The 41,894-nt window shown below is 73.1% G+C and carries 41 protein-coding genes and 2 pseudogenes; 28 read left to right on the top strand and 15 right to left on the bottom strand.

Features of this window, described 5'->3' with window-relative positions:
* Nucleotides 1-626: 626 nt before the first annotated feature.
* Genes HGB44_RS29800 through HGB44_RS29790 form a run of 3 tightly spaced genes read right to left on the bottom strand, consistent with a single transcriptional unit; the run spans nucleotide 627 to nucleotide 3,970 of the window.
* Entirely contained in the window at nucleotides 627-2,210 is a 1,584-nt protein-coding gene (locus HGB44_RS29800) for a tripartite tricarboxylate transporter permease (RefSeq protein WP_394327822.1), read from the bottom strand.
* A 6-nt stretch (nucleotides 2,211-2,216) separates the two neighbouring features.
* Nucleotides 2,217-2,921, bottom strand: coding sequence for a tripartite tricarboxylate transporter TctB family protein (locus tag HGB44_RS29795; RefSeq protein WP_231972567.1), 705 nt, complete (start codon nucleotides 2,919-2,921; stop codon nucleotides 2,217-2,219).
* 32 nt (nucleotides 2,922-2,953) lie between these two features.
* Nucleotides 2,954-3,970: a Bug family tripartite tricarboxylate transporter substrate binding protein gene (locus HGB44_RS29790; RefSeq protein WP_061082404.1), complete on the bottom strand. Its 1,017-nt coding sequence runs from the start codon at nucleotides 3,968-3,970 to the stop codon at nucleotides 2,954-2,956.
* A gap of 149 nt (nucleotides 3,971-4,119) precedes the next feature.
* Here HGB44_RS29790 and HGB44_RS29785 point away from each other — a divergent pair, with 149 nt between their 5' ends.
* The 5 genes from HGB44_RS29785 (at nucleotide 4,120) to HGB44_RS29765 (ending at nucleotide 10,254) form a co-directional block, all read left to right on the top strand.
* Complete coding sequence (locus HGB44_RS29785) at nucleotides 4,120-5,013, top strand: LysR family transcriptional regulator (RefSeq protein ID WP_061082405.1); 894 nt, start codon at nucleotides 4,120-4,122, stop codon at nucleotides 5,011-5,013.
* Between the two features lie 136 nt (nucleotides 5,014-5,149).
* Nucleotides 5,150-6,055, top strand: coding sequence for a 5-dehydro-4-deoxyglucarate dehydratase (gene kdgD / locus HGB44_RS29780; protein WP_061082442.1), 906 nt, complete (start codon nucleotides 5,150-5,152; stop codon nucleotides 6,053-6,055).
* The gene (locus HGB44_RS29775) at nucleotides 6,056-7,699 is read left to right on the top strand and encodes an aldehyde dehydrogenase (NADP(+)) (protein WP_082768526.1); all 1,644 of its coding nucleotides are present in this window, start codon (nucleotides 6,056-6,058) and stop codon (nucleotides 7,697-7,699) included. It begins immediately after the preceding gene.
* On the top strand, nucleotides 7,696-9,021 hold the full coding sequence (locus HGB44_RS29770) for an enolase C-terminal domain-like protein (RefSeq protein WP_061082406.1): 1,326 nt from the start codon (nucleotides 7,696-7,698) through the stop codon (nucleotides 9,019-9,021). Before HGB44_RS29775 ends, HGB44_RS29770 begins: the two co-directional genes overlap by 4 nt.
* A gap of 33 nt (nucleotides 9,022-9,054) precedes the next feature.
* Nucleotides 9,055-10,254 carry an L-talarate/galactarate dehydratase gene (locus HGB44_RS29765; protein ID WP_061082407.1) on the top strand — a complete coding sequence of 400 codons (1,200 nt, stop codon included), beginning with the start codon at nucleotides 9,055-9,057 and terminating at the stop codon, nucleotides 10,252-10,254.
* Nucleotides 10,255-10,294: 40 nt separating this feature from the next.
* Here the strand turns inward: HGB44_RS29765 and HGB44_RS29760 are convergent, their stop codons facing one another.
* The 3 genes from HGB44_RS29760 to HGB44_RS29750 all read right to left on the bottom strand — a co-directional run bounded on the left by HGB44_RS29760 (nucleotide 10,295) and on the right by HGB44_RS29750 (nucleotide 12,180).
* Nucleotides 10,295-10,792 carry a hypothetical protein gene (locus tag HGB44_RS29760; protein WP_061082408.1) on the bottom strand — a complete coding sequence of 166 codons (498 nt, stop codon included), beginning with the start codon at nucleotides 10,790-10,792 and terminating at the stop codon, nucleotides 10,295-10,297.
* Nucleotides 10,793-11,116: 324 nt separating this feature from the next.
* Nucleotides 11,117-11,845, bottom strand: coding sequence for a cation diffusion facilitator family transporter (locus tag HGB44_RS29755; RefSeq protein ID WP_061082409.1), 729 nt, complete (start codon nucleotides 11,843-11,845; stop codon nucleotides 11,117-11,119).
* Nucleotides 11,845-12,180 (bottom strand): ArsR/SmtB family transcription factor, encoded by a 336-nt coding sequence (locus tag HGB44_RS29750; protein ID WP_061082410.1) that lies wholly within the window; start codon nucleotides 12,178-12,180, stop codon nucleotides 11,845-11,847. The genes HGB44_RS29755 and HGB44_RS29750 overlap by 1 nt, the downstream gene beginning before the upstream one ends.
* A 221-nt stretch (nucleotides 12,181-12,401) precedes the next feature.
* On the opposite strand from HGB44_RS29750, the pseudogene HGB44_RS29745 reads away from it, so the two are divergent.
* Nucleotides 12,402-12,935: pseudogene (locus tag HGB44_RS29745) on the top strand (class IV adenylate cyclase); the annotation flags it as partial.
* Between the two features lie 79 nt (nucleotides 12,936-13,014).
* Here the strand turns inward: HGB44_RS29745 and HGB44_RS29740 are convergent.
* Genes HGB44_RS29740 through HGB44_RS29730 form a run of 3 tightly spaced genes read right to left on the bottom strand, consistent with a single transcriptional unit; the run spans nucleotide 13,015 to nucleotide 14,581 of the window.
* Nucleotides 13,015-13,746, bottom strand: coding sequence for an ABC transporter permease (locus tag HGB44_RS29740; RefSeq protein ID WP_061082411.1), 732 nt, complete (start codon nucleotides 13,744-13,746; stop codon nucleotides 13,015-13,017).
* Nucleotides 13,743-14,414 carry an ABC transporter ATP-binding protein gene (locus HGB44_RS29735; protein ID WP_061082412.1) on the bottom strand — a complete coding sequence of 224 codons (672 nt, stop codon included), beginning with the start codon at nucleotides 14,412-14,414 and terminating at the stop codon, nucleotides 13,743-13,745. Before HGB44_RS29735 ends, HGB44_RS29740 begins: the two co-directional genes overlap by 4 nt.
* Complete coding sequence (locus HGB44_RS29730; RefSeq protein WP_061082413.1) at nucleotides 14,411-14,581, bottom strand: hypothetical protein; 171 nt, start codon at nucleotides 14,579-14,581, stop codon at nucleotides 14,411-14,413. The genes HGB44_RS29735 and HGB44_RS29730 overlap by 4 nt, the downstream gene beginning before the upstream one ends.
* Nucleotides 14,582-14,891: 310 nt before the next feature.
* Between HGB44_RS29730 and HGB44_RS32770 the strand changes: the two genes are divergently transcribed.
* The 9 genes from HGB44_RS32770 to HGB44_RS29685 all read left to right on the top strand — a co-directional run bounded on the left by HGB44_RS32770 (nucleotide 14,892) and on the right by HGB44_RS29685 (nucleotide 22,636).
* Nucleotides 14,892-16,037: a sensor histidine kinase gene (locus HGB44_RS32770; RefSeq protein ID WP_061082414.1), complete on the top strand. Its 1,146-nt coding sequence runs from the start codon at nucleotides 14,892-14,894 to the stop codon at nucleotides 16,035-16,037.
* Nucleotides 16,025-16,705, top strand: coding sequence for a response regulator (locus tag HGB44_RS29720; RefSeq protein ID WP_061082415.1), 681 nt, complete (start codon nucleotides 16,025-16,027; stop codon nucleotides 16,703-16,705). The genes HGB44_RS32770 and HGB44_RS29720 overlap by 13 nt, the downstream gene beginning before the upstream one ends.
* 78 nt (nucleotides 16,706-16,783) lie before the next feature.
* Nucleotides 16,784-17,155, top strand: a complete 372-nt coding sequence (locus HGB44_RS29715; RefSeq protein ID WP_061082416.1) for a VOC family protein — start codon at nucleotides 16,784-16,786, stop codon at nucleotides 17,153-17,155.
* A gap of 422 nt (nucleotides 17,156-17,577) precedes the next feature.
* Nucleotides 17,578-18,156 carry a hypothetical protein gene (locus tag HGB44_RS29710; protein WP_061082417.1) on the top strand — a complete coding sequence of 193 codons (579 nt, stop codon included), beginning with the start codon at nucleotides 17,578-17,580 and terminating at the stop codon, nucleotides 18,154-18,156.
* A gap of 670 nt (nucleotides 18,157-18,826) precedes the next feature.
* Nucleotides 18,827-19,033 carry a hypothetical protein gene (locus HGB44_RS29705; protein ID WP_210752347.1) on the top strand — a complete coding sequence of 69 codons (207 nt, stop codon included), beginning with the start codon at nucleotides 18,827-18,829 and terminating at the stop codon, nucleotides 19,031-19,033.
* A 257-nt stretch (nucleotides 19,034-19,290) separates the two neighbouring features.
* A complete protein-coding gene (locus HGB44_RS29700; RefSeq protein WP_061082419.1) occupies nucleotides 19,291-20,049 on the top strand; it encodes an AfsA-related hotdog domain-containing protein in 759 nt (252 codons plus the stop codon).
* 74 nt (nucleotides 20,050-20,123) lie between these two features.
* Entirely contained in the window at nucleotides 20,124-20,966 is an 843-nt protein-coding gene (locus HGB44_RS29695; protein ID WP_231972568.1) for an HAD family hydrolase, read from the top strand.
* Nucleotides 20,963-21,523 (top strand): DUF2165 family protein, encoded by a 561-nt coding sequence (locus tag HGB44_RS29690; RefSeq protein ID WP_082768529.1) that lies wholly within the window; start codon nucleotides 20,963-20,965, stop codon nucleotides 21,521-21,523. Before HGB44_RS29695 ends, HGB44_RS29690 begins: the two co-directional genes overlap by 4 nt.
* 105 nt (nucleotides 21,524-21,628) lie before the next feature.
* Nucleotides 21,629-22,636 (top strand): 3-oxoacyl-ACP synthase III family protein, encoded by a 1,008-nt coding sequence (locus tag HGB44_RS29685; protein WP_061082422.1) that lies wholly within the window; start codon nucleotides 21,629-21,631, stop codon nucleotides 22,634-22,636.
* Between the two features lie 106 nt (nucleotides 22,637-22,742).
* On the opposite strand, the gene paaK is transcribed toward HGB44_RS29685, so the two are convergent.
* On the bottom strand, nucleotides 22,743-24,095 hold the full coding sequence (paaK, locus tag HGB44_RS29680) for a phenylacetate--CoA ligase PaaK (RefSeq protein WP_061082423.1): 1,353 nt from the start codon (nucleotides 24,093-24,095) through the stop codon (nucleotides 22,743-22,745).
* A 244-nt stretch (nucleotides 24,096-24,339) separates the two neighbouring features.
* On the opposite strand from paaK, the gene HGB44_RS29675 reads away from it, so the two are divergent.
* The 10 genes from HGB44_RS29675 to paaI all read left to right on the top strand — a co-directional run bounded on the left by HGB44_RS29675 (nucleotide 24,340) and on the right by paaI (nucleotide 32,368).
* The gene (locus tag HGB44_RS29675; protein WP_061082424.1) at nucleotides 24,340-25,575 is read left to right on the top strand and encodes a thiolase family protein; all 1,236 of its coding nucleotides are present in this window, start codon (nucleotides 24,340-24,342) and stop codon (nucleotides 25,573-25,575) included.
* Entirely contained in the window at nucleotides 25,572-26,330 is a 759-nt protein-coding gene (locus HGB44_RS29670) for an enoyl-CoA hydratase/isomerase family protein (RefSeq protein WP_061082425.1), read from the top strand. The genes HGB44_RS29675 and HGB44_RS29670 overlap by 4 nt, the downstream gene beginning before the upstream one ends.
* On the top strand, nucleotides 26,327-27,220 hold the full coding sequence (locus HGB44_RS29665; protein ID WP_061082426.1) for a 3-hydroxyacyl-CoA dehydrogenase family protein: 894 nt from the start codon (nucleotides 26,327-26,329) through the stop codon (nucleotides 27,218-27,220). The genes HGB44_RS29670 and HGB44_RS29665 overlap by 4 nt, the downstream gene beginning before the upstream one ends.
* A gap of 4 nt (nucleotides 27,221-27,224) precedes the next feature.
* Complete coding sequence (locus tag HGB44_RS29660; protein ID WP_061082427.1) at nucleotides 27,225-28,034, top strand: enoyl-CoA hydratase/isomerase family protein; 810 nt, start codon at nucleotides 27,225-27,227, stop codon at nucleotides 28,032-28,034.
* Between the two features lie 98 nt (nucleotides 28,035-28,132).
* The gene (gene paaA / locus HGB44_RS29655) at nucleotides 28,133-29,107 is read left to right on the top strand and encodes a 1,2-phenylacetyl-CoA epoxidase subunit PaaA (protein WP_061082428.1); all 975 of its coding nucleotides are present in this window, start codon (nucleotides 28,133-28,135) and stop codon (nucleotides 29,105-29,107) included.
* A complete protein-coding gene (gene paaB, locus HGB44_RS29650; RefSeq protein ID WP_061082429.1) occupies nucleotides 29,104-29,421 on the top strand; it encodes a 1,2-phenylacetyl-CoA epoxidase subunit PaaB in 318 nt (105 codons plus the stop codon). Before paaA ends, paaB begins: the two co-directional genes overlap by 4 nt.
* A 43-nt stretch (nucleotides 29,422-29,464) precedes the next feature.
* Entirely contained in the window at nucleotides 29,465-30,343 is an 879-nt protein-coding gene (gene paaC / locus HGB44_RS29645) for a 1,2-phenylacetyl-CoA epoxidase subunit PaaC (RefSeq protein ID WP_061082430.1), read from the top strand.
* Nucleotides 30,337-30,858 (top strand): 1,2-phenylacetyl-CoA epoxidase subunit PaaD, encoded by a 522-nt coding sequence (gene paaD, locus HGB44_RS29640; protein WP_061082431.1) that lies wholly within the window; start codon nucleotides 30,337-30,339, stop codon nucleotides 30,856-30,858. Before paaC ends, paaD begins: the two co-directional genes overlap by 7 nt.
* 2 nt (nucleotides 30,859-30,860) lie before the next feature.
* Nucleotides 30,861-31,964: a 1,2-phenylacetyl-CoA epoxidase subunit PaaE gene (gene paaE / locus HGB44_RS29635; protein ID WP_061082432.1), complete on the top strand. Its 1,104-nt coding sequence runs from the start codon at nucleotides 30,861-30,863 to the stop codon at nucleotides 31,962-31,964.
* Nucleotides 31,961-32,368 (top strand): hydroxyphenylacetyl-CoA thioesterase PaaI, encoded by a 408-nt coding sequence (gene paaI, locus HGB44_RS29630; protein WP_061082433.1) that lies wholly within the window; start codon nucleotides 31,961-31,963, stop codon nucleotides 32,366-32,368. Before paaE ends, paaI begins: the two co-directional genes overlap by 4 nt.
* 86 nt (nucleotides 32,369-32,454) lie before the next feature.
* On the opposite strand, the gene HGB44_RS32765 is transcribed toward paaI, so the two are convergent.
* Nucleotides 32,455-33,444 (bottom strand): tetratricopeptide repeat protein, encoded by a 990-nt coding sequence (locus tag HGB44_RS32765; protein WP_061082434.1) that lies wholly within the window; start codon nucleotides 33,442-33,444, stop codon nucleotides 32,455-32,457.
* A 174-nt stretch (nucleotides 33,445-33,618) separates the two neighbouring features.
* Between HGB44_RS32765 and HGB44_RS29620 the strand changes: the two genes are divergently transcribed.
* Nucleotides 33,619-35,844 (top strand): serine/threonine-protein kinase, encoded by a 2,226-nt coding sequence (locus HGB44_RS29620; RefSeq protein WP_061082435.1) that lies wholly within the window; start codon nucleotides 33,619-33,621, stop codon nucleotides 35,842-35,844.
* Between the two features lie 144 nt (nucleotides 35,845-35,988).
* Here HGB44_RS29620 and HGB44_RS29615 read toward each other — a convergent pair whose 3' ends face one another.
* The 3 genes from HGB44_RS29615 to HGB44_RS29605 all read right to left on the bottom strand — a co-directional run bounded on the left by HGB44_RS29615 (nucleotide 35,989) and on the right by HGB44_RS29605 (nucleotide 40,150).
* A complete protein-coding gene (locus HGB44_RS29615; RefSeq protein WP_061082436.1) occupies nucleotides 35,989-37,191 on the bottom strand; it encodes an MFS transporter in 1,203 nt (400 codons plus the stop codon).
* A gap of 361 nt (nucleotides 37,192-37,552) precedes the next feature.
* Entirely contained in the window at nucleotides 37,553-38,572 is a 1,020-nt protein-coding gene (locus tag HGB44_RS29610) for a LacI family DNA-binding transcriptional regulator (RefSeq protein ID WP_061082437.1), read from the bottom strand.
* Between the two features lie 135 nt (nucleotides 38,573-38,707).
* Nucleotides 38,708-40,150: an amidohydrolase family protein gene (locus HGB44_RS29605; RefSeq protein ID WP_061082438.1), complete on the bottom strand. Its 1,443-nt coding sequence runs from the start codon at nucleotides 40,148-40,150 to the stop codon at nucleotides 38,708-38,710.
* A 653-nt stretch (nucleotides 40,151-40,803) separates the two neighbouring features.
* Here HGB44_RS29605 and HGB44_RS29600 point away from each other — a divergent pair.
* Nucleotides 40,804-41,178 carry a hypothetical protein gene (locus HGB44_RS29600; RefSeq protein WP_061082439.1) on the top strand — a complete coding sequence of 125 codons (375 nt, stop codon included), beginning with the start codon at nucleotides 40,804-40,806 and terminating at the stop codon, nucleotides 41,176-41,178.
* A gap of 134 nt (nucleotides 41,179-41,312) precedes the next feature.
* Here the strand turns inward: HGB44_RS29600 and HGB44_RS29595 are convergent, their stop codons facing one another.
* Nucleotides 41,313-41,516, bottom strand: a complete 204-nt coding sequence (locus HGB44_RS29595) for a hypothetical protein (RefSeq protein WP_061082440.1) — start codon at nucleotides 41,514-41,516, stop codon at nucleotides 41,313-41,315.
* A 226-nt stretch (nucleotides 41,517-41,742) separates the two neighbouring features.
* Between HGB44_RS29595 and HGB44_RS32240 the strand changes: the two are divergent.
* Nucleotides 41,743-41,894, top strand: a pseudogene (locus HGB44_RS32240) (LLM class flavin-dependent oxidoreductase); the annotation flags it as partial.

Below are 41,894 nucleotides of genomic sequence, written 5' to 3'. Positions count from 1 at the left end.
CGACCAGCTCGCCGTTTTGATGCGCGCTCGACTCAGACCCATGCAGTACCGTCCCGAGCTGCTCAAGGGGTGTCTGGCCGGAACTGGACTGTCCTTGGAGATATAACCCCACAAATTAAAAGTCAGTAGTTATGCCGTCGCCCGCCCCAACTGCAGGGGCCGGGGTCGTTGCCCGAGGCCGGAGGGCCTGCTTGCCGTTGGTGCCGACGCAGCAGGGCCCGACCATCCCTACACCCTGGGCGTTGGTCGCCCTCCGGTGGTCGCTCCTGCCTTTGGTGCCGCTTTTCGTCGGGGACCCTCGCACCCGCCGGACGACTACCGTTTCTCGAAATCCTCGCCCTTTCGCGGCAGCGGGTGCGCTTTCGTCGCTGCCAACAACCCCCGTCAAGAGTAGCGTAGGGGAGAGACCTGATGGCGGCCCCTCCCTGCCCCTCAATCCATTACTCCCTTTGGGGCGGGTGTTTGAGGGCACGCCGAAACGCACAGGGGTGGGATCCCCCCTATTTCCAGGAAACCATCACCACGCCTCCCACGGCCATCCCCAACTCCCGCCTGTGGAAAACACGGGAACGGCCCCGGGCGATCGCCCGGGGCCGGAGCGCTGTGCGGAGGAAACCGGGGACCGGTCAGGCGTCCACCCTTCCGGAGGGCTTCTCGGCCCTGCCACTACCGCCGTCCCTGTCCCTACCGCCGTCCCCGCCACTGCCATTGCCATTGCCATTGCCCCTGAGCCTCCGCCACAGGGTGCGCGCGAGCGGCACCATGATCACCACCGCCAGCAACAGCAACAGCGTTCCCGAGATCGGCCGGGTCAGGAACCCCGTGGGGTCCCCGTCGAAGAGCAGCAGCGACCGCCGCAGCGAACTCTCCAGCAGCGAACCCAGAACGAAGGCCAGCACCAGCGGCCCCGGGTCGAAGCCGAACTTCTTCATCAGGTAGCCCAACAGCCCGAAGACGACTACCAGCACGATGTCGAAGACGCTGTTGCGCACGGTGTACACGCCCACCAGCGTGATCAGCACCGTGATGGGCGCCAGGATCGTCGGGCGCACCCGCAGGATCCGCACGAACAGTCCCACCAGCGGAATGCTCATGATCAGCAGCAGGATGTTGCCGACGTACATCGAGTTGATGACGCCCCAGAACAGCTCCGGCTCCTGGGTCACGAGCTCCGGCCCCGGCGGCACTCCCTGGATGAGCAGCGCGCCGAAGATGATCGCCATCGTCGCGTTCGCCGGGATCCCCAGCGTCAGCAGCGGAATGAACGAGGAGGTGGCGGCGGCGTTGTTGGCCGTCTCCGGCGCGGCCACGCCCTCCACGGCCCCCTTGCCGAAGCGCTCGGGGTTGCGGGAGCGCCGCTTCTCCATCGCGTAGGCCGCCAGGGAGGACAGGGTGGCGCCTCCACCGGGCAGGATGCCCAGCGCGAAGCCGATGAGCGAACCCCGCCCGATCGCCCCCGACGACTGGCGCAGGTCCTTGCGCGAGGGCCAGGTGTTGGCGACCTTGAGGGGCTTGGCCGGTGCCTTGTGCCGTTCCTCCAGGCTGTGCAGGATCTCCCCGATGCCGAACAGGCCCATCGCGATCGGCACGAAGTCGATCCCGTCGGACAGCGCCAGGGAGTCGAAGGTGAAGCGTTCTGCGCCGGTGAAGGTGTCCAGGCCCACCGTGGCCAGCAGCAGGCCCACGCAGGCGGCGATGATCGCCTTGATCCGGCTCCCGTTGCCGACCGTGGACACCAGCAGGATGCCCAGCAGCGCCAGCGCGGTGTACTCGGGCGGCCCGAAGTCCAGGGCGAAGCTCGCCACCAGGGGTGCGAGCAGGGACAGGGCCACGATCGACACCGTCCCGCCCACGAACGAGCCCACGGCGGCGATGCCCAGCGCCGTTCCGGCCCGGCCCTGGCGGGCCAGCATGTGGCCGTCGAAGACCGTCACCACCGAGGACGCCTCGCCGGGCAGGCGCAGCAGGACCGAGGTGATCGTCCCCCCGTACTGGGCGCCGTAGAAGATGCCCGCGAGCATGATGATCGCGGTCACCGGTTCGAGGCCGAAGGTCAGGGGGAGCAGGATCGCGATCGTGGCCGCGGGGCCCAGCCCGGGCAGGACCCCGACCAGCATGCCGACCACGACGCCGATCAGGCAGTAGAGCAGGTTGACCGGTTCGAGGACGACACCGAACCCGCTGATCATGGGTGTCAGGGAATCCAACATGATGTCCTAGAAGAGGTGGGGGATCGGCACGGCCAGCAGGCCGACGAAGACCGTGTAGAAGGCGACCACGATGAGGACCGAGGCGATGGCGGACAGGCGCCACGACTCGCCTCCGAGGAAGCGCAGCCACACGAAGGCCAGGAGCGCGGAGGGGATCTCGAAGCCGATCACGCCGACCACGGCGACGAAGCCGACCATGGTGGCGATCCCGGCCAGGACCTTCCAGGAGGAGGCGGAGAAGACCTCGGTGTCGGCGGTCCGGCGGGCCAGTCCCAGCAGGACCGTGCCCAGCGCGGCGATCGCCACGCTGACGAGCAGGGGCCAGGTGCCCGAGCCGGGGTCGGCGGGGGTTCCCGGACCGAGTGCCCAGGACCCGGCCGCCCCGGCCACGCCCAGGGCGATGACGGTCAGGGCCACAGCGGTGTTGGCCCAGGGAGCCAGGGGCTTCGGGGGCTCGTCGTCCTCCGGTGCGGCCTCCTGCGGTGCGGCCTCCTCCGGTGCGGCCTCCTGCGGTGCGCCTTCCTGAGGCTCGCCCTTCTCCAGGACGCCCTGCTCCAAAACGCCCTGCTTCGGCCCGGCCTGCTGCGCTCCGGGATCGGTGTCCGCCGGCGTGGCGGCCTTCTGCGCCGCGGTCTCCTGGGAGTCGGTTCCCTCCGTCCCGCTCTCCCGCGCGGTGGGCTCTCTCGCCGCGGGCTCCCCGGCGGCGGACACAGGCGCTCCCGCGCCCCGGGTGCGCGGCTCGCTCACTGGCCCTCGCCCATGTCGATGCCGTACTCCTCCACCATGTCCGCGTACTCCTGCGCGAAGGAGGACCACTCCTCGGACAGCTCGGCGGGCTCCAGCTCGTGCGGGGTGAGCAGGTTGTTCTCGTTGAACTCCTGGTAGGCGTCACTGGCGAAGACCTCGGTGAACGCCGTGCGCAGCCGCTCCACGACATCCTCGGGCGTGCCGGGAGGGGCCACCACGGCCCGGTACTGCGAGACCCGCACGTCGTACCCGGCCTCGACCGCGCTGGGGACGTCGGACAGGTACTGGTTGCGCTCCTCGGCGAACGTGGCCAGGGGGGTGATCTCACCGGCCTCGATCTGCGCGATGGCCTCGCCGAGCTGGACCGAGGCCACGTCCACCTGCTCGCCCAGGACGGCGGTCAGGGTGGGGGAGCCGCCGTCGAAGGGGACAGGGGTGCCCGAGATCCCGGCCTGCTCGAACAGCAGCGCCTGGGACAGCTGGCTGCCGGTCCCCACCCCGGTGGTGCCGTAGTCGACCTCGTCACCGGAGTCGACGAGGTCCTGGAGGGTGTCGTAGTCGGAGGAGGCCGCGGTGACGAGCACGTAGTCGTCGCGTGAGACGCCGGTGACGACCTCGTAGTCGGCGATGTCGACCACCTCCTCCTCGGAGACGGCCAGGGGGGTGATCGCGGTCAGGGAGGCGTTGATGACGAGCAGGTTCTGGCCGTCGGGCTCCTGGGAGGCGAGTTCGCTGGCGGCCAGGGCGCCGTTGGCGCCGGGGGTGTTGACCACGGGGAGCGCGACGCCGAGTCCTTCCTGGGCGCCGTCGGCCAGCGCGCGGGCGATGAGGTCGGTGCTGCCGCCCGGGTCCTGCCCGACCATCACGGTGATCGGCCCCCGGGGGAACTCGCCCTCGGCGGAGCCCCCGCCGGACAGGTTCCCGCCGCAGGCCGCCAACGACACGGTGAGCCCCGCTGCGAGGACCGAGGCCGCGCCCCGGCGGGCGCGACTCCTGTGCGGCGTGTGAGTCATGGTTCCTCGCCTTTCTTGTGGCCGTCGTCCGCACACGTCGGAGGGTTCTGTGTGAACGCGGTCACGCACTTCGGTGAGTGGCAGCATAGGAACACGCGATCATGCATGTCCAAGTCGAATGCGGCATAAGCTGATACCTTCCGGGCATCATGTTCTCCTTCGACCAGTTGCGCGGTTTCGTCGCCGTCGCCGAGGAACTCCACTTCGGACGGGCCGCGGAGCGGCTGTCCATGACCCAGCCCCCGCTCAGCCGCCAGATCCAGAAGCTCGAACGCGCCGTCGGCGTCCGCCTGCTGGAGCGCGACCGGCGCCACGTGGTCCTGACCGCGGCGGGGGAGGCCTTCCTCATCGAGGCCCGGCGCCTGCTCTCCCTGGCCGAGAGCGCCCCCGACCTGGCGCGCCGCATCTCCGAGGGCTCGCGGGGCACGCTGCGGATCGGCTTCACCGCGGTCTCCTCCTACGGCCTGCTGGGGGAGATGGCCAACTCCCTGGAGAGGCAGCTGCCGGAGATCACCATCGACCTGTTCGAGATGGTCACCAAGGAGCAGGCCGCGGCCCTGCTGTCGGGCGAGATCGACATGGGCCTGGCCCGGCCGCCCCTGGACACCGACCTGTTCGGAACACGGGTCCAGCTGCGCGAGCGGCTGCTGGTCGCGGTGCCCGAACAGCACCCGCTGGCGCGCCGCGAGGGCCCCCTGTCCGCCGACGACCTGGTCGACGTGCCGCTGATCATGCACTCCCCGATCAAGGCCCGCTACTTCTACGACCTCGTGGTCGGGCTGCTGCCCATCGCCCACCAGAACGTGGTGCACACGGTCAGCCAGGTCATGACCATGGTCTGGCTCGTCGCCGCCGGGCGCGGGATCGCCTTCGTGCCCGCGTCGGCGACCGGCCTGGGCGTGGCGGGAGTGGCCTACCGCGAGCTGGAGGGGCTGCCCGAGAACCCCGTCGAACTCCACCTCATCTGGCTCCACGACTCGCCCAACCCCGTCGTGCCGCGGGTGCTCCAGGCGTGGCCCGCCGCCGACGGCGGAAGCTCCTGATACCCGATGGGTATCAGTTGATGCCCAAGGAATCTTGGACAGCATCGAACGACGCTCCGTACGGTAGCGGCAACACCGTGCGGGCCCACCACCCCCGGGGCCCGAGCCGCAGAACCGAGGACGACACGTGAACGCGATGCACCCAGACGACCTGGCCGGAAGGCTCAGGTCCGGGCTCCTGTCCTTCCCCGTGACCCACTTCGACGGCGATCTGGCCTTCGACGAGGGACGCTATCGGGAGCACCTGGCCTGGCAGGCCAGCCACGACGTGGCCGGGCTGTTCGCCGCCGGGGGCACCGGTGAGGGCTTCTCCCTCACCCCGGCCGAGATCGACCGCGTGGTGCGCACGGCGGTCGACGAGGTCGGGGGCCGGGTCCCGGTGCTCGCCCCGGCCACCGGCGGCACCGCGGCGGCCGCCCTCCAGGCCCGCGCCGCCCAGGAGGCGGGCGCGAACGGCGTCCTGCTCATGCCGCCCTACCTCACCGAGGCCGGGCAGTCCGGCCTGGTCGAGCACGTCAGCGCGGTCTGCCGGGCCACCGACCTGGGGGTGGTCGTCTACAGCCGGGCCAACGCCGTGCTCGACGACCGCTCCGTGGCCGAGCTGGCCGAGCGCAACCCCAACCTCATCGGCTTCAAGGACGGCGTCGGCGACATCGAGGCGATGACCCGCGTCTACGCCAGGGTCGGTGAGCGGCTGGTCTACATCGGCGGCCTGCCCACGGCCGAGACCTTCGCCCTGCCCCTGCTGGAGCTGGGGGTGAGCACCTACTCCTCGGCGATGTACAACTTCGCGCCCGAGTTCGCCCTGGGCTTCTTCGCGGACGTGCAGGCCCGCGACCGCGCGTCGGTGTACCGCAAGCTCAACGACTTCGTCATCCCCTACCTGGACATCCGCGACCGCATGCGCGGCTACGCGGTCTCCATCGTCAAGGCCGGGCTCGACGCCGCGGGGCGCCACGGCGGACCCGTCCGGCCGCCCCTGACCGCACTCACCCAGACCGAGCGCGACGAGCTGTCCGCCCTGGTCGGAAAGGTCGCCTGAATGGCCGAGCACACTCCAGAACCGATGGACGCGGACACGGGCACGGACGTCCTCGGGCCGCTGGTGGCCTGCGTGCCCGTCGAGGGCGCGGCCGGGACCCTGCGCGCGACCGACCCCGCCACGGGGGAGGAGTTCGGCGCACCTGTGGGCCTGGTGGACTCCGGCCAGATCCAGGACGCCACCCGCGCCGCCGAGGAGGCCCTGGACGCCTTCCGCGCCCAGTCGCCCGCCGAGCGCGCCGCCTTCCTGCGCCGCGTCGCCGACAACATCGAGGCCCTGGGCGACGCGCTCGTGGATCGGGCGGTGCGCGAGAGCGGCCTGCCGCGCCAGCGCCTGGCGGGGGAGCGGGCCCGCACCACCGGCCAGCTGCGCATGTTCGCCGACGTGGTGGCCCAGGGCGACGCCCTCGGTGCCCGAGTCGACCCGGCGCTGCCCGACCGCACCCCCCAGCCCCGTCCCGACCTGCGCCTGGCGCACATCCCGGTCGGGCCCGTGGTGGTCTTCGGCGCGAGCAACTTCCCCCTGGCCTTCTCCACCGCAGGAGGCGACACGGCCTCGGCCCTGGCGGCCGGATGCCCGGTGATCGTCAAGGGCCACAACGCCCACCCCGGGACCGCCGCGCTCGTGGGGCGCGCCGTGGCCGACGCGGTGCGCGAGAGCGGCCTGCCCGGAGGCGTGTTCTCCCTGCTGTTCGGGGAGGGCAACGGCATCGGACAGGAGCTGGTCGCCGACCCGCGCGTGAAGGCCGTGGCCTTCACCGGGTCGCGGAGCGGCGGACTGGCCCTGATGCGGACCGCGGCCGAGCGCCCCGAACCCGTCCCGGTCTTCGCCGAGATGTCCTCGGTCAACCCCGTGTTCGTGCTGCCCGGCGCGCTCGCCGGGCAGGGCGCGCAGGACCTGGCCGGGGCCTACGTCGCCTCGCTCACCCTGGGGGCGGGGCAGTTCTGCACCAACCCCGGGCTGGTGTTCGTCCCCTCCACCCCGGACGGGGACCGGTTCGTGGAGGCCGCCGCGCGGCTGGTGGCCGACGCCACGGGGCAGACGATGCTCACCGCGCCCATCGCCCGGGCCTTCCGCGACGGGGTGGACGCCCTGGAGGCGCGCCCCGAGGTCGCGCTGCGGGCCAGGGGAGGCGAGGGGAACGGGCCCAACGCCCCCGCCCCCGCCCTGGCCGAGGTGTCCCTGACCGACCTCACGGCCGATCCGCGTCTGAGCGAGGAGGTCTTTGGCGCCGCGGGCACGGTGGTGCGCTATCCCGACGCCGCCGCCCTGCCCGCCGCGCTGGAGGAGCTGGAGGGGCAGCTCACCGCCACCCTGCACGCCGACACCGGCGACCCCGCCGACCTGGCGGCGGCGCGCGCCCTGCTGCCGGTGCTGGAGCGCCGCGCGGGCCGCGTCCTGTTCGGGGGCTGGCCCACGGGCGTGGAGGTGACCCACGCGATGGTCCACGGCGGCCCCTTCCCGGCCACCTCCGACGCCCGGGGCACCTCGGTGGGCAGCCTGGCCCTGCACCGGTTCCTGCGGCCGGTCAGCTACCAGGACATGCCCGACGCCCTTCTGCCGCCCCCGCTGCGCCAGGACAACCCCTGGCGGCTGAACCGACGAGTCGAGGGCACCGTCGTGCCCGGAGGAGACCACGCATGAGCACGCCCACCATCGCCTCCGTCGACGTGGTGCCGGTGGCCGGACGCGACAGCATGCTGCTCAACCTCAGCGGCGCCCACGGCCCCTTCTTCACCCGCAACATCGCCGTCCTCACCGACAGTGAGGGACGCACCGGCGTTGGAGAGGTCCCCGGCGGCGAGCCCATCCGCGCCACCATCGCCGACGCCGCCGAACTGCTCGTCGGACGCCCCGTCGCCCAGATCAACCCCCTCCTGCGCCGTGTCCAGGACGCCTTCGCCGACCGCGACCGGGGCGGGCGGGGCGAGCAGACCTTCGACCTGCGCACCACCGTGCACGCGGTCACCGCCCTGGAATCGGCCCTGCTCGACCTGCTGGGCCAGCACCTGGGAGTGCCCGTCTGCGACCTGCTCGGCGAGGGCCGCCGACGCGAGCGGGTGCCCATGCTGGGCTACCTGTTCTACGTCGGCGACCGCGACCGCACACCGCTGCCCTACCCGGTGGCCAAGGACCCCGCCGACGACTGGGAGCGCCTGCGCAGTGAGCCCGCGCTCACCCCCGAGGCCGTCGTCGCCCTGGCCGAGGCGGCCCAGAGCCGCTACGGCTTCCGCGACTTCAAGCTCAAGGGCGGGGTGCTGGCGGGCGAGGAGGAGGCCGCCGCCGTCCGCGCCCTGGCCGCGCGCTTCCCCGACGCCCGCGTCACCATCGACCCCAACGGCGCCTGGTCGCTGGCCGAGGCGACCGCGCTCTGCTCCGACCTGCACGGCGTCATGGCCTACGCCGAGGACCCCTGCGGCGCGGAGGGCGGCTACTCCGCACGCGAGGTCATGGCGGAGTTCCGGCGCGCCACCGGTCTGCGCACCGCCACCAACATGATCGCCACCGACTGGCGCCAGATGGCGCACAGCGTCCGCGTCAACGCGGTGGACATCCCGCTGGCCGACCCGCACTTTTGGACCATGCGCGGCTCGGTGCGCGTGGCCCAGCTGTGCGACGACTTCGGCCTGACCTGGGGCTCGCACTCCAACAACCACTTCGACATCTCCCTGGCGATGTTCACCCACGTGGGAGCCGCAGCCCCCGGTGACATCACCGCCCTGGACACCCACTGGATCTGGCAGGACGGCCAGGCCCTGACCCGCAGGCCCTTCCGGATCGAGGACGGTGCCGTCACCGTGCCCACGGCCCCCGGCCTGGGTGTGGAGCTGGACCGCGACGCCCTGGCCGCCGCGCACGAGCTGTACCTGGAGCACGGCCTGGGCGCCCGCGACGACGCGGCGGCCATGCGCCACCTGGTCCCCGACTGGTCCTTCGACCCCAAGCGCCCCGCGATGGTGCGCTGAACTCCCTCCGTCACACCCACCCCCGGAGACCCCATGAACACACCCGCCGAGCCGCGGGGCGGCGCCCGCCCCGACGCCGCACGGAGTACCGCCACCGACGCCGTCGCCTCGGTGACGCTGTCCCGCGTCGACCTGCCCCTGGCCACCCCCATCAGCGACGCCAAGGTGCTCACCGGGCGCCAGAAGCCGCTGACCTCGGTGTCGATGCTCTTCGCCGAGATCACCACCGAGCAGGGCCTCGAAGGCGTCGGCTTCACCTACTCCAAGCGCGCCGGGGGACCCGGCCAGTACGCCCACGCGCGCGAGGTGGCCCCGGAACTGATCGGCGAGGACCCCAGCGACATCCAGCGCCTGTGGACCCGCCTGGTGTGGGCGGGGGCCTCGGTGGGGCGCAGCGGGCTGGCCACCCAGGCCATCGCCGCGATGGACATCGCCCTGTGGGACCTCAAGGCCAAGCGGGCCGGGCTGCCGCTGGCCAAGCTCCTGGGCGCGCACCGCGACGCGGTCGACTGCTACAACACCTCCGGCGGGTTCCTGTCCGCGCCGCTGGAGGAGGTGCTGGACAACACCCGTGCCGCCCGCGCCGCGGGCATCGGCGGCATCAAGATCAAGGTCGGCCACCCCGACCACCGGGTCGACCTGGCCCGCGTGGAGGCCGTGCGCGAGGAACTGGGCGACTTCCCGCTCATGGTCGACGCCAACCAGCAGTGGAACCGGGGCTCGGCCGCGCGCATGGGGCGCCTCCTGGACCGGTTCGACCTGGTCTGGATCGAGGAGCCGCTTGACGCCTACGACGTCCGGGGCCACGCGGACCTGGCCCGTGAGCTGGCCACGCCCGTCGCCACCGGCGAGATGCTGACCAGCCCCGCGGAGCACGAGGCGCTGATCCAGGCCGGTGCCGTGGGCTTCATGCAGCCGGACGCGCCCCGGGTCGGGGGCATCACCCCGTTCCTGGACGTCATGGCGCAGGGGCGCAGGGCCGGGGTGCGGATGGCGCCGCACTTCGCCATGGAGATCCACCTGCACCTGGCCGCGGCCTACGAGCTCGACCCCTGGGTGGAGCACTTCGACTGGCTCCAGCCTCTGTTCGAGGAGCGGTTGGAGACCGCCGGCGGGCGCATGCTCGTTCCGGACCGGCCCGGACTGGGCTGCACGATCAGCGAGCAGGCCCGCGCCTGGACCGCCCAGAAGACCCGGGTGGACGCCGACGGGCACACGGACCTGAAGGGCTGACCGGCCGCGCCGCCGGGCCCGGCGACCCGGCGGCGCGGGGTCAGGAGAGCGCGCGGAACCCCTGGGCGTCCGCTCCGCCCAGCAGCGCCACGCTCAGCCACATCCCCGGCAGCTCCTCGGCGGGCACGTCCGTGTCCGTCACGATCCGCTCCAGCGGAACGTCCAGCGGCGCGGTCGCCGGGTGCAGCGGCGTCACCAGTTCGGCCCTGTTGCCCATGGTGAACAGCACCCGCACGGCGGTCCGCCCCCGGTGCCCCTCGGGCAGGGAGTAGGGCACGGTCACCCTCCAGCGCATGTCCGTCGGCAGGCTGTCCGGGGCGCGAAACCCCCAGTACCACGCCTCCTGGTCGGACATCTCCACCACCAGCGACGACACGGGGACCTCGGTCACCTCGTCCGCCGGGGCGATCGTCCACTCCCGGCCCATCACGGCGTCCTGGGGCCTTTGCGCCTCGCGCTGCCACCACTTGTGGCGGCGCAGGGCCAGATAGTCCTCGATCAGTCCTCCCGAGCCCGCCCTGCTGGCTGTCTCGTCCACTCGGTGTACTCCTTCAGGGGGCGTGGAGCGCCGCACCGCGCACCACACGGCGTCGTCCCCCGGTCCGCAGGCGGCGCCACCAGCCCGTACATGGGGTGGAGCACACCGTTCAAGGGGACTGTCTTTACCCTCTGCCCGGTAGGGGGTCGCGCATGCCGGACGCGACCGGGGATTTCCCGCGCCCCGGTGACCTCGCCGTTCTCGGCGGCTCTTCTCCCCCGGCCCGCCCCCGGGCGGCCGGGGAAGACACCTTGGCGCACCCGCCGGTCCGGACGGGTGCGGCCCCGACCGGGGAGGGCCGGGGCCGCGAGGCCGGAGATGGTCTCAGGAGCAGCAGGAGCACCCGGGGGCGCATCCGCACGCGTCGGTCCCGGCCGCGGCACCGGTGGCGGCGGACGCGGTCAGGGCGATCCCGGCCGGAGCGCAGCAGGAGTCCCCGCGCCAGGCCTCCCGCCCCTCCTTGACGGCCACCACGGCGATGAGCAGCGCCACCACCGGATCCGCCCAGGCCCACCCGAACAGGGCGTTGACCCCCAGCCCCACGAGCAGGGCGGCCGACAGGTAGCTGCACAGCAGCGTCTGCTTGGAGTCGGCCACGGCCGTGGCCGAACCCAGTTCCCGGCCCGCGCGGCGCTGGGCCAGCGACAGGAACGGCATGATCGCCACCGACAGGGCGGCCAGTACGATCCCCACGCCTGAGGGGGCGGCCTCGGCGCCGCTGAACAGGGAGCGCAGGGCCTCGACGCTGACGTAGGCGGCCAGGGCGAAGAAGGACACCGCGATGACGCGCAGGGCCCGCCTCTCCCGGGACTGGCGCACGTCGGGGTCGCGCGCGGAGAACTGCCAGGCCACCGCGAGGGCGGAGGAGACCTCGATGAGCGAGTCCAGCCCGAAGCCGATCAGGGCGGTGGAGGAGGCCAGGCTGCCCGCGGTCAGGGCCACGACGGCCTCGACGAGGTTGTAGGCGATGGTCGCGGCCACCAGCAGGCGCACCCGCCGGGTCAGCGCGGCGCGGCGCCCCTCGGTCAGCACGGCCGTGAGGGGAGTGGCCATCAGCAGCAGCCCTTCTCCTCGGCCTCGACGCAGGCGGCGTCGGTCTGCACGGCCAGCACGGACTCGCGCAGATCGTCCAGGGCGTGCCCGAGGCGGGCGTCGGCCAGTTCGTAGCGCACCCGCCGTCCCACGGGCACGGCCACGACCAGGCCGCAGTCGCGCAGGCAGGCGAGGTGGTTGGAGAGGCGGGTGCGGCTGATGTCGAGCTTCTCGGCCAGGTCGGCGGGGTGGGCGGGGTTCTCACGCAGGGCCAGCAGGACCCGGCAGCGGATGGGGTCGGCCAGGGCCCGGCCGAAGCGGGCCAGGGCGTCGATGTCGGTGGCGAGGGTGAACATGCGCCCAGAGTACACAGAAACCTGAATTCAGGGAAGCATGGATCAAAAGCGGCCCCGCCCGGTCCGCGGCTGCCTTCGGCGGGAGCGGACCGGCGCGGAGGCCTTCCCGCGCGGTGCCACCCGACCGGAGCGGTGGAGAACGCGGACGGCGGCTCGGGGGATCGCTCACTCTCGGTAGGCTCTTCGGTGACCCCTGTGCAAACCTCCCCAGGAGCACACACATGCGTGAGATCGAGGCCAAGTACCGTGTCGCGGACCCCGCCGCGCTCCTGGCCGCCCTCGACTCCGCCGGGGTCGCCCTCTCCGAACCCGCGGAGCAGGACGACCAGGCCTACGCCCCGCCCGGCTGGGAGTTCGGCATGTCCAAGGCGGGACGCACCTTCGCCCGGCTGCGCACCCAGGACGGCGAGCACGTCCTCACCGCCAAGACCCCGGCCGCCAACCCCCTGGAGTACGTGGAGCACGAGACCGCCGTCGCCGACCGGGAGCAGATGCACCGGGTCCTCCTCCAGTTCGGCTACGTTCCGGCCCTGCGCATCGTCAAGACGCGCCGCGCCGGCCGTGCGGGCGAGGTCACCGTGTGCGTGGACGAGCTGCGCGGCGTGGGCGTGTTCCTGGAGGTCGAGCTGACCGTGGACGACGACCGCGACGGCCCGGCTGTCCAGGAGCGGCTCGACGCGTGGGTGCGCTCGCTCGGCGCGGACCTGGAGCGCACCACCGACGGCTACGACGTCCTCGTGCACGCCGCCGCGGCGCACTGGTCCGGGGGACCCCGGCCGGACGGCGGTGTCCGGCCGGGGACGGGCACCGCCGCGGACGTGCGGGAGGCCCCGCTCAGTGCAGGTAGCGGCGCCGGGTGATGACCAGCAGGTTGGCCGCGAGCGGCAGCAGCAGGGACAGCGCCGTCACCGTCCAGCCGACCGCGAGCGCCTGCCCGGGGTCGGGATAGGCCGCCTCGGGCACGATCATGCCCAGGCTGAGCCGGTAGGCGAAGCAGGTGGGGACCACGTACGAGAAGTCGGCGGCCATGAACACCAGCGTGGCCACGGTCAGGCCGATCCCGAACACGTTCACGATGACGACGTTGCGGGTCACCAGGGTCAGCAGGGCGCACAGCAGCGCCACGGAGACGAGTGACACGCCGACCAGCAGCCAGTAGGCGGCGCTCATCCGCAGGATTCCGGCGCCGGGGTTCTCGACCAGGAAGAACACCACCAGTCCCACGTGGTTCACCGCCGCCATCACCGCCACCAGCGCGCACGCGACGGCCAGCTTCGCGGCCCACAGCGCGGGCTTGGAGCGGCCGCAGGTGAGCCACTCGAAGTAGGTGCCGTTGCGGAACTCGGTGTGGAAGCAGGCCGCGACGGTCGCGCACACCACCAGGGGCAGGACCATCGTGTACTGGTTGTGGAAGGTGAAGTAGAACCGCTCCAGGGTGGGGTCCCCGCCGTTCACGGCGTAGTTGACGACCACCATCGCGAGCGGGACGACGTCGAGCACGAGGACGGCCCAGACGAAGCGCTCCCGGCGGACCTTGCGGAGTTCGTTGGCCAGCAGCGTCCTCATGCGCCCTCCCCCAGGACCGTCGCGTACAGATCCTCCAGGTCGCCCTCGACCTCGCGGGCGTCCATGCGCCGGACGATCCGGCCCGACCTCATGAACAGCAGGTGGTCGGCGAGGGAGGCGGTCTCGGTCAGGTTGTGGCTGGAGACGATCATGCTCGTGCCCCGTTCGCGCTGGACGGCCCGGACCAGCTCCCTGATGTCGCGGATGCCGATGGGGTCGAGGCCGTTGGTGGGCTCGTCCAGCAGCACCAGCCCGGGTTCGCCCAGGAGCGCCCGGGCGATGCCGAGCCGCTGCCTCATGCCCAGGGAGGTGCGGGAGAAGCGCAGGTCCGCCCGCTCGCCCAGGCCGACCTCCGCCAGCAGGCCGGGGACCTCCTCCAGGGAGGTGCGCAGATAGCGTGCGTGCAGTTCCAGGTTCTCCCGCAGGGTCAGGCCGCCGTAGAACGCCGGGTACTCGATCAGGCGGCCCACGCGCAGACCCGGTGCGCGCTCGATGGTCCCGGTGTGGTCGTTGGCGCCGAGGACCGACTTGAGCAGGGTGGTCTTGCCCGAGCCGTTGGGGCCGAGCAGCCCGTAGACCCGCCCGGGTTCGACCCGCAGGTCGATCTCGTGCAGGACCCGGTGGCGGCCGTGGGCCATGGAGACGCCGCGGATGTCGATCAGGCTCACGGGACCACGATCCACAGGCCGAAGAGGACGGCGTAGACGAGGAACAGGACGCCGGGGAGGACGTACGCCCCCTTCCTCGCCTCGCCGGGTGAGAGGAAACGGGTCGCCGCGATGGTGACCGCGCCCGCGAACGCGATCATCGACGCGACCAAGAGCACCGCTGACATGCGACTCCTTGTCGTCGTGGACGTGCCCGGGACGTGTTCCCGGGCAGCACGGACCACGCTAGGCAGGGGTTCGCGGCGGGCGGCAGCGTCCCCGGTGCCGGGCCGCCGGCCCCGGGCCCGGACGGACTCGACCGGGGCCGGGGGAGCGCGGACCGGGGTGCCGATCGGGGTGGCCGCGGGTACCGGCGGGGGTGGCCGGAGGTCTCGCCGAGGGACCCGAGGTACCGTTCCGGACGGACCCCGGTACCCGTTCCGGGCCGGGGGCGCCGCCCCGGGAGGCCCCGGTGAGCAGCGGCTATACCGTGGACCCGTGCGGATTCTCGGCAGCCTCCTCCCCTGGTCGACCGTAGCGTTCGTCGTCCTCGCGGCCGTCGACTCCTACCTCGGCAACATGATCACCGTCCCCTGGCCCCTGCTGGCGGCCGACGCGGTGCTGGGGACCGTGCTCGTCACGGGAAGCCGCTGGTGGACGGCCCGCGGCCGGGGCCGGTGGCTGGTCGCCGCGGTACCGGCCGTGTCCACCGCCTCCGCCGGCCTGGCCGCGCTCGTGGTCGCCCGCGAGGCGGCGGGGAGGAGGTGGCGGACGGCCGCGCCCCTGTGCGGGGTCCTCGCCGCGTCCCTGGTCGTCGGCCTGCACAACCCCTGGACCCCCGTGGAGCCGATCCGTCCCCTGTGGGTCGAACTGCTGCTCGTGGCCGTGGCCGTCGCCGCCCTGGCCGCGGCGTCGGCCTACCGGGGCGCCCGCGCCGACCTGGTCCGCGTGCTGCGGGAACGGGCACTGGACGCCGAGCGGGAACAGCGCTTCCGCGTGGAGAACGCCAGGATGGAGGAGCGCGACCGCATCGCCCGGGAGATGCACGACGTCCTCGCGCACCGGCTCACGCTCATCTCGCTGAACGCCTCCGCGCTCACCCACCGCCCCGACCTCGGGGCCGCCGACCGGGACGCCCTCGCCGAGGAGATCCTCACCAACACCCGCCAGTCGCTCGCGGAGGTCCGCGGCATCCTGTCCGACCTGCGTTCGGGACAGGACGAGGACGCGGACCGGCCCCAGCCCACCTTCGACGGGCTCGGACGGCTCCTGGAGGAGAACCGCAGGGCCGGAATGCGGCTGGAGGTGCACGACGAGGTGAGCGGGCGCCTCCCGGCACCCGCGAACACCGGCCGCCACGCCTACCGCATCGTCCAGGAGGCCCTCACCAACGCCCGCAGGCACGGCGCCCCCGGGCCGGTGCGCGTGCGCATCGTCGCCGACGGGGCCGACGCGGTCCTCATCGAGGTCCGCAACCCCGTGCGCGGGCGCCCGTCCGCCGCGGAGGCGGGGGAGCCGGGTCCGGGCGCCGGCGTCGGACTCGTGGGGCTGGCCGAACGCGCCGCCATCTGCGGCGGCTCCCTGCTCTGGGGACGGACGGGGGACCACTTCGAGCTGAGGGTGCGCCTACCATGGTCGCCGTGAGCGAACCCGTACGAGTGGTGGTCGTCGACGACGACCCGATGGTCCGGCGCGGCCTGCGCCTGCTCCTGGGAGGCGGGGCGGTCGAGGTGGTCGCGGAGGCCGGTGACGGCGACGAGGCGGTACGGGTCGTCGCCGAGCACGCCCCCGACGTGGTCCTCATGGACCTGCGCATGCCCGGAACCGACGGGGTCGCCGCGACCGAGCGCATCCGCGGCGCCCCCGGCGCGCCGCCCGTGCTCGTGCTCACCACGCTGGACTCCGACCGGGCGCTGGTGCGCGCCCTGCGCGCGGGCGCGAGCGGCTTCCTGCTCAAGGACGCGCCCCCGGACGAACTCGTCGAGGGCGTCCTCGCCGTCCACCGGCGGCGCCCGCACCTGGCGGACTCGGCCACCCGCCGACTCATCGGCCTTGCCGTCGGCGGCGGGGACGACGAGGTGCGCGACCGGGCCCGTGAACGCGTGGCCGCGCTCTCCGACCGCGAGCGCGAGGTGGCCTCGGCCGTCAGCCGGGGCCTGTCCAACACCGAGATCGCCGAGGACCTGTTCATGAGCGTCAGCAACGTCAAGGCGGTCGTCGGCCGGGTGATGGCCAAGCTGGACGCGCCGAACCGGGTGCTGGTCGCCAACACGGTGCGCGACGCGCGTCTGGAGGACGGCCGCGCTGGGTAGGGCCCACCCCTCGGCGCGTCGCCTCTGGCCGGGCCCGCGTCCGGGCGGGATGTCGGTGCTCGCCCGTAGGCTGCGGCCATGGGAAGCCGTATCTGTGTGATCGCCATCGACGCGGTCGACGCCGAGGCCGTGGCCGCGTTCTGGAGCCGTGTGCTGGACTGGCCGATCGTGGAGGAGGCCGAGGACGGGTTCAGCCTCGCCCCGCGCGAGGGGGCGGAGCTGGGGGTCGACGTGTTCGCCGTGCCCGAGCGCAAGAGCGTCAAGAACCGCCTGCACCTGGACCTGCGCGTCACGGACGGACTGACGGTGGCCCAGGAGCTGGAGAGGCTGCTGGGGCTGGGCGCGGTGCAGGTGGACGTGGGACAGCCCGAGGACGCGGGGTGGACGGTGCTGGCCGACCCCGAGGGCAACGAGTTCTGCCTGCTGCACGGACAGGGCGCGTCCTCCTGACCGAGCTTTCCGAGAGCGGGGGCATGTCGCCGCGCTGACGCCCGCTCCCCGAGGGAAGGTGCTTGCGGAGCCCGCCCCGCGTACCGCGCGGCGGGCTCTCCTCTTGCGCCGACGCGCAACGTTGTCAACCAACTGCTTGGTTGGTTCTATGGTGGTGCCCTCGCGTCGAGACCGGGACATCCAGGTCGGTGGGGTGTGCTCCGGTTCGCCTCGGCGCGGTGCGAGAGGAGTGACGACCATGGCGACACGACGACATACGGCTGGGTCCCCTCGGACGCGGCCCCTGCTGCTCGGTGCTTCCACCATGGCACTCTCGGCCGTGCTCGGCTCGTCGATCTGGGCTTACGCCGATGACAGGAGTGGTGCGGCGCCGGACCCGGCTGACCACGCACCGCGAACCGCCGAGGAGAGAGGAGAATGGTATGGACATGACGGTGGACGCGAACAGCGGCGGGGACGTGCTGTCCTCCCTGGGGGAGGAGCTCGGCCTCACGCCTCCCTCCGGCTGGTACGAGGTCGACGTCCGCAGCGGGAACCACGACGGCGAACGGGTGACGGTCACCCGCTACCAGCCCACGGAGGAGGTCCGCCTCGGAGGGCCGCACGTCTCCGTCGTCAGGGGTGGGGACGGCCGCGTCGTCGGCTACACCGCACTGGACCCGGGCGTGGACAACGACCCGGGGGACCTGCCGGACGCTGAGCAGGCGCGCCAGGCCGCCTACAGCTGGTTGGGGCGGCTCGACGACGACTATCTCCAAGGCCTGAGCGAGCAGTGGGTGGACCGCCATGACGAGACGGTCGTGGACGAGGACGGGCGCGAGCACGTCATCCCCGGCGTCAAGGTCAAGACCCGCCATGAGGACGGGCGTCACGCATGGGTCATCGTCGGAGCCGACTCGCGGGTGGTGACTTTCGAGCGCGACGTCACCTGGGACACGGCGGCTCAGCGGCGAGCCACGCAGATGTGGCCGCACGATGCCTGGATCGCCGCGCTGGAGTGAAGCGGTGACCAGCCGCCTCCGCCTGCCGCGCTGGCCGACGGCGCCGCGTGAACGGGCCGGGTGGGCGGCGGACCTGAGTCCCTTCCCCGACCAGGGCCGCCGACAACGGTCAGAAGGTTCCGCCCGCACCGGACACCAGTGTGGACGGAACCGTTCGCGTGGCGCTTCGGACGAACTCGACGATGTGCTCCCGCAGGCGCTCCTGGGCCTCGTCCTCGTGGGCGGTCCGGTCCTACGATCAGCCGGGCGAGACAGAGTTACGCGAGATACGGGCCAGGCGGGTTTCCAGCTCAGCGCGGAGGTGGGTGATCGTGGCGGCCTGCTCAGCGACCAGCGCGGCGAGTTCCTCGTAGGCGGGCGCGGGCTAATCGAAGGATGTCACGGGTTCATCCTCGCAGGCCAGAAGACTCTCACGCAGGCGAACCGATCAACTGGCCAAAGATCCCTGAACAGTTACCCAACCAGTTGGTTGCATGGAGTGGCGAAACGATTCCCCGCCGCTGCGTGTGAGGCGGAATACATGGCCGGATCCGGACTGGGGCGATGCCTTTTTCGCCTTGACAACCAACTGGTTGGTTTACATAGTGGAAGCATGGCATCGATAAAAACTAAGGGCGCCGTGGTCGGCCCTCAGACTTCTGCGCGTATGTCGTTTTTAATAACCGTCACCGTGCTTTCCCTCGCGGGAATGCTGGTGGTCGGCCAGCTCTACACCTTCTTCCTCTTCGTCGGAGCGGGGCTCGGCCCGCAACTGGCCACCGCTCTCGCCGGGTTCGGCTTCCCCGCGGTGTCGCTGGCCGCCGCCGCGATCCTGGGCGCCGGGGCGCTGCTGGCCCTGGGGTCGACGGTCCGCTCCAGGAGCGCGCGCCAGCTCTGAAGAACGGGACCGGTCGCGGTCCGTACGCCCGCACGCGACCGGTCCCGGCCGTCCCCACCCGCGTCCCCTTCCGCGTCCCCTCCCGGACGGGTCCGGGAGGGGAACGCCCCGACTTCTTCCCTGTCGTTCTCCGGACGTGCGTCCTTTCTTTCCTCCGTTGGCCTTTCGTGCGCGGGGAAAAGGAGGACATCCGAATGCATTCAAAGATCAGAAAGGTGTGTGCGATGTCCAGTCAGGTCGTTTCCTCCCTCTGTGTTGTGGGAGACAGGTTCGCCGGATTCGCGGTGCATGAGCGGGTCCAGACCCTCAGCGCGTTCCTGGGCGCGCTGAGGGCGGGAGCCTACGACGAGGTCTCCGGCCCGGTGGCCCTCAGAACAGGTCAGGGCATAGGCGAGTACGAGTGGGAGCACATCCGCGGCGTGCTCAGACGCCGCGGCCTGGAGGAGCGCGTCATCCTCCAGGAGCACCCTCCCCGTCTCGCCGAGCGGGCCGAGGCGCACAAGCACCGCGAGGAGAACGTGCTGATCGCCGACCTCGGCCGCCATGACGACCAGATCTTCCACGCGGACCTGCGCCTGCACCAGAACAACGAGCTGCTGCTCGACCACCAGACCGGCCAGCACACCCAGGGCATGGTCGTGGTCGAGGCGGCGCGCCAGATGTTCCTCGCCGTCACCGAGCGGTACTACACGCACCGCTGGCCCGAGCGCCACTACTACTTCGTGGTCAACTCCCTGGCGACCACGTTCGAGAACTTCCTCTTCCCGGTCGACGCGCGCATCCGCTACCTCATCCAGTCCGCCGAGCTGTCCGACCCCGCGCGACTGGAGTTCACCGCACGTGTGGACATCGAGCAGGGCGGTCGCCGCTCGGCGCGCTCCGAGGTCGCCTTCACCGCCTTCGACACCGCCGTGCTCAAGGGGGTCGAGCACCGCCGCGCCGAACGGGCCCTCGACCACATGCTCGCGAGCACGCCCGCCAGGCAGCCCGAGCCCGCCGCCGCCTCCCTGCCCTGAGGCCTCTCGCGCGGAACCACCGGGCCGTCCGGTCCACAGCCATCCGTGAACACCTGACACAGGGAGGAAACGCCGTGTTGGAGAGCCAACCGCGGTACAGACCCCGATACGGGGCCTTCTTCGACGTCGACGAGACTCTGATCTCGGACAAGAGCATGTTCAGCTTTTTGGCCTTCTACCTGCGTGAGCGCGGCGAACCGCCGTCGGTCTACGACCGTCTGGCGGGCGAACTGCGCGTGCGGGCACGGCAGGGCACGCCCCGCGAGGACGTCAACCGCGCCTACTACCGCCTCTACCGGGGGGAGGCCCGGGCCGCGGTCGCCGCGAGCGGCAGGCGCTGGTTCGCCGAACGGGTCCGGGACCCCGGCTTCCTGCACACCCGTGCCGTGGACGAACTCGACCGCCACCGCGCCGCCGGTGCGGACACCGTCCTCCTCTCGGGTTCCTTCTTCGCCTGTCTGGACCCGCTGGCCGAGGCGCTCGGGGCGACCGCGGCCCTGGGGAGCGAACCGGTGGTGCGCGGCGGCCTGTTCACCGGAGAGGTCACACGCACCATGATCGGCCGGGCCAAAGGCGAGGCGGCCGCGGAGTTCGCCGCCTCCCGGGGCCTCTCCCTCCAGGACAGCCACGGCTACGGGGACCACATCAGCGACCTCGCGCTGCTGGAGGCCGTCGGGCACCCGCACGTCGTCGCCGGCGACCCGGACCTTCGCGCGCACGCGGTCGCGCGCGGATGGCCCGTGCTGGAGACCCGTTCGACGCCGCCCTCCCGCGGCGGCGCCTCGTCCGCGCACGTTCCCCTCCGCCACGGAGACGAGTGCCGTTGCGGCTGCGCGCTCGCGCGCTGGTCGGCGGGGACCGACACCCACACCGACCCGGATTCCGCCGGGCGGCCCACACCGACGGGAGTTCGATGATGGTACAGACAAGGCGCGGGTCCGACACCGGTGTCCGTTCGGCGCGCGCGGGTACGGGGTTGCTCTATCCGCAGACCCTGGTCCTGGGCGGTATGGCCGCCTGGTTGAGCCTGATCATGCTCAACAACATCACCGACAGCGGAACCAACACCGCACTCATCGGGCAGGTCCTGACGATGGAGGGGCTGATCGCCGACCCGGTTCGCGGCAACGGGCTCGTCGGCCGGGCGCTCCCCGCGAGCCTGGCCGCCCCCGCGCTCTACGCGGTCATCGCCTACCAGGTGCTCAGCGTGGTGCTGTTGTGGGCGGCGACCGCGGCGCACGTGCGTCTGTGGTTCGGACGCGGGGACGGCACCCGCGCGACCCTCCTGGGCAACATCGCGCTCTGCGCCCTGGCGGGACTGGCCCTGATGTTCCTCGTGGGCGGCCTGTGGTTCGGGTACTGGATCGCGATGCCCGCGGTTCAGCAGGTGCACTTCACCCTGCTCATCGTCGCCATCGGCGCGATGGTCCTGGTCAATCTGCCCCGCGCCGCCCCTTCCGGGACCGGGGCCTGACGGGGGCGCGGCCGGGCCACCGTCCGGCCCGGCCGCGCCCGGAACCACCGCCCGCACCGGGTGGATCCGCCCCTCCCGGAACACCTGACGACTTACGGAGAGCACATGGAACACACCAGAACCCGGCAGCACGTGCCGATCGGCGTGATCGGCACAGGCTCACACCTTCCCTCGCGGGAGATCGGCAACACCGAGGTGGGCGCCCCTGCGGGGGTCGACGACGCCTGGATCCTCCGCAAGACCGGCATCCGGAACCGAAGATGGGCCGACCCCGGGGAGGCGACGTCCGACCTGGCCGTGAAGGCCGGGCGCGCGGCGCTGGAGCGGGCGGGGGTCAGCCCGGCGGACCTGTCCTTCGTCGTCGTCGCCACCTCCACCCCGGACTCCCCCCAGCCGCCCACGGCGACCGCCGTCGCCGAGGGGATCGGCGCCACACCGGACACGGCGGCGTTCGACATCAACGCGGTGTGCAGCGGGTTCGTCTTCGCGCTGTCGGTGGTGCAGCGCGCGCTCAGCGCGTCGGGAGACGGCTACGCCCTGGTGATCGGAGCTGACGTGTACTCCCGGATACTCGATCCGGCCGACCGCAGGACGGTGGTGCTGTTCGGCGACGGAGCGGGCGCGGCGGTACTCGGTCCGGTGGCCCGCGGGCGGGGGGTGATCGCCACGAGGCTCAGCAGTTCGGGGGCCCACCGGGACCTCATCCGTGTCCCGGCGGGCGGAAGCCGCCTTCCGGCCAGCGAGGCGACCCTCGCCAACGGGGAGCACTACTTCAAAATGGACGGCCGCGGTGTGCGCGACTTCGTCAGCGAGCACGTCCCTCCCGCAGTACGCGCGTTCCTCAAGGACGTCGACGTGCCCGAGGCCGACATCGCCCACCTGGTCCCGCACCAGGCCAACGGGCACATGATCGAGGGCCTCGCACGGGAACTGGGTCTGGCCGCGGCGCGGGTGCACACGACCGTGCACGAGTACGGGAACACAGGGGCCGCCTCCATCCCCATCACCCTGGACGCGGCCGTCCGCTCGGGCGAGGTGCGCTCCGGTGACACGCTCCTGTTGACCGGGTTCGGCGGTGGAATGGCCAGCGGGTTGGCGCTCATGCGTTGGTGAGCGGCCTGACACGGCCGCTCGGGCCGGGGAGGGCCCGCACACATGACACGGCCGCCGCGGAGTCCTCCCATCCGCCCCGCGGCGGCCGTGCGTCATCCGCGCCCCGCTACCCCCTGGGGCGCTGGTCGATGATGCGGCGGAACTTGCCCACCGAGCGCTCGATCTGCTCGGGGTCGACCACGTCCACGGTCACGCTCACGCCGACCCTGTCCTTGACCGTCGCCACGATCTGCTCGCTCAGGGCCACGCGCCGCTCGGCGGTGCAGTCCGGGGCCGCCTCGATGCGCACCGCCATGCGGTCCAGGCGCCCCTCCTTGGTCAGCACCAGCTGGAAGTGCGGGGCCAGCCCGTCCAGGCCCAGCACGATCTCCTCGATCTGGGTCGGGAAGACGTTCACGCCGCGCAGGATGATCATGTCGTCGCTGCGGCCGGTCACCTTGTCCATGCGCCGCATGGGCCGGGCCGTGCCCGGGCGCAGCGTGGTCAGGTCGCGGGTGCGGTAGCGGATCACCGGCATGGCCTGCTTGGTCAGCGAGGTGAAGACCAGTTCGCCGTTCGACCCGTCGGGCAGCACGTCCTGGGTGACGGGGTCGAGCACCTCGGGGTAGAAGTGGTCCTCCCACACGTGCAGGCCGTCCTTGGTCTCCACGCACTCGTTGGCCACGCCCGGGCCCATGACCTCCGACAGGCCGTAGATGTCCACGGCGTGGATGTCGAAGCGCTCCTCGATCTCGGTGCGCATCTTCTCGGTCCAGGGTTCGGCGCCGAAGATCCCGAGCTTGAGCGAGGTCGTACGCGGGTCGATTCCCTGATGCTCGAACTCGTCCATCAGTGTCAGCATGTAGCTGGGGGTGACCATGATGATGTCGGGCTCGAAGTCCCGGATGAGCTGGACCTGCTTGGCCGTCTGTCCGCCCGAGGCCGGGATGACCGTGCAGCCGAGCCTCTCGGCGCCGTAGTGGGCGCCCAGTCCGCCGGTGAAGAGCCCGTAGCCGTAGGAGACGTGCACCTTGTGCCCGGGGCGCCCGCCCGCGGCGCGGATGGAGCGGGCCACCACCTCGGCCCAGGTGTCGATGTCCTCGCGGGTGTAGCCCACGACGGTGGGGCGGCCGGTGGTCCCGCTGGAGGCGTGGATGCGGCTGACCCTCTCCTGGGGGACGGCGAACATCCCGAAGGGGTAGTTGTCGCGCAGGTCGGCCTTGGTGGTGTGCGGGAAGTGGCGCAGGTCCGCCAGTTCCCGCAGGTCCTCGGGGCGCACCCCGGCCTCGTCGAACTTGCGGCGGTACAGGGGCACGTTGGCGTAGGCGTGCTCCAGGGTCCACCGAAGGCGCCTGAGTTGCAGGGCGCGCAGCTCGTCGACACTCATGCGCTCGGCCGGGTCCAGGGTCTCGGGCGCGGGCGCCCGACCCAGACGGGCGGTGGCTCCGGCCGACAGCGTGGTGGTGTCGTGGCTTGCCATGGGCCTCTCCGTGTACTGTGCGCGGGACCCGCCAGGACGCGGGGGCCTGGGTGGGGTGGGCGGGTGGGTGCGCGGATCTCGTGGCGGCGCGGTCCGTCGCGGATCGGACCGACTTGCTTACTGACCGAACGTTCGGTTACTAATGCATTAACGCAGTCTCCGGGCAGCCGTGTCAAGGAGAGGTGTCGATGATTTCACAGGCGACGGTGGCCCCGACCACCGTCTTCACCACGGGAGGCCGCACGTGAGCGAGGTCTACTTGGTCGACGGGGTGCGAACCCCGCAGGGCCGCTACGGCGGCGCCCTGGCAGCGGTGCGCCCCGACGACCTGGCCGCCACGGCCGTCGCCGAGGCGGTCCGCCGCGCGGGCGTGCCCGGCGAGGCCGTGGACGAGGTCGTCCTGGGCGCCGCCAACCAGGCGGGCGAGGACAACCGCAACGTCGCGCGCATGGCGGCGCTGCTGGCCGGACTCGACCCGAGCGTGCCCGGCTACACCGTCAACCGGCTGTGCGCCAGCGGCCTGACCGCCGTCGCCTCCGCCGCCCAGGCCATCCGCGCGGGCGAGGCCGACGTGGTGGTCGCGGGCGGCGTGGAGTCCATGACCCGCGCCCCCTGGGTGATGGCCAAGCCCGGAACCCCCTGGGCCAAGCCGGGCGAGGTCGCCGACACCTCCCTGGGCTGGCGCTTCACCAACCCGCGCTTCGCCGCGGCCGACGCCGAGGCGCCCGCCGACGCGGGCCCCGACGACCTGCGCTACACCCTGTCCATGGGCGAGACCGCCGAGGAGGTCGCGCTCCTGGAAGGGCTCACCCGCGAGGAGTGCGACGCCTTCGCGCTGCGCAGCCACGAGCGCGCCGTCGCCGCCGCCGAGGCGGGCCGCTTCGATGCCGAGACCGCCCCGGTCACCGTGCGCGGGCGCAAGGGCCAGGCCGGCGAGGTCACCGCCGACGAGGGCCCGCGCCCCGGCTCCAGCATGGAGAGCCTGGCGAGGCTGCGCCCGGTCTTCCGCGAGGGCGGCATCGTCACCGCGGGCAACTCCTCCTCCCTCTCCGACGGTGCCTCCGCGCTGGTCCTGGCCGGCGCCGAGGCCGTGCGCCGCTACGACCTGACCCCCCGCGCCCGCGTGGTCGCCTCCGCCTCTGCCGGGGTGGCCCCGCAGGTCATGGGCCTGGGACCGGTCCCGGCCACCCGCAAGGTGCTCGGCCGCGTCGGATGGGACCTGGACACGGTCGGCGCCGTGGAGCTCAACGAGGCCTTCGCAGCCCAGTCCCTGGCCGTGATGCGCCAGCTCAAGCTGGACGAGGAGCGCGTCAACGCCGACGGCGGCGCCATCGCGCTGGGCCACCCGCTGGGCAGCTCCGGCGCCCGCATCCTGGTCACCCTGCTCAACCGCATGGAGCGCGAGGACGCCGCCCGCGGCCTGGCCACCCTGTGCGTGGGCGTGGGCCAGGGCGTCGCACTGCTGGTGGAGCGCCCGTGAGTGAGAACGGCACCGCCGGGGACCTCACTACCCTGGACGTGGAGTGGCGCGAGGACCGCGTGGTGGTCCAGCTCCACCGCCCCGAGGCCCGCAACGCCATCAACGCGACGATGATCGCCGAACTGCACCGGGTGTGCGAGCGCGTCGAGGCCGAGCCCAGGCCCCTGCTCCTGACCGGGCACGGCACCGTGTTCGCGGGTGGTGCCGACATCTCCGAGCTGCGCGAACGCGGCCGCGAGGAGGCGCTGGCCGGGATCAACAGCCGCCTGTTCGAGCGCCTGCACCGCCTCCGGGCCCCCACCGTGGCGGCCGTGGACGGCTACGCCCTGGGCGGCGGCGCCGAGCTGGCCTACGCCTGCGACATCCGCATCGCCACCCCCACCGCCGTGTTCGCCCAGCCCGAGCCGGGCCTGGGCATCATCGCCGGTGCGGGCGCGTGCTGGCGGCTGCGGGAGCTGGTCGGCGCCTCGGTGGCCAAGCAGGTGCTGCTGGGCGGCTACCGCCTGGACGCAGAGGCCGCGCTGCGCCACGGCCTGGTCGCCGAGGTCGTGCCCTCCGAGGAGCTGCGCGGGCGCGCCCACGCCCTGATCGACCGCATGGCCGCCTCCTCCGCGCTGGCCCTGCGCATGACCAAGATGGTCCTGGACGCCGACGGGCCCCACCCGCTCGCCGACGACCTGACGCAGGCCGTGCTGTTCGAGAGCGCCGACAAGCACGAGCGCATGACCCGTTTCCTGGAGAGGAAGAAGCGTTGAGCACCACCGAGCAGGGGAGCGGCGCCGCGCCGGGCGTTCCCGCCACCGTCGCCGTCGTCGGCGGCGGCACCATGGGCGCCGGGATCGTCCAGCAGTTCCTCACCCGCGGCGCCGACGTGGTGCTGGTCGAGGCCACCGCCGAGGCGGCCGAGGCCGGTCGCGCCCGTGTGGCGGCCGGGCTGGACGGGGCCCGTCGGCGCGGCAAGGTCGACGCCGAACCGGCCGCCTACCTGGCCCGGCTGCACACGGTCACCACCCCCGCCGACATCCCGGCCGACACCGGGCTGGTCGTGGAGGCCGTGCCGGAGCGGCCCGAGCTGAAGATCGCCGTGCTCACCGCCGCCGAGGCCGCCGTGGGCGAGGACACCGTCCTGGCCTCCAACACCAGTTCGCTGTCGGTCACCGAGCTGGCCGCCGCCCTCAAGCGCCCCGCGCGCTTCCTGGGCACCCACTTCTTCAACCCCGTCCCCGCCTCCAGACTCGTGGAGCTGGTCGTGGCGCCCGAGACCGACGAGGCCGTCCTGGCCTCGGCCCGCGCCTGGGTCGCCGCCCTGGGCAAGACGGAGATCGTGGTCCGCGACGCGCCCGGGTTCGCCACCAGCCGCCTGGGCGTCATGTTGGGACTGGAGGCCATCCGCATGGTCGAGGAGGGCGTGGCCTCGCCCGCCGACATCGACACCGCCATGGAGCTGGGCTACCGCCACCCCATGGGGCCGCTGCGCCTGACCGACCTGGTGGGGCTGGACGTGCGCCTGGCCATCGCCGAGTACCTGGCCGCAGAACTGGGGGACCGGTTCGCGCCTCCGGAGCTGCTGCGCCGTATGGTCGCCGAAGGAAGGCTGGGCCGCAAGAGCGGCCAGGGATTCCACACCTGGGACGAGGGAGAGTAGAGCGTTGAGCGAGGACACGGCGGCCGACCAGGCATCCGGGGCGGCGGAGTTCACCGAGGCCGACGGGCTGGCCACGGTACGGCTGAACACGCCCGCCCTGACCCGGCGGGTCAAGGAGGAGCTGCTGGCGGCGCTGCGTCAGGCGGCGGAGTCCACCACCGCCCGCGCGGTGCTGCTGCTGGGTTCGGACCGGGCCTTCTGCGTGGGCCAGGACCTGGCCGAGCACGCGCGGATCCTGGAGGAGCGCCCCCAGGACGCGCTGGACACCGTGCGCGAGCACTACAACCGCATCGTGCTGGCCCTGGAGGACGTCCAGGTGCCGGTCGTGGTCGGCATCGGCGGCGCCTGCGTGGGCGCGGGGCTGGGCTTCGCCCTGGCCGGGGACGTGCGGGTAGCGGCCCGCCGGGCCAAGTTCGGCACCGCCTTCACCGGCATCGGCCTGGCCTCGGACTCCGGGCTGGCCTCGCGCCTGGTGGCCTCGCTGGGCCAGGCGCGGGCGATGGAGCTGATGCTGCTGGGCACGGTCGTGGGCGCCGAGCGCGCCCTGGAGCTGGGCCTGGTCACCGAGGTCGTGGACGACGACGCCTGGGAGGCGCGCGCCCGTGAGGTGGCCGCGGGTCTGGCCGCCGGACCCACCAGCGCCTTCGTCGCGGCCAAGCGGGAGGTGCGCTCGGCCGCCGTCGGCGGGCGCGAGCTGCCCGAGCTGCTGGAGGAGGAGGCCGACCTCCAGAACCAGCTGGGGCAGACCGCCGACCACGTCGGAGCGGTGCGCGCCTTCCTGGCCAAGGAGAGGCCGGCCTTCACCGGAAGCTGAGCTGGTACTTTCCCCGCCCGGCGGACTTGCCCGGGCGGGGGAATCCGGGGATACTAATTACTGACCGAACGTTCGGTTATGAATGAGGTGAGAAACCAGTGAGCACCCAGACGGTCCAGGAGGCATCTCCCGACGCCGACCTCCTCCAGGCCGAGTTCGACGCCAGGATCGCCGCCGACCAGCGCATCGAGCCGCGCGACTGGATGCCCGAGGGCTACCGCAGGACTCTCGTGCGCCAGGTCTCCCAGCACGCGCACTCGGAGATCATCGGCATGCAGCCCGAGGGCGACTGGATCGCCTCCGCGCCCAGCCTGCGGCGCAAGGCCATCCTGCTGGCCAAGGTCCAGGACGAGGCCGGGCACGGGCTGTACCTGTACGCCGCCGCCGAGACCCTGGGCGTGGACCGCGCCGACCTGACCGAACGCCTCATCGAGGGCCGCCAGAAGTACTCCTCGATCTTCAACTACCCGTCGCTGACCTTCGCCGACGTGGGCGTCATCGGCTGGCTCGTGGACGGCGCCGCGATCTGCAACCAGGTCCCGCTGTGCCGCAGCTCCTTCGGCCCCTACGCCCGCGCCATGGTGCGCATCTGCAAGGAGGAGTCCTTCCACCAGCGCCAGGGCTACGAGCTGCTCATGCGCATGATGGAGGGCACCCCCGAGCAGCGGGCGATGGTCCAGGACGCCGTCGACCGCTGGTGGTGGCCGTCGCTGATGATGTTCGGCCCGCCCGACGCCGACTCGCCCAACACACAGCAGTCCATGGCCTGGGGCATCAAGCGCGACACCAACGACGACCTGCGCCAGAAGTTCGTGGACATGACCGTCCCCCAGGCCGAGAAGCTCGGCGTCACCCTGCCCGACCCCGAGCTGGTCTGGAACGCCGAGCGCGGCCACCACGACTTCGGCGAGCCCGACTGGGTGGAGTTCAAGCAGGTCGTCTCCGGCGCCGGACCCAAGAACGCCGAGCGCGTCCAGCGCCGCCGGGCCGCGCACGAGAAGGGCGCGTGGGTCCGCGAGGCCGCCACCGCCTACGCCCGCAAGCACAGCAGCCCCGAGGAGGCAGAGGTATGAGCGACGACAGCACGGCCGGTTCCGGGGCGGCCCGCCCCGAGTGGCCGCTCTACGAGGTCTTCGTGCGCGGCAAGCGCGGCCTCAACCACGTCCACGTGGGCTCGCTGCACGCCCCCGACGACCACATGGCCCTGCACAACGCCCGCAACCTCTACACCCGCCGCAACGAGGGCGTGAGCATCTGGGTGGTGCGCGCCGAGCACATCGCCGCCTCCAGCCCCGACGAGAAGGACCCCTACTTCGCGCCGAGCGGCGACAAGGTCTACCGCCACCCGACGTTCTACCCCATCCCCGAGGACGTCCCGCACATCTAGGGCGGCGGCACGACCGGCGCACACGAGGCCAAAGGAAACGACATTGAGTGGCGACCACATCTACTCGGCCCTGAGCGAGGAGCACGGCGGCGACACCCGCTGGGCCTTCGGCACCGGCTTCACCGACGCCCTCGCCGGGGTGGACACCACCCTGCCCGAGGGGGTCGACGGAGCCGACCTGGGGCTGTACTGCCAGATGCTCGGCGACGACGCGCTCGTCCAGGCCCAGCGGCTCGTCCACTGGGTGACCGACGCCCCCGAGCTGGAGGAGGAGGTCGCGCTGGCCAACATCGCCCTGGACCTGCTCGGCCAGGCCCGCCTGCTGCTGGCCCGCGCAGGACAGGCCGACGGCACCGGACGCGACGAGGACGCCTTCGCCTACCGGCGCGGCCCCGCCGAGTTCCGCAACGTCCACCTGGCCGAGGCGCCCCGCGGCGACTTCGCCCGCGCCGTCGTCACCCTGCTGACGCTCTCCAGCGCCCGCCTGGCCGTGTTCGCCCGCCTGGCCGACAGCCGCGACCCCGTGCTGGCCGCCGTCGCGGCCAAGGCGGTCAACGAGCTGGCCTACCACCGCGAGTACGCGGTCTCCTGGGCCCTGCGCCTGGGCGACGGCACCCCCTACTCCCGCGAGCGCATGACCGCCGCCGTCGCCGAGGTGTGGCCGCTCACCGGCGAGCTGTTCGCCACCCACCCCGTCGAGGCCCGTATGGCCCGGCAGGGCGTGGGCGTGGACCCGGCCACCGTGCGCGAGGAGGTGCACGCCGTCCTGGCGCAGGTGCTCACCACCGCGCGCCTGGACGCCCCCGCGCCCTTCCCCGCACCGGCCCTGGCCGGACGCCGGGGACAGCACACCGCCGAACTGGCCCCCCTGCTGGACGAACTCCAGAAGGTGGCCCGCGAGCACCCGGAGGCGACATGGTGACCACCACCCGGGACCGGGCCCGCGAGCGCGCCGAGCGCGCCGCCGCCGCGGTCACCGACCCCGAGCTGCCCATGCTCACCCTGGCCGACCTCGGCATCCTGCGCCGCGTGGAGGTCGAGGGCGACGGGACGGCCGCGGTGTGGATCACCCCCACCTACTCGGGCTGCCCGGCCCTGGCCGAGATGCGCGCGGACGTGGACCGCGCCGTGCGCACCGCCGGGTTCGACCGGGTCGAGGTGCGCACCGCGCTCTCCCCGCCCTGGACCACCGATTGGATCACCGCCGAGGGCAGGCGCAAGCTCGCCGAGCACGGCATCTCCCCGCCGGGCGGCGCGCCCGCGCGGGCCGCCGGACCGGTGCCGCTGACCCTGCTGCCCACCCGCACCGCCCCGCGCTGCCCGCTGTGCGGGTCCGGCCGGACCGAGGAGCTGTCCCGCTTCGGCGCGACCTCCTGCAAGTCCCTGCACCGCTGCCGGTCCTGCCTCGAACCGTTCGAGCACGTCAAGGAGATCTGACCGTGACCACACCCGTCACCGAGACCGCGCCCGCGGCCGCGCGCCGCCGGGGCGCGTTCCACCGGCTGCGCGTGGCCGCCGTCGAGCGCCTGTGCGACGACGCCGTCGCCGTCACCTTCGACGTCCCCGACCACCTGGCCGAGGAGTACGCGTTCGCCGCCGGGCAGTCGCTGACCCTGCGCCGCGAGGTGGACGGCGTGGAGGAGCGCCGCAGCTACTCCGTGTGCGCCCCCGTCGGCCAGGCGCCCCGCGTGGGCGTGCGCCTGGTCTCGGGCGGCCTGTTCTCCAGCTGGCTGGTCAACGAGGTGCGCCCCGGCGACGAGGTGGAGGTGGGCGCGCCCACCGGCCGCTTCGTCCCCGACCTGGACACCGCGGCCCGCCACGTGATGGTCGCCGCCGGTTCGGGCATCACCCCGGTGCTGTCCATGGCCTCCTCGCTGCTGCGCCGCACCGACTCGCGCGTCACCCTGCTCTACGGCAACCGCCGCAGCGACACGGTGATGTTCGCCGACGAGATCGCCGACCTCAAGGACGCGTTCGGGACGCGCTTCGAGCTGGTGCACGTGCTCTCCCGCGAACCGCGCGAGGCCGAGCTGTTCACCGGTCGCCTGGACGGCGCCAAGCTGGAGGCGCTGCTGGACACGGTCGTGGCCGCCGACGCCGTCGACCACTGGTGGCTGTGCGGACCGTACGGCATGGTCACCGACGCCCGGGAGGTGCTCGCGGGCCGGGGCGTGCCGGGGGAGCGGATCCACCAGGAGCTGTTCTTCGTGGAGGGCGCCGAGCCGCCGCCCCAGGCGCGCCACGAGGAGCCCGGTGTGGAGGGGCCCGCCAGCGAGGTGACCCTCGTGCTGGACGGGCGCACCACCACCCTGACGCTGCCGCGCGGAGTGCCCGTACTGGACGCCGCGCAGCGCTACCGGCCCGATCTGCCCTTCGCCTGCAAGGGCGGGGTGTGCGGCACCTGCCGGGTGAAGGTGTGCGAGGGCGGGGTGCGGATGCTGCGCAACTACGCGCTCACGGAGGCCGAGGTGGAGGCGGGGTACGCGCTGTCGTGCCAGGCGCTGCCCGAGACCGACGCCGTGACCGTGGACTACGACGCGTGAGCGCGCGCAACGAGACCGCCTGGCGGATGTTCGAGGCGGACATGGCGTCCAAGAACCTGGGGATGCGCCTGATCGAGGCCAGCGACGGACTGGCGGTCGTGGAGATGACCGTGGGGCCGCTGATGCTCAACGGGCACGGGATCGCCCACGGCGGGTTCGTGTTCACCCTGGCCGACACCGCGTTCGCGTGCGCGTGCAACGTGGACGGGGGAGGGGTGACCGTGGCCTCCGGGGCGGACGTGACCTTCGTGGCCCCGGCGAAGGAGGGCGACGTGCTGGTGGCCACCGCCCGGGAGCGGGCGCTGTTCGGCCGCAGCGGCCTGTACGACGTCACGGTCCGCCGGGGCGAGGAGGTCGTCGCCGAGTTCCGTGGCCGCAGCCGCACGCTGCCCCGGCGCGGTTAGCCGCCGGGACGGGGCGGGCGGGAGGGCCGGGACCGCGAGGGCGGTCCCGGCCCCCTCGCGTGCGAGGGAGGACGTCCCCGGCCACGTCACAGCAGGCTGTAGACCACCGCGCTGTGGTAGACCAAGGCCGCCTGCCGGTCCGCGAACCCCGGTCCGGCGACGAACCCGTGCGCCTCTTCGAGGAACGCGGTGGCCTCCCGCGCGCGGCCCCGCTTCCACAGCGCCGAACCCAGTTCGTACGTGGTGCGGTGCCGCAACCGGTGGAAGTGCGCGTCGGCCAGCCGGTGGTCGTGCCGCCGGAGCCGCTCCAGGGATTCGCGCAGCACCTCCTCGGCCGCGGCGGGCCGCCCGGTCGCCAGGTAGCACCGCGCCAGCAACAGGTGCACGAACGCGCCGTCGACCAGGTCGTCGAACGGCACGTCCGGTCGGCGGCTCCTGCCGTCCCTGGCGTGGAGACCCTCCACCAGCGGTGTCGCACGGGCCACCTCGGCGTGGAGGTAGTAGGTGTTGGCGACGGACTCCTCCAGCCGGGTCATGCGGTCCTCGTCCAGGTCGAGCCGCGCGCGTTCCTCCATCAGCCGGTCGTAGGCGCCGATCATCGCGTCGTAGCGGCCCGCCTCACCATAGAGTTCGGCGAGCTCGCACACCGCCGACGCGTACTCGCCGTGCGGGCCGTCGCCGTGCAGCCCCGCCACCTTCTCCTCCGCCCGGTCCACCTTCCGTTCGACCGCCCTGCTGGCGGCCCGCGCCGGGCCCCGCCTCTGGACCAGCCGCAGCCCGGACACGAGCGGGGAGTCGGGCCCGTGCGTCTCGCAGGCCTCCTGGATCGCGGTTCCCACGAACGCCCGCAGCCGCTTGGACCTCGGTTTCGCGAGGTGGAGCGCGTCGATGTAGCGCGCCCTGACCTCGGGAAACAGAGGGTCGAGCCGTGAGAGGCCCGACTCGGCGTCGTTCACCGCCCGGCCGAGCACCGACAGGCGCCGACGTGCCGAGACGGTCGCGGAGAACTCCGTGTCCTCCGTGAGGAACCCGCGCAGCCTGGCCGCGCGCTCACGGTACCGGTCCTGGTCCTGCACGCCGCACCTCCGCGCCGCCTCGCCGATCTCCCCCGACAGGGACTGGTTCCGTCGTAGCTTGGGCGATCCTGCGCCTCAGTGCCGGGCAGGAGGCGCGAACACCAGGGGAAGACCGCGCGTCCCACGGGTGTACGGAGGACGCCGTCCTCCGCCGCGCCGCACCAGAAGGACCCCATGAGCGCCACGCCCCCCGCCCCGGTTCCCCCGCCGCCCCGTGACACCGGCCTCCCGCCCGGCCTCAGGCCCCTGGAGAAGGGCGACCCGCGAAGGCTCGGCCCCTACCGGATCGTGGGCCGGGTCGGCGCGGGCGGCATGGGCGCCGTCTACGGGGGTCTCGACGGCGATGGGAGGTGCGTGGCCGTCAAGACCGTGCACGCCCGGTTCGCGCGCGGGCGCGGCCACCGCGAGGCCTTCGCCCGCGAGGTGGACATGCTGGCTCGTGCCCGGGGCGTGAGCACCGCGCGCCTGCACGCCGCGGACACCGCCGCCCGCGTGCCCTGGCTCGCCTTCGACTACGTCCCCGGCCGGGACCTGCGCGCCCACGTGCGCGCCTTCGGCCCCCTGGAGGGGGAGATGCTGCGCGTGTTCGCCACGGGCACCGCCGAGGGCCTGGCCGCGCTGCACTCCGCAGGGATCGCGCACCGCGACATCAAACCCGGCAACGTCATCCTGTCCCCGGACGGGCCCAAGATCGTCGACTTCGGCATCGCCACCGCCGTCGGCACCCGGCGCGCGAACGACCGGGGCGCCTCCTACGGCACCCCCGGTTGGGTGGCGCCCGAACGCTACACCGGGGCCACCGCCGATCCGGCCGCCGACGTCTTCGCCTGGGGCGCCCTGGTGGCGCTCGCGGCCACCGGGCGCGACCCCTTCGGCCGCGCTACCCCCGAGGAACTGCGCCGGCGGGTCACCTCCGGACAGCACGACCTGGCGGGCGTCCCCGACGACGTCCTCCCCCTGGTGGAGGCCGCCCTGTCCACCGACCCCGCGCTGCGCCCGCGCGCGGTCGAGCTCATGCGCGCCCTGCTGCCCGAGCCCGAGGAGGTCGGCCTGAGCGGACGCGGCGGCGCGGTCCCGGCCGCCGAGACCCTGCGCGCCCTGCTGCGCGGCTACTGGCGGGGGATCGACTCCGCGGGGCACGATCCCGCCGGGTGGGCGGCCGCCGTGGGCATGCTCTCCGCGGCCGGGATCACCGGAGGCGTGCTCGGCGGGGCGGGTGCCGGGACGGGCGCGGGCGGGGCCGCGGGCGCCGCCACCGGAACCACGGCGGCGGGGGCCACCGGCGGCACCCTGAGCGCCCTCGCCGGGTCCAAGGTGGCGCTGGCCGGTGCGGGAGTGCTGGTCACCGCCGGGATCGCGACCGGCGGCTACGTGGTCTACGACCAGGTCAGCGGTGCTCCGGCGGAGGCCGTCACCGCCGCCGCGACCGCCCTGGAGGAGGGCGGCGGATTCGTGGTCGAGGTCGAGCGCCGTTTCAGCGACGCGCACGCGGAGGAGGTCGCCGCGCGGACCGGCCGGGTGGTCGAGGCGGTGCTGGAGGAGAGCACGGCCACCGTGGAGTACCGCTACGCGGCCGACCAGGACGTCTTCCTGGCGAGCGGGGAGGTGATGGGTCAGGGGTCCGTCGCGGCCGCCGACAGCGGCGGGCGGCTGTACGTGTACGGGCCCGCCCTGGGGGAGAACGAGGCGTCCGAACCGGTGGACCCCGCGTGGGAGGCCACCGCCGAGGACCTGGGGCCCGAGCTGGTCACCGGCCCCCTGCGCGCGATGGCGGAGTCGGAGAACCTGGAGGCGGGCGGACCCGGGGAGGGGACGGGCGGCGTGTACACCGGCTCGCTCACGTCCCGGCTCGTGGTGGACGGCGAGGTGGTCGAGGAGGAGGCGGAGGGCCTGCTGGAGGTCGACGCGCAGGGCGGTCCGGTGCGTATGGAGTACACCGGAGCCCTGTGGCGGGTGCGGGCCGACTTCACCGAGGTGGGCGGGTCCGTGGAGGTGGCCGACCCCCACCGGGGGGAGGAGTCCGGCGGCGAACGCCTGGAGGTGCTCCACGCGCCCGTCTGCGGAGAGTTCGAGTTCTACGAGCGCGTCTGGCAGGTGCGCGCGGACGCCTGGGAGATGTCGTGCGACCGCGCCATGGAAGTGGCGGGGCTGCTGGGGAGTGAGGGCGGGCGTTCGGAGTTCGCCCTGGGGCACAGCGGCACCGGGGTGCACACCTACTTCGTGGACCGCGAGCTGGCCTGTGTGGGGGTGAGGGAGTTGGTCCCGGGGCTGTCGGGAGCGGAGTCTCCCTGGTCGCTGCTCTCCTGCACGTCGGCCGCCTCCCTCGGGGAGAGCGGGTACGGCTGGGAGGAACTGGAGTTCGGGGACTCCGTCCTCATCCGGTTCGTCCGGGTGGAGTAGGCGGACGGTCGGTCCGGACGGTGCGGACCCCCGACGGGGCCCGCGCCGCCGGAGGCCCCGAGCGGGCTTCCGGCGCCCCGCTCCCGACCCGAAGGCGCGCCCGCCGAAGGTCCCGGAACGGGGCTCCGCCCCGGCGCCCGGGTGTCAGCGCAGGGCGCTGGGCTCGGGAACCTCCACCGCCCGGTCGCCGCGGTCGCGCCGCCGCCCCGGGCGGTCCAGCACGCCCGCGAACACCGCGATGCCCAGGCCCACCACGGCCAGCACCGCGCCGATCGCGGCCGGGGAGGTGTACCCCAGGCCCGCGCTGATCCCGATACCGCCCAGCCAGGCCCCGGCGGCGTTGGCCAGGTTGAACGCCGAGTGGTTGGAGGCCGCCGCCATGGTCGGCGCCTCGGCGGCCTTGTTCATCACCAGCACCTGGAGCGGGGTGGCCACACCGAACCCCACCGCGCCCAGGACCACCACCGTCGCCGCGGCCGTCCAGGGGTTGTGCACGGTCACCGTGAACACCACCAGCACCACCGCCAGGGCGGCGAGCGATCCGTAGATCGTCGGGCGCAGCGCCCGGTCGGCCAGGGGTCCCACGATCAGCGAACCCAGGGTCATGCCGGTGCCGAACAGGGCCAGGACGATCGGCACGCCGGACGCGGACATGCCCGCCAGCTCCGTCATCATCGGAGAGACGTAGCTGTAGACGGCGAACACCCCGGCGAACCCGAAGACCGCCGTGACCAGTCCCAGGACGACCTGGGAGCGGCCCAGCTCGCGCACCTCGTGGCGCAGGCCCGTACCGGCGGCCGCGGGCTGGTGCGGCACGAACACCGCGATGCCGAGCACGGCGAGCAGGGCGAGCCCGGCCACGACCAGGAACGCCGCGTGCCAGCCCATCGCCTGGCCCAGGAAGGTGCCCGCGGGTACGCCGACGATGTTGGCCACGGTCAGACCGAGGAACATCCGTGAGACACCCGTGGCCTGCCGTCCCGGACCGGCGAGGTGCGCCGCGACCAGCGAGCCCACCCCCAGGTAGGCGCCGTGGGGCAGCCCTGCCAGGACCCGTGAGGCGAACACGGCGCCGAAGGACGGGGCCAGGACGGTGGCGAGGTTGCCCGCGAGGAAGAGCCCCATGAAGACCAGCAGGGCCGTCTTGCGGGGCAGCCGCGTGCTCAGCGCGGTGAGCAGCGGGGCGCCGACCACCACGCCCAGGGCGTAGGCGGAGATGAGGTATCCGGCGGTCGGGACCGGGACGCCGAGGTCGGTGGCGACCTCGGGCAGCAGTCCCATGATCACGAACTCGGTGGTGCCGATGGCGAACGCGCCGACGGCGAGGGCGAGCAGGGCCAGAGGCATGGGCGGGTCCCCTTCGAAGGGTCGGTCGGGGTTCACGGGTGCCGGGCGCCGCGGGTCGCGGGGTTTCGGGCTTTCCGGGGCCTGGCGGGGCCGGATGACAGCGGAGGGTGATTTGGCACGTGCCAATTCCAGTGTCGGACTTTTCCGGACCTGTGCCAACCGTCCGCGCGTGTGATGTGGCTCTTAGCGGCACGCCCGCCCTCGGGAACGTCGCGGACCACCGGCCACGGGCGCCCCGGCAGCACCTGCCGCAGAACGCGGTGCCCCGCCGCCAGGCCTTTCGCGCGCCGGGCCGTGCCCCGCCGCCACGGAGGCACCGGAGCGGATCACCGGCCACGGGCGGTCCCGGGCCTCAGCGGCTTCAGCGCGGGGGAGCGGTGCTGCCGCGCACGGTCAGGGCGGGCTCCAGCAGCAGGTGCCTGCTCTCGGTGCGCCCGTCGTCCAGGCGCTCGGACGCGGACCGGACGGCGAGCCGCGCCATGCGCGCCGCGTCCTGGCGCACCGACGTGAGCTGGAGGAAGGACAGCCGCGCGGTCCGGCTGTCGTCGTAGCCCACCACCGAGACGTCCCCGGGCACGCTCACCCCGGCGCGGACCAGTGTCGCCAGGAGCCCGAACGCGCACAGGTCGTTGGCCGCGACCACGGCCGTGGGCAGGGCCTCCCTCGCCAGGAGCACCCGCGCCGCCCGCGCGCCCGCCTCCTCGGAGTAGTCGCCGGGCAGGACCTCGACGCGCCCGCCCAGGCCGTAACCGCGCATCGCCTCGGCGTAACCCCGCGCGCGCCCACCGGCCCCCGGAAGCCCGCCGCCGTCGACGTGCACGATGTCCCGGTGGCCCAGCTCCACCAGGTGCCCGACGGCCTGGCCCACGCCCACGGCGTCGTCCGTGCCCACGCTGTCGGTCCCCTCCGCGCCGGTGCGCTGGCCGATCTCCACCACGGGAACCCGTTCGGCGACCCGCGCCAGGTCCGCGGGCGCCTCCGCGGACAGGCCGATCAGGATCAGCGCCTCGCAGCGCAGACCCACCAGCTCGTCGATCGCCTCGCGTTCGCTGCGCGTGCTGGCCATCGCGCTCAGCACCACGCCGTACCCGAGTTCGGCGGCGGCCGGGTAGAGCTCCTCGACCAGGTGGGCGTCCATCGGGTACTCCAGGCCGAAGAGCACGCCCACCTGCCGGCTGCGCGCCCGGCGCAGCAGCCGTGCGGCGGTGTCGGCCCGGTACCCCAGCTCCTCGGCGGCGCGCAGGACCCGCTCACGGGTCCGCGCGCTCGGGCCCGGGCGGTCGCCCAACACCAGGGAGACCAGCTGCCGCGAGACCCCCAGGTGCGCGGCCACGTCGGCCATCGTCGGGTGCCGATGGGCGCCCGCCCCGTTCTCCGACATCTGCCTCCTCCGGTTCGCGCCGCCGCCCGGCGCCCTCCAGGAGGGACGCCGCGCCTCATGGCCCGGCCGCCGACGCCTCTGGCCCGGCCGGAACCCACATTCTGGCACCGGCCGGTCGTCGCCCGGGCGGAGCGCTCACCGCCCGCGGGTGCCGGAGTCCCGGTAGTCGGTGTAGGTGTAGGGATTGTCCAGCACCTTGGACTCGGGGATGTCGGGGTTCATCCCCCCGGCCCAGGCCTCCTCCCCGACCGAGGAGCGCAGGTGCTCGACGGTGGACTCCACACCGCGGCGCACGGCGGCCAGGTCCACGCCCACCAGCCGGTGCTCGTACTTGACCACCCGGCCGTCGACGAGGACCGTGTGCACGTCGGCGCGCTGGGCCTGGAGGGCGATGTGCCCGTAGGGGTTGAGCAGGGGGAAGGACACGGGCGAGTCGTCGTTGCGGATCAGCACGAGGTCGGCCTTGGCGCCGGGCGCGATCCGGCCCAGGTCGTCGCGGCCCAGGGCGGCGGCCCCGCCCCGGGTGGCCCACTCCACCACCTGGTCGGCGCGCAGGGCGCTGTGGGTGACGGTGTCGCTGCGCCCGTGCGCCTCCTGGTGCTCGCGGGCCCGGTCGGCGCCCAGGGTGGCGCGCATGGCGCTGAACAGGTCCCCGCTCTGCCACACGCTGCTGTCCACCGACAGCGACACCGGTATGCCGTGCGCGCGCATCGCCCAGGTGGGCGGGTATCCCTGGCCGGCGCTCTGCTCGCTTTCGGTGGAGACCGACACCGACCCGCCGGTGGCGGCGATGCGCTGGTAGGAGTCCGCGGACAGGGAGGCGGCGTGCACGTACACCGTCTCGGGCCCCATGAAGCCGTGCTCGTGCATGAGCCGGACGCCGTCGTCGCCGGTGGCGCCCCACACCCCGGCGTGGGTGGTGACGGCCAGCCCCAGGTCGCGGGCGGCCTCGAAGGCGGGCCTCTCGGGGAACTCCGGGTCGCCGGTGACGTCGAAGGCGATCTGGAGGCCCAGCATGTCGTCGCCCCGGTGGCGTTCGACGAAGGCGCGCAGGTCGGGGCTGGTGGCCCACTCGGCGGGCGCCCGCTGGATGTTGCCGTAGGCCAGGACGTGGCGGCCGGGGACCGAGAGCAGCGCGTCGGCGGCCGCGTCGGCGTGCTCGGGGGTCTGGAGGCCGTGCGACCAGTCCACGACGGTGGTGACCCCGGCCTCCAGGGCCTCGACGGCGGCGAGCGTGTTGCCCGCGTGCACGTCGACGGGGCGGAATCGCGTGCCGTGTTCGAGGTAGTACCAGACGAAGTACTGGGCGAGGGTCCAGTCGGCCCCGTAGCCGCGCATGGCCGTCTGCCACATGTGGCGGTGGGTGTCGATCATGCCGGGCATGACCAGCCCGTCGCGGGCGTCGATCTCGGCGCTGCCCTCGGGCACCGGCAGGCGCGGTCCCACGGCGGCCACGCGGTCGTCGACCACCAGGACGTCGGTGTCGGTCAGGACCGTGCGCGCGTCGTCCATGGGCAGCACCGTGCCGCCGCGCAGCACCACCGGTCGGCCCCGGGGGAACTCGTTCGGTCTGTTCAAGGAGGGCTCCTTCGCCGTGTGCCCCTCGCGGACCGGTCCGGGCTTCCGTCGCCGCCGCGGCCGGGGTCCGCCACGCGGTCGTGCGGCGGACACGCCTTCGGCGGCCGTCGGTGCCGGGAGGAAGGGGAGCGGACCGGTGCGGCCCGGCGCGTGGGGACGGCCGGGCCCCAGGAAGGGGCGGGATGCGTGTGCGCTCCCACTGTGTCACTTCTGGTGACCACGGGGTGCCGGGGCCCGTTCGGGTGCGGGCGGACCGTGGGACCGGAGGGGGAGGGGAAGGAGGCCCCGGACATGGCTGTGGCCCGCGTCCCCCAACGCGGGCCACAGCGGGCGCGGCCAGGGTGCACTGAGTGCGGTCTGGCCGCTGGGAAGGCGGATGTAGCGACTGAGTACGTGCCGGAAACCCCCATTGCCGACACGAGCGCTGACATCCGCGCATGGATTGTGGTGTGCGCCTCACAGGACCTGCGGGTTGGGTGCGGGTGGTGGGGATCGGGGTCGGTCTGGGGCGCTTCACCTGTAAGAACGCTTCGTCTGTAGGAGGTGTTCCCGCTGGACGGACCGATTTTCGGATCGTCCGGTAAAAAGCGGGTGCGGACTGTCCCCGCTCTTCCTAAGCTCCTGACCACGCCCTACCCAAGGAGGCGGCTCCCATGCCCGCGACCCTCACCCTGTGGCGGCCCACCGGGCCCGCGGAACTCGCCCTGGTCAGGGATTCGGGCTGGCGGGAGTGGCCGCCGCGCCTGCCTGAGCAGCCGATCTTCTACCCCGTGCTCAACGAGGACTACGCGGTGCGCATCGCCCGCGAGTGGAACCTGCCACGCGACGGCGAGGGGCACGTCACACGCTTCCGGGTGGACGCGGACTTCGCCTCCCGCTATCCGGTGCGGCAGGCCGGCGGGCGCACGATCCTGGAGCTGTGGGTGCCCGCCGGGGAACTGGCGGAGTTCAACGCCCACCTCGTCGGTCCGATCGAGCTGGTGCGCTCCTTCCTGTCCGAGCACCCCGAGGGCGTGGTTCCCGCCTGAGGGGATCGTCCAGCGCGGTGACGCGCGCCTACGCCGTCACCCGGGCGGTGCCGCGCCCCGGAAGGCCGTCCGGGGCGCGGCCGACCCCGGGGCGGCCGCGTTCCTGACGGTCACCCCGGGCCCCGCTCCGGAACTCAGGCTCTGGGGTCGGTGACGACGAGCAGGTCGGGGTCCACGTCGGTGAGGGCGGTCATGACGTCGCCGAGGGCGTCGGCGAGCACCACGGGGTCGCGGTCGGTCCGGTCTCGGTCCTGGTGGGGAAGGCGGCGTCGGGGATCGAGGGTGATGGCCATGGGGCTGCGGGCGCGCGGGCCGGGGTGTGCGCCCTCCTCCTTCACGTGTTCAGCCGTTCCGGTCGCCGTGACGCCCGGTGACCGTGCCGTTGTCGGCTTTTCCAGGGATACCAGGGGAGAGTGACATTCGGTGGGTACGGAGCGTGCCTGTGGATGAACGCGGACCCACCGGGCGGCGCGCGCGGGGGGAATACGGGAGCGGCGCCGGGGCGTTCCGCGTGATAGTTTAATCGGAAACTACTTCTTTGGAAGATACCTAGGGGAGCGGGCCATGCAGTTCGGAATCTTCTCGGTGAGTGACGTGACCACCGACCCCACCACCGGCCGTACGCCGACCGAGGCCGAGCGCGTCAAGGCGATGGTGACCATCGCGCTCAAGGCCGAGGAGGTCGGCCTGGACGTCTTCGCCACCGGCGAGCACCA

It is taken from the genome of Nocardiopsis alborubida (assembly GCF_012396365.1).
GTDB lineage: Bacteria > Actinomycetota > Actinomycetes > Streptosporangiales > Streptosporangiaceae > Nocardiopsis > Nocardiopsis alborubida.
Note: the sequence above shows the minus strand (reverse complement) of the source record. Positions and strands in the feature narration are given on the sequence as shown.

Bases quoted from the DNA above. Each gene is read 5' to 3' on its own strand.
- HGB44_RS29800 (WP_394327822.1), bottom strand. From the start codon at position 2,210: ATGTTGGATTCCCTGACACCCATGATCAGCGGGTTCGGTGTCGTCCTC.
- HGB44_RS29790 (WP_061082404.1), bottom strand. From the start codon at position 3,970: ATGACTCACACGCCGCACAGGAGTCGCGCCCGCCGGGGCGCGGCCTCG.
- HGB44_RS29785 (WP_061082405.1), top strand. From the start codon at position 4,120: ATGTTCTCCTTCGACCAGTTGCGCGGTTTCGTCGCCGTCGCCGAGGAA.
- kdgD (WP_061082442.1), top strand. From the start codon at position 5,150: ATGCACCCAGACGACCTGGCCGGAAGGCTCAGGTCCGGGCTCCTGTCC.
- HGB44_RS29775 (WP_082768526.1), top strand. From the start codon at position 6,056: ATGGCCGAGCACACTCCAGAACCGATGGACGCGGACACGGGCACGGAC.
- HGB44_RS29770 (WP_061082406.1), top strand. From the start codon at position 7,696: ATGAGCACGCCCACCATCGCCTCCGTCGACGTGGTGCCGGTGGCCGGA.
- HGB44_RS29765 (WP_061082407.1), top strand. From the start codon at position 9,055: ATGAACACACCCGCCGAGCCGCGGGGCGGCGCCCGCCCCGACGCCGCA.
- HGB44_RS29755 (WP_061082409.1), bottom strand. From the start codon at position 11,845: ATGGCCACTCCCCTCACGGCCGTGCTGACCGAGGGGCGCCGCGCCGCG.
- HGB44_RS29750 (WP_061082410.1), bottom strand. From the start codon at position 12,180: ATGTTCACCCTCGCCACCGACATCGACGCCCTGGCCCGCTTCGGCCGG.
- HGB44_RS29740 (WP_061082411.1), bottom strand. From the start codon at position 13,746: ATGAGGACGCTGCTGGCCAACGAACTCCGCAAGGTCCGCCGGGAGCGC.
- HGB44_RS29730 (WP_061082413.1), bottom strand. From the start codon at position 14,581: ATGTCAGCGGTGCTCTTGGTCGCGTCGATGATCGCGTTCGCGGGCGCG.
- HGB44_RS29720 (WP_061082415.1), top strand. From the start codon at position 16,025: ATGGTCGCCGTGAGCGAACCCGTACGAGTGGTGGTCGTCGACGACGAC.
- HGB44_RS29715 (WP_061082416.1), top strand. From the start codon at position 16,784: ATGGGAAGCCGTATCTGTGTGATCGCCATCGACGCGGTCGACGCCGAG.
- HGB44_RS29710 (WP_061082417.1), top strand. From the start codon at position 17,578: ATGGACATGACGGTGGACGCGAACAGCGGCGGGGACGTGCTGTCCTCC.
- HGB44_RS29690 (WP_082768529.1), top strand. From the start codon at position 20,963: ATGATGGTACAGACAAGGCGCGGGTCCGACACCGGTGTCCGTTCGGCG.
- HGB44_RS29685 (WP_061082422.1), top strand. From the start codon at position 21,629: ATGGAACACACCAGAACCCGGCAGCACGTGCCGATCGGCGTGATCGGC.
- paaK (WP_061082423.1), bottom strand. From the start codon at position 24,095: ATGGCAAGCCACGACACCACCACGCTGTCGGCCGGAGCCACCGCCCGT.
- paaB (WP_061082429.1), top strand. From the start codon at position 29,104: ATGAGCGACGACAGCACGGCCGGTTCCGGGGCGGCCCGCCCCGAGTGG.
- paaD (WP_061082431.1), top strand. From the start codon at position 30,337: ATGGTGACCACCACCCGGGACCGGGCCCGCGAGCGCGCCGAGCGCGCC.
- HGB44_RS29620 (WP_061082435.1), top strand. From the start codon at position 33,619: ATGAGCGCCACGCCCCCCGCCCCGGTTCCCCCGCCGCCCCGTGACACC.
- HGB44_RS29615 (WP_061082436.1), bottom strand. From the start codon at position 37,191: ATGCCTCTGGCCCTGCTCGCCCTCGCCGTCGGCGCGTTCGCCATCGGC.
- HGB44_RS29610 (WP_061082437.1), bottom strand. From the start codon at position 38,572: ATGTCGGAGAACGGGGCGGGCGCCCATCGGCACCCGACGATGGCCGAC.
- HGB44_RS29600 (WP_061082439.1), top strand. From the start codon at position 40,804: ATGCCCGCGACCCTCACCCTGTGGCGGCCCACCGGGCCCGCGGAACTC.